The following is a 56,771-nucleotide window of genomic DNA, read 5'->3' on the forward strand; positions in this document are numbered from 1 at the left end:
GCAGACCTGGTGCCGCTACGGCGTCCAGGACTCCGTCCGCATGGCGATCGACCTGGAGCTGCGCTACCGGGGGCTGCGCTCCCCGCACAAGCTGAAGTCGGCGGTCTCCGGCTGCCAGCGCGAGTGCGCGGAGGCCCAGTCGAAGGACTTCGGCGTGATCGCCACCGCCAACGGCTGGAACCTGTACGTCGCCGGCAACGGCGGCGCCACCCCGCGCCACGCGGACCTGCTCGCCCAGGACCTGTCGGACGCCGAGCTGATCCGCCTGATCGACCGGTTCCTGATGTTCTACATCCGCACCGCCGACCGCCTGGAGCGCACCTCGACCTGGCTGGAGCGGATCCCCGGCGGCCTGGACCACGTCCGGGACGTGGTCGTGGAGGACTCCCTCGGCATCTGCGAGGAGCTGGAGACCCTGATGGCGGCGCACGTCGCGCACTACGCGGACGAGTGGGCCACCACCATCAACGACCCCGAGAAGCTGGCCCGGTTCGTGTCCTTCGTGAACGCGCCCGACACCCCGGACCCGGTCGTCGGCTTCGTCCCCGAGCGCGACCAGATCAAGCCCGACCTGCCGCTGCTCTCCATCGGCATGCGTCCCACGGAAGACGTCCTGGAAGGAAGCGCCCAGCGATGACCCTGGCACCCGAGACGACCGACCTGAAGGTCCAGCTGAAGCTGGACTCCCCGGCGGACGACTGGTTCACCGTCTGCGACCTGCACCAGCTCATCCCCGGCCGGGGCGTGGCCGCCCTGCTGCCGGACGGCCGCCAGGTCGCCCTGTTCCGCGACCGCAAGGGCGAGCTGTACGCCGTCGACAACCGCGACCCGTTCGGCGGCGCGGCGGTCCTCTCCCGCGGCCTGATGGGTTCCCAGCAGGGCAGCCCGTTCGTCGCCTCGCCCCTGCTCAAGCAGCGCTTCGACCTGCGCAGCGGGCAGTGCCTGGACGACGACACGGTCCGCATCACCACCTACGAGGTGCGGGCGGCCTGACGGCCGGCCCCCGCCTCACCACCGGCCCGGGCGCGGTCCCGGCGGTCTCCCCGACCGCCGGAACCCCGCCCGGGCCGGTCCGGTTCACCGGACTGTCAGTCGCACAACCGACCGTCACCTCAACGGACCGTCGCATGACCGGACAGTCGTCGCGCCACACCACCTGACTGGCGGACCACCGCTGTCCTCGCCCCGGGCACTCCCCCGTCACGACGTGTGCACGGCATGGCCACCCCGCGCTTCTAGCCTCCCTGACCGCACGACCCCGCGGCCGACCGGCGGCGGGGCGGTCACGACACCCCCTGGGAGTGAGCGTGGAACGTCGTACCCTCCTGCGTGCCGCCGTCATCGGCGGGTCCGCCGTGCTCGGCGGAACCCTCTGGCGCGGCGCCGCGTACGCGGCGCCGGCCCAGCCCGGCACCGGACCGTACGGGGCGCTCGGCGCACCGGACACCAACGGCATCCGCCTCCCGAGCGGCTTCACCAGCCGGGTGATCGCCCGCTCCGGGCAGACGGTCACCGGCACCTCGTACACCTGGCACAACGCACCCGACGGCGGCGCCTGCTACGCGAACGGCACCGGCTGGATCTACGTCTCCAACTCGGAGATCAACCCCTCGGGCGGGGCGAGCGCGGTGACGTTCTCGTCGTCGGGCACGGTGACCGGCGCGTACCGCATCCTCTCCGGCACCCGCACCAACTGCGCGGGCGGGAAGACGCCGTGGAACACCTGGCTGTCCTGCGAGGAGGTCGACCGCGGATACGTCTACGAGACGGACCCCTGGGGCGTGAAGGCGGCGGTGCGCCGGGACGCGATGGGCCGTTTCAAGCACGAGGCGGCGGCCGCCGACCCGGTCCGCGGGGTCGTCTACCTCACCGAGGACGTCACCGACGGCTGCTTCTACCGCTTCCGCCCGACGACGTGGGGCGACCTGTCGGCCGGCACGCTGGAGGTGCTGGTGGCGGGGAGCGCGACGAGCGGCCCGGTGACCTGGTCGCCGGTCCCGGACCCCACCGGCGCCACCGCCACCCGCAACCAGGTCTCCGGCGCCAAGCGCTTCAACGGCGGCGAAGGCTGCTACTACGCGGACGGCACGTGCTGGTTCACGACGAAGGGCGACAACCGCGTCTGGCGGTACGACGCGGCGGCCCAGACGATCGACCTCGCCTACGACGACTCCCTGGTGACGTCCGGCACGGCTCCCCTGACCGGCGTCGACAACGTCACCGGCGCCGCCTCCGGCGACCTGTTCGTGGCGGAGGACGGCGGGAACATGGAGATCTGCGTGATCACCCCGGACGACGTCGTCGCCCCCTTCCTCCGCATCGACGGCCAGTCGGCCTCGGAGATCACCGGCCCGGCCTTCTCCCCCGACGGCACACGCCTGTACTTCTCCAGCCAGCGCGGCACGTCGGGCAGCTCGTCGGGGGGCATCACGTACGAGGTGACGGGCCCGTTCCGCACATAGACACCCCATGGGCGGCCAAGGGACCGCCGACAGCGAACCGACAGCAATATTGAAAGGAACCTGACAGGCAGAGGGGGAACCCGGTCGGCCGGCGGCTCGTTACTCGCCATCGGAGTTCACGATGGAAGCAAAGCCGTGCATGACGAGTCCGCCGCCCGACCTCACCCCGGAGGCACCGACATGACCCCCGACCCGTCCCGCCGCACCGTCCTCGGCGGCGCCTTGGCCGCCCTCACCCTCACGGCCACCGCGGCCCCGGCCACCGCCACCGCCACACCGTCCCGCCCCGGCACGGCCACCTGGCCGACGGTGTTCCCGCTCCCCGACGGCTGGCTCCCCGAAGGCATCACCATCGGCAGCAGGCCGTACGCCTACATGGGCTCCCGCGCCCACGGCGGCGTCTACCGCACCGACCTGCGCACCGGCGAGGGCACCGTGCTCCACGAGGGCGGCACCGGCCTCGCGTCGATCGGCCTGAAACTGGACGACGACGGCCTGCTGTACGTCAGCGGCGGCGCCGGCGGAACCGCGAGGATCATCGACTCGCGCTCGGGCGAGCTGCTCGCCACCCACCAGCTCACCCGCAACGCGGCGCCCTTCATCAACGACGTCGTCCTGCACGGGGACCGCGCCTGGTTCACCGACTCCCGCGACGCCGTCCTGTACGGCGTCCCGCGCGGCCGCGGCGGCGAGGTGCGCGCGCTCCCCCTCACCGGCGACTGGGTCCAGGCACCCGCCGGGACCAACAGCGCCAACGGCCTCGTCGCCACGCCCGACGGCCGCGGCCTGATCGTCGTCAACGCCGGACAGCTGTACCGGGTGAGCATCCGGACCGGCCACGCCACCCGGATCACCCTGACCGGCGCGACCGACGTCACCAACGGCGACGGCCTGCTGCGCGTCGGCCGCACCCTGTACGTCGTACAGAACCGCCTCAACAAGATCACCGTCTGGACCCTCGACAGGACGGCCACCACCGCCACCCTCACCCGCACGATCACCTCCCCCCACTTCGACGTCCCCACCACAGCCGCCCGCCACCACAACCGCCTCTACGTCGTCAACGCCCGCTTCACCAGCCCCCAGACCCCGGAGACGACGTTCACGGGGGTGGCGGTACCGCTCTGACCCGAACGGGCGGCCCCCTGACCCCAGGGTGCCGCCCGTTCTGTCACGTCCTCGTGCGCTCAGTCCCGCCGGATCAACTCCGGGTCGATACGGCGGCCGACCAGCGGGAGCGACCCGAGGGCGGCGACGAGCACGACCCCCAGAGCGGACGCCACCAGCAGGGGCACCCCGGCGCCGTCCCAGAAGATGTCCCCGCCGCCGGTGACGAGATAACTCGACTCGGCCGCCTTCCCCGCGACCAGGGCCAGCACGAGTCCCACGCCGAGCGGCACCACCACCTGCGTGACCTGCACGGCCCGCAGGGTGCGGGGCCGCGCGCCGATCAGTGCGAGCGCGGTGACCTGGGGGCGCCGCTCGACGGCCCGGTCGGTCGCGGCGACGAGGTAGGCGGCCACGCCGATGACGAGGCCCAGGACCATGCCGACGGCCAGGAGGGTCTTGACGATGGCGACCTGCTCCAACGCCTCGACGTTGATGCCGGGGGTCCAGACCTTCGCGGTCGGGTTGATACCGCCGATGCTGTCCAGGACGGTGCGGACCGTCTCGGGAGCGGAGCTGCTGACGAAGACGAGGACAGCGCCCTCAGGGCGGAAGCCGGCCGGCAGTGTGCCGGGAGGCAGAAGTACGTGGCCGCTGCTGAGAGGCGACAGACCCGAGTCGTCGTCGTAGGTGACGGTCTCCCGTGGCACTCTCACGTTGATCACACGGAGTTGCTTCTTCTCGTCGCGCACATGGAAGGGGAAGACGGATCCCGGCTTGTCCTCCGCGTCCAGGGAGGGATTGGCGGCGTTCACCAGCCGGCTGGGCCGCCCGTCGACGCACCGGCCGACCTGGGGCAACAGGTCACGCAGTTGATCACACGTGGCCACCACTGCCTGAATGGCGGGAGACCAGATCCTGGTGTCTGCCGGATCCCGCCATGAGTTCGCGTCGAGCACATGCCCACGGCCCGCCGGCACCTCCTCCATGGCCCGCTGCTGCTCCTGTGTGACGGTGTCCAGCTCGACGCGGTACGTCTGGGTGGATGCGGTGTGCTTGGTCACCTGATCAAGCTCGATGAGCACGCCCTGCACCAGGGAGGCGCCGAAAACCAGGAGGACCAGGCCGGTCGCCACGCGGAACGCACCGCCGGGCTCCACCTCGTTGCGCCGCATGGCCAGCCCGACGGAGAGCGAACGGGCCGACCGAGCGACACGCCGTGCGAGCACCCCCGACAACAGGGGCAGGACCATGACGAGCCCGACGCCGACCAGCACGACCGCGATCGGCATGAGGACGGACGAGAGGCTCGTGTCGCGCGGGGCGTGTCCCGTCGCGCCGGCGACGCAGTATCCCGTCACGATGCCCAGCCCGGGGATCAGCGGAAGCAGCCCCCACTTGGACGGAGCCTTCGCGACGGCGCCGCGCCGTACCGCCAGCGGATTGTCAGCCGCTCGCCGGCCACCGAGCCGTCCCACGAACCAGGCCAGCGCAGGGCATCCGGCCAGACAGACGACGGCGGTGGACGCGGACAGCGATCCGTCGGACGGGTACCAGGTGAAGCCGGGCAGTCCGACCCGTGCGACGAGCTGGTTGACGAGCCAGTACGTGGCAAGGCCCAGTACGGCGCCGAGGAACGCCGCCGCGACGGTCTCGGCGGCGTTGACTCGCTGGACGCCCTTCCTGCTCACCCCCAGCAGCCGCAGTGCGGCCAACCGTCGGTCCCGTGCGGCGGCGGAGAGCCGGGCACACACGGCCAGGAAGACCGCGAGGGGGAGCAGGACCACTCCGGAGAGGGTGAAGCGCACGATGTCGAGGGCCGAGTCCTCCACGGTGGGCGTCCGAACGTAGTCTCTGCCGAAGCCCGACATGCGGTGGCCCTGCGGAAGGTCCTTGCGTTCGACGCCGATGTAGGCGTAGAGCTCGTCGGGGCGAGCCAGTCCTGCGGCGGCGATCTGTCCGGCTTCCCTGCCCGGGACGAGCTGCGAGACACCCGGTTCGTCCCGGAGGATCTCGTGCAGCCGAGGCGACACGAAGACCTCGCCGGCGGCGGGGAACACGTCGAGACCCGGCGGAGGTTCGGTGGGAGCCGTTCCCCTGGCGAGGAAGACACGGGTCAAGGGGCGCGAACCGTAAGGATCCGTGAGCATGAGCTCGAGGGCCGCTCGGTCACCGGACGCACAGAGTGTCCGGCCCTTCACACAGTCCGGATCGCGTGCCATCTGCCGTGCGTCCTGCGCGGCAAGGATGCCGGGAATGGCCAGAACCAGGGCGAGGCAGCACACGCCGACCGCGGCACCGAGCGTCATCAACAGGAACCGCGCCCGGCCGCCCCGGCCACTGCCCAGCAACAGGCGCAGTCCCAGTAGCAGTTCCCTCACGACACCTCCCTGGCCCGACAGGCCAGTGCACCGTCACGCATGATGTAGTGCGTGTCCGCGCGAGCCGCCACGTCGGCATCGTGGGTGACGAGGACCACAGCAGTGCCCTGGGACCGGGCCAGCGCCAGGAACTCGTCGAGCACGGCGGTGGCGTTGGCGCTGTCGAGCGATCCCGTGGGCTCGTCCGCGAACACCACGGCCGGCCGGTGGACCAGCGCACGGGCCACGGCCACACGTTGGCTCTGCCCGCCCGAGACCTGCGAGGGCCGGCGCTGACGCAGGTCCGCCAGCCCGAGCCGCCCGAGAACCTCACCCGCGGCGGCCAGCGCCTCGGCTTTGCGTCGGCCTGCCAGGCGCAGAGGCAGAGCCGTGTTCTCCTCGACCGTCAGCTCGGGCAGGAGCTCTCCGTACTGGAACACGAACCCGAACCGCTCCCGGCGCAGCGCGCTGAGTTCCTCGTCGTCCAGCTCCGCGAGCGAGCGCCCCTCGAAGCGGACCTCTCCCCGCGCCACGGGCAACACCCCGGCCAGGCAGTACAGCAACGAGGACTTCCCGGAGCCACTCTGCCCGGTGATCGCCGCGATCTCGCCGCGGCGGACCGTCAATTGCGCATCCCTGACGGCTCGCGTCTCGCCGTAGCAGAGCTCGACACCCTCGGCCGACAGGACTTCTGACGTATTGATCTTCTTCCCCTATGACGAGCGGAGGCCCGGACATCTGCCCGGGCCTCGGAGTCCGAGACAGTGTCAGCGCGCCCATTCCGGCCCGTGGCGCTCTGCCACCGGGGAACAGTTGTCGGGCCGCAGGCTTCCACGGTCACGGCACGCCCGGATCTCCGCGTTGTCCGTGTAGCGCTGGGCGCCGTCCCAGTTGGAGTGGTGCAGGGACACCGTGCGCCGCTGCTTGCCGTTGTAACGCGACCAGCCGTGTCCTTCGGCACGCGCCTGCATGTACACGTTGTGCCCGTCGTCCGGCAGGGTGTCCTGCAACTTCCCCCTCCACTCGAAGGCACCGTGGTTCCGCTCCGGCGGATTGAACTGGTACTGCCCCTCGAAGAACAGCACACCGTCCGGACGCATGTCGGGCAGACGGTGCCACGCATCGGCAGCCGCCGTCCCCACGCCCGTACAGAACAGCACCGCCGCGGCCGCGCCCACCAGGACCTTCTTCATCCCTCACCTCTCGGTCACCGGGATGCTCCATCATCCCCGGGTGATCACAGAAGGTAATGGATCAATCACAAGAAGAAACCTTCAGTCGGCGGCCCACCATCACATCAGGCGATCGATATCCAGCCACCGCCCGGAAACGGCACAGAGGGCGACACCCCCGCACAGGGTGTCGCCCTCCTCTTGCATGCCGGAGCCGCCCCGATCGGTACTGAGGGTCGGGGACCGTGGCGGCTCCGGGGTCGGGTCGGGTCGGTCGGGGCCGGACCCGGGTCAGCGGTGGTCGCTGCCCTCCGACTGCGTCGCCGCGCGCCCCGCCTCCAGGCGGGCCACCGGGATGCGGAAGGGGGAGCAGGAGACGTAGTCGAGGCCGACCTCGTGGAAGAAGTGGACGGACTCGGGGTCGCCGCCGTGTTCGCCGCAGACGCCGAGCTTGAGGTCGGGGCGGGTGCGGCGGCCCGCTTCGGCGGCGGACTTCACCAGGGAGCCCACGCCGTCCTTGTCGATCGTCTCGAACGGGGAGACGCCGAAGATGCCCTTCTCCAGGTACGCGGTGAAGAAGGAGGCCTCCACGTCGTCGCGGCTGAAGCCCCAGACCGTCTGGGTGAGGTCGTTGGTGCCGAAGCTGAAGAACTCGGCGGCCTCGGCGATCTGACCGGCGGTCAGCGCGGCGCGCGGCAGCTCGATCATCGTGCCGATCGACAGCTTCAGGGTCACGCCCGTCGCCGCCTCGACCTCCGCGACGACCTGGTCGGCCTCCTCGCGGACGATCTCCAGCTCCTGGACCGTGCCGACGAGCGGGATCATGATCTCGGCGCGCGGGTCGCCCTTGGCGTTGCGGCGCTCGGCCGCCGCCTCGGCGATGGCACGGACCTGCATGGTGAACAGGCCGGGGATGACCAGGCCCAGCCGGACGCCGCGCAGGCCGAGCATCGGGTTCTGCTCGTGCAGGCGGTGGACCGCCTGGAGCAGGCGCAGCTCGTTCTCGTGCGGCTCCTGGCGGGACTCGGCGAGGGCGACGCGGACGGAGAGTTCCGTGATGTCGGGGAGGAACTCGTGCAGCGGCGGGTCGAGGAGACGGATCGTCACCGGGAGGCCGTCCATCGCCTCGAAGAGCTCCACGAAGTCCCGCTTCTGGAGCGGGAGCAGCTCCTTCAGGGACTCCTCGCGCTCGGCCTCCGTGTCCGCGAGGATCAGGCGCTCGACCAGTTCGCGGCGGTCGCCGAGGAACATGTGCTCGGTGCGGCACAGGCCGATGCCCTGGGCGCCGAAGCGGCGGGCGCGCAGCGCGTCCTCGGCGTTGTCGGCGTTCGCGCGGACCCGCAGCCGGCGCTTGCGGTCCGCGAAGGCCATGATGCGGTGCACGGCCTCGACCAGTTCGTCGGCGTCGTCGGCGCCGGCGTGCATGCGGCCCTCGAAGTACTCGACGACCGGGGACGGGACGACGGGGACCTCGCCGAGGTAGACCTTGCCGGTGGAGCCGTCGATGGAGATGACGTCGCCCTCTTCCACCACGTGACCGCCGGGGACGGTCATGCGGCGGCGCTTGGTGTCGACCTCCAGCTCCTCGGCGCCGCAGACGCAGGTCTTGCCCATGCCGCGGGCCACGACCGCCGCGTGGGAGGTCTTGCCGCCGCGCGAGGTCAGGATGCCCTCGGCGGCGATCATGCCGTCCAGGTCGTCGGGGTTGGTCTCGCGGCGGACGAGGATGACCTTCTCACCGGAGCGGGACCACTTGACGGCCGTGTACGAGTCGAAGACGGCCTTGCCGACCGCCGCGCCCGGCGAGGCGGCGATGCCCCGGCCGACCTGCTCGGTCTTGGCGTGCTCGTCGAAGCGGGGGAACATCAGCTGCGCGAGCTGCGCGCCGTTGACCCGCTGGAGGGCCTCGGTCTCGTCGATCAGGCCCTGGTCGACGAGCTGGGTGGCGATGCGGAAGGCGGCGCCGGCCGTCCGCTTGCCCACGCGCGTCTGGAGCATCCACAGCTGACCGCGCTCGATCGTGAACTCGATGTCGCAGAGGTCCTTGTAGTGGTTCTCCAGCGTCTCCATGATGCCGAGCAGCTGGTCGTAGGACTTCTTGTCGATCCGCTCCAGCTCGGCCAGGGGCACGGTGTTGCGGATGCCGGCGACGACGTCCTCGCCCTGGGCGTTCTGGAGGTAGTCGCCGTAGACGCCCTGGTGGCCCGAGGCGGGGTCACGGGTGAAGGCGACGCCGGTGCCGGAGTCCGGTCCCAGGTTGCCGAAGACCATCGAACAGACGTTCACGGCCGTGCCCAGGTCGTGCGGGATCCGCTCCTGCCGCCGGTACAGCTTCGCCCGGTCGCCGTTCCACGAGTCGAAGACCGCCTTGATCGCGAGATCCATCTGCTCGCGCGGGTCCTGGGGAAAGTCCCGCCCGGCCTCGGTCTTGACGATCTTCTTGAACCTGGTGACCAGCTTCTTGAGGTCCGCGGCCTCCAGTTCCGTGTCGACCGTGACCTTCTTGGCCGCCTTCGCCGCCTCCAGGGCCTCCTCGAAGAGCTCGCCGTCGACGCCGAGGACCGTCTTGCCGAACATCTGGATCAGGCGGCGGTAGGAGTCCCAGGCGAAGCGGTCGTCGCCGGCCTGGGCGGCCAGGCCCTGGACCGACTTGTCGGAGAGGCCGATGTTGAGGACCGTGTCCATCATCCCGGGCATCGAGAACTTGGCACCGGAGCGGACCGAGACGAGCAGGGGGTTGTCGGCCTGGCCGAGCTTCTTGCCCATCCGCTCCTCGAGGGCGACGAGGTGCGCACTCACCTCGTCACGCAGTGCCGCCGGCTCCTCGCCGCTGTCGAGGTAGACCTTGCAGGCCTCGGTGGTGATGGTGAAGCCGGGCGGAACCGGCAGGCCCAGGTTGGTCATCTCGGCGAGGTTGGCGCCCTTGCCACCGAGGAGGTCCTTGAGGTCCTTGTTGCCCTCGGTGAAGTCGTAGACGAACTTCACGCCGTCAACGCTCGTTGCCGGCTGAGCTACGTGGGGATCTTTGTTTTCCGACACGGGTCTCGACTCCTCGAGGACGCGGTGGCTGCCCTGACGGCGAGGAACATACCCAGATCGAAGGCGCCTGGGTACGTCTACTTGTGCGTCATACGCCTGTAACCCGTCGTCCGCCACGGGATCGAAAGTCAAGGCTGGGCAAGCGCTGAGCAGCCGATGTTTTCACTTCTTGAACACAGACAGGCTCACAACCCCGCTTTTACGCTCTGATGAGCGGGTCTTCGCGCGTTTGATTTCGATCGATGAACGATCAAGGGGTGGCACTCAGTGCCACCCCTTGGAGAAGTGCAGTCGCGCGCGATCCGCTCATCTGAGCGCTACCCCTATCATGGGTGGCTCCAGGGTGGCGAGAATCACGCTTCCACAGATGGCCCGGTTTCACCATGCGGACGCCGGTTCGGGACGGAAACACGGACGACACGGCGCGGTGTCGGACGCCCCGTGCCCGCGGTGTCGGACGCCCCGTGCCCGCGCTGTCGGACGCCCCGTGCCCGCACTGTCGGACGCCCAGGGCCCGCACTGTCGGACGCCCCGTGCCCGCACTGTCGGACGCCCAGGGCCCGCGCTGTCAGACGCCCAGGGCCAGCAGGCGTTCCTCCACCCGCTCCGGCGCGTACAGGTGCTCCACGACCAGCGCCCCGGCGCCCACCAGTCCCGCGCGCTCCCCCAGCCGTGAGGTCACCACCTCCAGCCGGGCGGTGGAGCGCGGCAGCGCCCGCTGGTAGAGCAGTTCGCGCACGCCCGTGACGAAGGGGGTGCCGGCCAGGTCACCGGCGATCATCAGCACCCCGGGGTTGAGCAGCGTCACGACGGTCGCCAGCACGTCGCCCACCTGCCGTCCGGCCTCCCGGGCCAGCGCGGCCGCCTCCGGGTGCCCGGCGGCGAGCAGATCGCGCACGTCCGAACCGGAGGCCGCGGGGACCCCGCTCTCCGCCAGCCGCCGGGCCACCGCGCCACCGCTCGCGACGGCCGCGAGGCAGCCCCGTGAGCCGCAGCGGCACAGCGCCTCGGTGCCGACGCGTATGTGGCCGATGTCGCCGGCCCCGCCGTCCACGCCCCGGTAGATCGCGCCGTCGACCACGACCCCCGCGCCGATGCCCGTCGACACCTTCACCAGTACGAACGCCGAGCAGTCAGGGTGGGCGGTGCGCTGTTCGCCGTACGCCATGACGTTGGCGTCGTTGTCGACGAGGACCGGCACCGGGGGCGCCCCCGTGCGGTCGGTGAACGCCCTGGCGAGGCGGCCGCGTAGGTCGTAGCCGTCCCAGCCGGGCATCATCGGCGGCTGGACGACCCGGCCGGCCTCGCTGTCGACCGGGCCGGGGACGGCGATGCCGATGCCGCAGACCTCGTCCGCGCGGTGGCCCGCCTTCTCCAGCAGCTCCGCGAACCAGCGCCCCAGCTCGCCGAGGACGACGTCCGGGCCCTCCTCGACCGCCAGCACGCCCGAGTGCTCGGCGAGGAGGTCGCCGGTCAGGGAGAGCACCGCCGCGCGCGCGTGCCGGGTGTCCAGGTCGGCGGCGAGGACGACGGCGTGCGCGTCGTCGAACTCGAGGGTGATGGAGGGGCGGCCGCCCAGCGGGGAGTCGACCGGGCCGCCGGCGCCCTCGCGCAGCCAGCCCGCGCGGAAGAGACGGTCCAGGCGCTGGCCGACGGTCGCACGGGAGAGGCCGGTGGCCTGCTGGAGGGCGCCGCGTGTCGTCGCCCGCCCGGTGCGTACCAGTGCGAGCAGATCTCCGGCGCCTGCCTGACCGCCGCCTCTGCCGGTCCGTCCCGGCTGTCCGGTCATGCGCACCCCCTTGTGTTTCCCAAGCTTGCATTACATATTGGGTTTTGCGTGTTAAATAGACGTAACCCTACGGTAGCCACTACCGAACCGGGTCGACTGTGCCGTCGTCGTCGTTCTTCGGGGAGCCCCGAGTGGATCGCACCGCCCAGCTCATCGCCCGCCCCGCGGGAACCGCCGCTGTATACGACCTTGCCGTTCCGGCCGGGTCGCTGCACGTCCGGGCGGTGGAGGTCCTCCGGGGCAACTGGACCGGAGCGTCGACGGTGCCCTCGCGCGGGCTGTACCCGCACCAGTGGTCCTGGGACTCGGCGTTCATCGCGATCGGGCTGCGGCACGTCTCGCCGCGGCGGGCCCAGACGGAGCTGGAGACGCTGCTGGCCGCCCAGTGGGGCGACGGGCGGATCCCGCACATCGTCTTCAACCCCTCCGTGCCGCTCGACGCGTACTTCCCGAGCCCCGACTTCTGGCGCTCCTCGACCGCGGGGCGCGCTGCGGGCGCCCCGCGCACCGTACAGACCTCGGGCATCGTGCAGCCACCGGTGCACGCGCTGGCGGCCTGGCTGGTGCACTGCGCCGACCCGGGTCTGTCCCGGGCGCGCGGTTTCCTGGCCCGGGTGTACCCCCGGCTGGCCGCCTGGCACCGCTATCTGCTGCACCGGCGGGACCTGGGCGGGGGCGGGCTGGTGTCGGTCGTGCACCCCTGGGAGCAGGGCATGGACAACGCCCCCTCCTGGGACGCCCCGCTCTCCCGGATCACCCCCGCCCCGGCCCGCTCCTTCCGCCGCGCCGACCTGCACCACGGGGCCGCGGAGGACCGGCCGACGGATCTGGACTACGGGCGGTATGTGCGGCTGGCGACGGACTATCGGGACGGCGGGTACCGGGACGGGCTGGGTGGGGGGAGCGGTGCCGGGCCGGGTGGGGGGAACGGTGCCGGGCCGGGTGGGGGGAACGGTGCCGGGCCGGGTGGGGGGAACGGTGTCGGGCCGGGTGGGGGGAACGGCGGTGGTGGCGGTGGTTTCGCCGTGGAGGATCCGTCGTTCAACGCCCTGCTCATCGCTTCCGAGTACGCGCTCGCCCGTGTCGCGCGGGAGCTGGGCGCCACCGGAACGGCCCGGCACGCGCGCGCGGAGCGGCTGACGGCGGCGCTCGTGGACCGGCTGTGGGATCCGGCGGAGGGCATGTTCCTCTGCCGGGACCTGCGCGGCGGGGGGCTGATCCGGGAGCGCGGGGTCTCCGGCCTGGTGCCGCTGCTGCTGCCGGGCCTGCCGCGCGAGGTCGCCGCCGCTCTCGTGGGCACACTGCGCGGCCCGCGCTTCGGGCTGGGCACCAGCACCCGCCTCGCCCCCAGTTACGACCTGCTCGGCGAGGCCTTCGACCCGCACCGCTACTGGCGCGGACCGGCCTGGTTCAACACGAACTGGCTGCTGGAGCGGGGTCTGAGGGCGCACGGCGAGCTGGCTCACGCGGACGCGCTGCGCGAGGCCGTGCTGGACGTCGCGGGCGCGTCGGACTTCGCCGAGTACGTCGACCCGTACACCGGCGAGGCCTGCGGGGCGACCGGCTTCAGCTGGACCGCGGCCCTCGCCCTCGACCTGCTGCACGACACGGACGCCCCGCACGGCCTCGGCGGCGGCTCGGAAGGCTCCGTCGGTTCCCACGCGACGCACGGCCGGCACCACCAGCCCAACTCGCACCACCCGCACCACATCCACCACCCGCACGATCAGCACCACCCGCACCACCCGCACGACCGGCACGACCCGCACCACTCGGACGACACCGCACTCAAGGGAGGGGACCGGGGATGACGGACCGGCATCATCTGCTCGTGCACGGCGGGACGTTCGCCGCCGTCGGTGACCGCGGGGACATCAGCGGCGTTCGGAGCGCCGGCTCTCCCGACGGGTTGTTCGTCAGGGACGCACGGCACCTCAGCCGCTGGCAGCTCACGGTCGACGGGGCCGTGCCGGAGGTGCTCTCACCCGTCGCCGACGGGGACACCGCGCGCTGCGTGCTCGTCCCGCGCGGCGGCCGTACCGAGCCGCCCTCGTGCACGCTCTTCCGCGAACAGGCGGTCGGGGACAGCTCGTTCGTGGAGCTGCTGCGGGTCGTCAGCAACCGCCCGGCGCCGCTGACGGTCCGGCTGGCGCTGACCGTCGACGCCGACTTCACCGACCAGTTCGAACTCCGCTCCGACCACCGCACCTACGCCAAGACCGGCGCCGTCCGCCGCCGCGAGGTGCTGGACCACGGCGTGGAGTTCACCTACCGGCGCGGGGAGTGGCGGTCCGTCACGACGGTGACCGCCGAGCCGGGCCCGGACGGTGTCGAGGAGACCGGCACCGGTGCCCGCCGGCTGGTGTGGGCGCTGGAGCTGGAGCCGCACGGCACGGCCGAACTGACCCTCCGGGTGATGGCGCGGCCGCACGGCGAGAAGCGGGCCCTGCGCGTCCCCAGCTCCCCGGCATCGTTGACCGAAAAGCTTCTTGCGCAGGAGGGCGAGTTCGTGGAAGGGGTCGCCTTCCCGACCGGCTGGCCCGAGCTGGCCGCCGCGTGCGCGCGCGGCCTCGCGGACCTGGCCGCCCTCCAGGTGCCGGCGACCGGCCCGGACGGGGAGGAACTGCGCGTCCCGGCGGCGGGCGCCCCCTGGTTCCTGACGCTGCTGGGCCGCGACGCCCTGCTCACGTCCCTCTTCGCCCTCCCCTACCGCCCCCACCTGGCCGCCGCCACGCTCCCGGCGCTCGCCGCGACCCAGGCCACCGAGATCGGCCCGGAGTCGGTCGCCCAGCCCGGCAAGATCGTCCACGAGGTGCGGCACGGCGAACTCGCCCACTTCCGGCAGGTCCCCTACGGCCGCTACTACGGCTCGGTCGACGCCACCCCGCTCTTCCTCGTGCTGCTCGGCGCGTACGTCGAGCGGACCGGCGACGCGGCCCTCGCCCGCCGCCTCGAGCCGCACGCCCGCGCGGCCGTCGGCTGGATGCTCGACCACGGCGGGCTCACCTCGCGCGGCTACCTGGTCTACCGCGCCGACCAGGGCGGCCTCGCCAACCAGAACTGGAAGGACTCCCCGGGCTCGATCTGCTCCGCCGACGGCACCCGCCCGAGCGGCCCGGTGACGGCGGCGGGGGCCCAGGGGTACGCGTACGACGCGCTGCGCCGTACGGCGTGGGTGGCGCGCACGGTGTGGCAGGACGAGACGTACGCCGCGCTGCTGGAGCAGGCCGCCGCCGATCTGCGCGACCGCTTCCAGCGGGACTTCTGGATGCGGGACCGCTCCTTCCCGGCGCTCGCGCTGGACGGCCGGGGCCGGCAGGTCGACGCGCTCGCCTCCGACGCCGGGCATCTGCTGTGGTCCGGGCTGTTGGACAAGGAGTACGGGGAGGTCGTCGGCCGGCGCCTGCTCGAACCCGACTTCTTCTCCGGCTGGGGCGTGCGCACGCTGGCGGCGGGGCAGCCGGCGTACCACCCGCTGTCGTACCACCGGGGTTCGGTCTGGCCGCACGACAACGCGCTGATCACGCTCGGTCTGGCCCGCTACGGCCTGCACGACGAGGCCCGTACGGTCGCCCACGCCCTGGTCGACGCGGCGACCGTGACGGGCCACCGGCTGCCGGAGGTCCTCGCCGGCTACGGCCGGGACACGCACGCCGAGCCGGTGCCCTACCCGCACGCGTGCGTCCGGGAGTCCCGCTCGGCGGCGGCGCCGTTGGCGCTGCTCACGGCGGTGGGCGGGGCGTGAGGGGGTAGCCGGCCGGGCCGGGGACGGAGGGCTCGGCCGGGTGTTTGCCGGGTGTTTGCCGACCGCGGGCCCGGCGGGGTGAACACCGGCGGCGGGCAGGCCGTACGCAACGGTGGCGGATCCGGTCCCCACCCCGGATCCGCCGCTCCGCCCCCCGGCTTCGTACGGAAGGACCTTCGGGTGCCCGTCTTCACTCGCTCTCGTCAGCTGCCCGGCCTGCGGGAACCCGGAGCCGCCGGGACCGCCGGGAACCCCGAGGAGGCCGGGGAGGCCGGGGACCCCTCCGGGGAGGGCGGAGAGGCGGCCGTGGGGCCGGAGCGCGGGCCGCGCTCGTCCTTCCGGGACCGGGTCGCGCACTGGCGTGCCTGGCGCGCCCGTCACCCGCGGGCCGCCCGGATCGTGTGGTGGACGGCGACCGTGCTGTCCGTCGTGCTCGTGCTCGGGGCCGTGCTGCTGCCGAACCGGGTCTTCGCGGTCCGCCCCGACCGGTTCGTGCGGCTGCCCGCGGAGGTCATCGTGGGGGCGGCGGTGCTGCTGGCGCTGCCCCGCCGGCCGCGGGTCGCCGTGGCGGCGCTGACCGGGGTGTTCCTCGGGGCGCTGACCGTGCTGAACCTGCTCGACATGGGTTTCGTGGAGTACCTGGGCCGGGACTTCAACCTCGTCCTGGACTGGGAACTGCTCGACGACGCCCAGTCGTACGTCGCCGACTCCATGGGCCGTGCGACGGCGCTCGCCGCCACGGCCGGGGTGTTCCTCCTCGTCGTGCTGGTGTGCGCGGTCCTGGCGCTGGCGACGGTCCGGCTGGCCGGTCTGCTGGCGCGCGACCCGCAGCGGGCGACCCGGGCCACGCTGGTCTCCGGCACCGTCTGGATCACGTGTTCCGTCCTGGGCCTCCAGTACGCCGGGCTGCCGGTCGCCTCCGCCGGTGTCGCGGACACGCTCACCTCCGAGGCGAAGCGGGTGCGGGACACCCTGCGGGACGAGGCCGCGTTCGCCGCGGAGGCCCGCACCGACACCTTCGGCGGCACCCCGCCCGCGCAGCTAGTGCCCGGTCTGCGCGGCAAGGACGTGATCTTCACCTTCGTCGAGAGCTACGGCCGCGTCGCGATCGAGAACCCGGTCACGGCGCCGGGCGTGGACAGCGCCCTCGACGCGAGCGGCAAGGCCCTGGCGAAGGCCGGCTTCCAGGCGCGGAGCGGCTGGCTGACCTCGGCGACCTTCGGCGGCAGCAGCTGGCTCGGCCACTCCACCACGCTGTCGGGTCTGTGGGTCGACACCCAGCAGCGCTACCGCACCGTCATGGCCAGCGACCACCTCAGCCTCACCAAAGCCTTCCAGAAGACCGGCGCCTGGGACACCGTCGGCATCATGCCGGGTGTGCAGAAGGGCTGGCCGGAGGCGGAGTTCTACGGCCTCGACACGGTCTACGACGCCTTCCGGCTGGGCTACCGGGGGCCGAAGTTCAGCTGGTCGACGATGCCCGACCAGTACGCGCTGGAGGCGTTCCAGCGGCTGGAGCACGGCAGGGACCGCGACCGGCCGCTGATGGCGGAGATCATCCTGACCTCCAGTCACCAGCCCTGGGCGCCGCTCCCGGAGATGGTCGGCTGGGACGAACTGGGCGACGGCTCGGTGTTCGAGGGCATCCGGAAGGCCGGGAAGGACGCGGCCGACGTCATCGACGACTCCGCCGCGTCCCGCCGGGAGTACGGCAGGTCGATCGAGTACTCGGTGACCGCCCTCACCCAGTGGCTGGAGCGCTACGGCACCGACGACACCGTCCTGGTCTTCCTCGGCGACCACCAGCCCATCGCCCGCGTCAGCGGCAACGACGCCGGCCGGGACGTGCCGGTCTCGATCGTCGCCAAGGACCCGGAGGTCCTCGACAGAATCGCCGACTGGGGGTGGACGGAGGGGCTGAAGCCCGCGCAGGACGCCCCGGTGTGGAAGATGAGCTCCTTCCGCGACCGCTTCCTGCTGGCGTACGGCTCGACCCCGCACCCCGGCGCGGGCTGACCCGGCGCCCTGGAGCAGTCCGGTCGGCCCGCGGCGGCGGGCCGACCCAACTGCCGACGCGGCCGGTCCCGGCCGGTCAGCCGCCGGAGGTGTCCAGCTCCGCGTCCTCGCCCACGCCCGCGCAGTCGTACGGGTCCTTCAGCCAGCCGTCCGGCAGCACCACCCGGTTGTTGCCGGAGGTACGGCCGCGGGGCCCGTCGGCGCCGGCGGGCCAGGGCTGGTCGAGGTCCAGTTCGTCGAGTCCGGCGCGCAGTTCCTCCAGGGAGGAGGTGATCGCGAGCCGCTTGCGCATCTCCGAGCCGACCGCGAAGCCCTTCAGGTACCAGGCGACGTGCTTGCGGAAGTCGACGACGCCCTTCGACTCGTCGCCGCTCCACTCGCCGAGGAGGCCGGCGTGCCGGACCATGACGTCGGCGACCTCGCGGAGGGAGGGCCGCGCGATGTCGTCCCGGCGCCCCTCGAACGCGGCGACCAGATCGGCGAACAGCCAGGGCCGCCCCAGGCAGCCGCGTCCGACGACGACACCGTCGCAGCCGGTCGTCCGGACCATCCGCAGGGCGTCCTCGGCCGACCAGATGTCACCGTTGCCGAGGACGGGGATCTCCGGCACGTGCTCCTTCAGCCGGGCGATGGCGTCCCAGTCGGCGGTGCCGCCGTAGTGCTGGGCGGCGGTGCGGCCGTGCAGGGCGATGGCGGTCACGCCCTCCTCGACGGCGATCCGGCCCGCGTCGAGGTACGTGATGTGGTCGTCGTCGATGCCCTTGCGCATCTTCATGGTGACGGGGAGGTCCCCGGCGCCGGCGACGGCCTCGCGCAGGATGGCGCGGAGCAGGTTGCGCTTGTACGGGAGCGCGGATCCGCCGCCCTTGCGGGTCACCTTGGGGACCGGGCAGCCGAAGTTCAGGTCGATGTGGTCGGCGAGGTCCTCCTCGGCGATCATGCGGACGGCCTTGCCGACGGTCGCCGGGTCGACGCCGTACAGCTGGATCGAGCGCGGCTTCTCCGTCGCGTCGAAGTGGATCAGCTGCATGGTCTTCTCGTTGCGCTCGACCAGCGCCCGGGTGGTGATCATCTCGCTCACGAACAGGCCCTTGCCGCCACTGAACTCCCGGCACAGGGTGCGGAAGGGCGCGTTGGTGATCCCGGCCATGGGGGCGAGGACGACGGGCGGCCGGACGGTGTGCGGGCCGATCTGCACGGGCGAGGCGGTCGTGGGCATTCCCCCATTCTCCCGCACGCCGGCCGGTGCCCGGCGTACACCCGCCATGATCATGCAACAGTCATTAGTTAGCCGCACTATCGAAGCGGGCGTACGATGGGAGCCATGCCCGAGCTCAGCCATCGCCGACGTCTGCTCGTGCTCGCGGTCTGCTGCATGAGCCTGCTGATCGTGAGCCTCGACAACACCGTCCTCAATGTCGCCCTGCCCGCCATGCAGCGCGACCTGCACGCCTCCACGGCCGGCCTCCAGTGGACGATCGACGCCTACACGCTCGTTCTGGCCGCGCTGCTGATGCTCGCGGGCTCCACCGCCGACCGCATCGGCCGCCGGAAGGTCTTCCTGGCCGGGCTCGTCGTGTTCTCGCTGGGCTCGCTGCTCTGCTCCCTCGCGCCGAACCTGGAGCTGCTGATCGCGGCCCGCGCGGTGCAGGCGGTCGGCGGTTCGATGCTCAACCCCGTGGCCATGTCGATCATCACCAACACCTTCACCGACCCGCGCGAGCGCGCCCGCGCCATCGGCGCGTGGGGCGCGGTGGTCGGCATCTCCATGGCCGCCGGCCCGCTGGTGGGCGGGCTGCTGGTGGAGTCGGTGGGCTGGCGCTCCATCTTCTGGATCAACCTGCCCGTCGGGCTCGCGGCCCTCCTGCTGACCCTGCGCTACGTCCCCGAGTCCCGCGCGCCCAAGGCCCGCCGCCCCGACCCGGTCGGCCAGCTGCTGGTCATCGTGCTCTTCGGCTCCCTGACGTACGCGATCATCGAGGCGCCGGAGGCCGGGGCCGCGGTGAGCGTGCCGTTCGCGGTGGTGGCACTGGCCGCGCTGCTGGGCCTGCTGCGGTACGAGCCGCGCCGCGCCGAGCCCCTCATCGACCTGCGGTTCTTCCGGTCGGCGCCGTTCAGCGGGGCCACCGTGATCGCGATGAGCGCGTTCGCCGCGCTCGGCGGGTTCCTGTTCCTGTCCACGCTGTACCTGCAGAACGTACGAGGTCTGGACGCCCTGCACGCGGGACTGTGGATGCTGCCGATGGCCGTCCCGACGTTCCTGTGCGCACCCCTGTCCGGACGGCTCGTAGGGAGCAGGGGGCCGCGGGTGCCGCTGCTGGTCGCCGGGTTCGCGATGACCCTGAGCGGGGTCCTGTTCGCCGCCTTCGACGCGGAGACCTCGAACGTCACCCTCTTCCTCGGGTACGTGCTCTTCGGCATCGGCTTCGGTTTCGTGAACGCGCCGATCACCAACACGGCGGTGTCGGGGATGCCCCGCACCCAGGCCGGCGTCGCGGCGGCCGTCGCCTCCACCAGCCGGCAGCTGGGGCAGACGCTCGGGGTCGCCGTGGTGGGCGCCGTCCTGGCCGCGGGCATCGGCTCCTCGTCCTACCGCGACACCTTCGTCTCCGCCGCCGTGCCCGGCTGGTGGATCCTCGCCGGGTGCGGTTTCGCGGTGCTGGTACTGGGCGCGGTCAGCAGCGGGCGGTGGGCCCGGCGGACGGCCGAGCGGACGGCGGAGCGGCTGGAGTCGGAGGAAGTGCGGGAGGCGGCGGGCGTGGGGGCGTGAGCCCTCACCCGGCGTGAGCCTTCGCTGGGCGTGAGCCTTCGCCAGGCGTGAGCCTTCGCTCGGCGTGAGCATTCGCCAGGCGTGAGCCTTCGCTGGGCGTGAGCCCTTCACCGCCGTGGCGCACGGGGGGCGGCACCCCCGGTCACCGGCGCTCGGCCCGTATCCCCCGCAGCACCAGCTCCACGACGGCCTCGAAGTCCGCCCCGATCTCCGGCTGCTCCCACTCGCGGGTGTAGCCCGGGTCGTGGAAGCGGCCCGTGGCGTGGAAGACCGCGCGGGCCGTGGCCGCCGGGTCGTCGACGGTGAAGGCGCCCGCCGCCACGCCGGCCTCGACGATCCGGGTCAGCTGGCCGATCAGGTCGGTGACGTGCTCCCCGACCGCCGTCCCGCTCTCGCCGGCGAGCACCTTGTAGGTGGCGAACAGCTCGGGGTCGTCGCCGGCCTTGCGGCGCTTGGCCTCGAACAGGGCCGCGAGCCAGCCGCGCAACCGGCTCTCCGCGTCGCGGTCCTCGTCGGACGCGATGCCGGCGAGCGCCTGCGAGGTGCGGTCCAGCCAGCGCTTGGTGACCGCCTCGCGCAGCGCCGCCTTCGTGGGGAAGTGCCGGTAGACACTGCCGTGGCTGACGCCGAGCGCGCGGGCCACGTCGACCACGGTCGCCTTGGCCGGGCCGTGGCGGCGCAGCACCTCCTCCGTCGCTTCGAGGATGCGCTCGGCGGTCAGGATCTCGCTGGTCGGTGCCATGCAAGAGACCGTACCCGGCGCACGGCTCAGCGCTCGCTGTCGAGGTCGGCCATGAAAGCGGCCGGGTAGCGCTCGCCGGCCGCCGCGTCCGCGGGGACCGCCGCCTCGATCGCGGCCAGGTCGGCCGCGTCCAGCGACACGTCCAGGGCGCCCAGCGCCTCGGCCAGGCGCTCCCGGGTGCGGGCGCCGACCAGCGGCACGATGTGCGTGCCGTGCCTCGGGCCCTGGGCCAGCACCCAGGCGAAGGCGATCTGGGCGACCGTCACCCCCTTCTGCTCGGCGATCTTCCTGAGCCCCTCCACCAGGTCCAGGTTGTGCCGGAGGTTGTCGCCCTGGAAGCGCGGGGAGTGGGCCCGGAAGTCGTGCGCGGCGAACTGCCGGTCCGCGGTGAGGCGGCCGGAGATCAGGCCCCGGGAGAGGACGCCGTACGCGGTGACGGCGATGCCCAGCTCGCGCAGGGTCGGCAGGATCTCCCTCTCGATGCCGCGGGAGATGATCGCGTACTCGATCTGGAGGTCGGCGATCGGCGCGGTCGCGGCGGCCCGGCGGATGGTCTCGGCGCCGACCTCGCTGAGGCCGATGTGCCGGACGTACCCCTGCTCCACCAGCTCGGCGACGGCGCCGACCGTCTCCTCGATCGGGACGGCCGGGTCGAGGCGGGCGAGGCGGTAGACGTCGATGTGGTCGACGCCCAGGCGCTGGAGGGAGTGGGCGGCGAAGTTCTTCACGGCGGCGGGGCGGCCGTCGTAGCCGCTCCAGCTGCCGTCCGGGGCGCGCAGGGCGCCGAACTTCACGCTCAGCAGCGCCTGCTCGCGGCGGGCGGCGGGGGCGGTGCGCAGGGCCTCGCCGATGAGCAGTTCGTTGTGGCCCATGCCGTAGAAGTCGCCGGTGTCGAGCAGGGTCACGCCGGCTTCCAGGGCCGCGTGGATCGTGGCGATCGACTCGCCTCGGTCGGTGTCGCCGTACGCCGCGGACATGCCCATGCAGCCGAGGCCGAGGGGGAAGAGCTGGGGGCCGGTGGTACCGAGAGTGCGCGTGGGTGTGGTCATGCGGACAGCTTGGCAGCAGAGCTGACAGATTTCAATATCTGTCAGCCGTCATCTGTCATCCGCTATCTGTAATCCGTTATCTGCCATCCGTTCTTTGTTATGCGTCGTTCGTCGTGTGTTGCGGCCGGCCGCGGGGGGCGGAAGATGGAGCGGGTGGAACCCGACATGTCTGCGGCGGACGCCGAGGTGGCCGTACTGATCGTCGGCGGTGGGCCGGTGGGGCTCACCGCACGGGCGCTCCTGGAGCGCTGGGGCGTAACGACTCTGCTGGTCGAGAAGCACGGCGAGCTGTCGCCCTTCCCCCGGTCCCGGCTGGTCAACGTGCGCTCGATGGAGATCTTCCGCGGGCTCGGCGTCGCCCCCGCGATCACGGCCCGCGCGTTCCCGCGCGAGTACGGCCGCGTCCGCTTCCGCGACGCCCTGCACGGACGCGACTTCGCCACGGAGGCGATGATCGGCGTCCGCGCGCCGGTCCCCGAGAGCCCCGCGCTGGGCGTGGTGACCTCGCAGGACCGGTTGGAACCCACCCTTCTCGGCGCGGCGGACGCACCGGTGCGGTTCGGGGTCGAGCTGGTCGACCTGGCCGAGGAGGCCGAGTCCGTCGTGGCCGTGCTCGTCGACCGCCGACGCGGTACGCGAACCCGCGTCCGCGCCCGTCACATCCTGGCCGCCGACGGCGCCAACTCCTTCGTCCGGCAACGGCTGGCGATCGGCACCACGGGCCCCGGCGCGGTGGGGCGCCTCACCACCGTCGTGTTCGACGCCGACCTCAACCACTGGCGCGCCCGCCAGCCCGCCGGGGTGTACTTCACCACCGATGGATCGTTCCTCCCGCTGTACCCCGAGGGAGGCTGGGGCTGGATCGCGCCCACACCCGAGGACACCGCCGGCGCCGACTGGCCCGGTCTCGTCTCACGCGCCCTCGGCGCCGACGCCGGCGTACGCGCCGAGGTGCTGCGGGTGGAGCACTGGGTGGTGAACGCGTTCGTCGCCGAGCGACTCCGCGTCGGCCGGGTGCTGCTGGCCGGCGACGCCGCGCACGCGATCCCCCCGGCCGGCGGTCTGGGCATGAACGCCGGCGTCGCCGATGTGCACAACCTCTGCTGGAAACTGGCGGGCGTCCTGCGCGGGTGGGCCGGACCGGGCCTGCTGGACACCTACGAGACGGAACGACTGCCCGTCGCGCACCGGACGCTCCGCCAGGCGGTGACCAACACCCGGCTCATGTTCCAGGTGCAGAGCCGGCGCCGGGAACAGCTCCTGGCCGGTGCCGCGGCGCCGGCCGGCGCCGGGCTGCCCTGGTCGGAGAAGTACTTCGCCCAACTGGGCCTCGTCCTCGGTGTCGCCTACGGCTCCGACGCGGCGTCCGACGGTGGCGTGGACTACGTTCCCACCGCCGAGCCGGGTCACCGCATGCCGCACTTCTGGCTCGCGCCGGGCCGCTCCACGCTCGACGCGTTCGGCGAGTGGTTCACCTTGCTGACGCCGGATCCCCCGGGCTGGGAGGGGCAGGCCGCCGCGGCACGGCCGCTGCGCGTCGAGCCCCTGTCGGGCGAACACGCCGGCCTGTGCGGCCTGGGCACGCGCGGCGGACTGCTGATCCGGCCGGACGGCCACGTCGGCGCCCGCTGGGACCACCGCCCGCCGAACGGCTCCGCCCTCCGTGACGCCCTGGCCGCACTCACCTGCTCGGGCCGGTAGACGGCCGTCCCGCACGGCACCGTCGAAGCCGTCCCGGGCGACGGCGCCGACGGCGCCGACGGCGCCGAACGCGCCGGCCCGGCGGCACACCACGAGAGCGCACGCGCGAGCCGCTACGACGACGCGCGCGGAGGAGGACGACGGCACGCGCCGGCCACGACGACGGCACGGAGACCGACGCAGACGTCCCGACGCGAACGTCCCGCCCCGCAGCCGCCGGCAGCGCGGCGGGTGCGGGAACACCGCCCGTGACAGACGAAAGGCCGGCCCCGGCGGGATCCCCGCCGGAGCCGGCCTCGTGCCTACGGCGTGGCTAGCAGCCGATCAGACGCGCGGCCAGGTAGCCCTCGATCTGGTCGAGCGACACGCGCTCCTGCTTCATCGAGTCGCGCTCGCGCACCGTCACGGCGTTGTCCTCGAGCGTGTCGAAGTCGACCGTCACGCAGAACGGCGTGCCGATCTCGTCCTGGCGGCGGTAGCGGCGGCCGATGGCGCCCGCGTCGTCGAACTCGATGTTCCAGTGCTGGCGCAGCGCCTGGGCGAGGCCCTTGGCCTTCGGGGAGAGCTCGGGGTTGCGGGAGAGCGGGAGCACCGCGACCTTCACCGGGGCGAGACGGTGGTCGAGGCGCAGGACCGTGCGCTTCTCCAGCTTGCCCTTGGCGTTGGGCGCCTCGTCCTCGACGTAGGCGTCCAGCAGGAAGGCGAGCATCGCGCGGCCGACACCGGCCGCCGGCTCGATGACGTACGGGGTCCAGCGCTCGCCGGCCTCCTGGTCGAAGTAGGAGAGGTCCTGGCCGGAGGCCTTGGAGTGGGCGCCGAGGTCGTAGTCGGTGCGGTTGGCGACGCCCTCCAGCTCGCCCCACTCGCTGCCGCCGAACTGGAAGCGGTACTCGATGTCAGCGGTGCGCTTGGAGTAGTGGGAGAGCTTCTCCTTCGGGTGCTCGTACCACCGCATGTTCTCCTCGCGCAGGCCCAGGCCGGTGTACCAGTTCCAGCGCTGCTCCATCCAGTACTCCTGCCACTTCTCGTCCTCGCCCGGCTTGACGAAGAACTCCATCTCCATCTGCTCGAACTCGCGGGTGCGGAAGATGAAGTTGCCGGGCGTGATCTCGTTGCGGAAGGACTTGCCCATCTGGGCGATGCCGAACGGCGGCTTGCGGCGCGAAGTGGTCTGCACCTGGGCGAAGTTGGTGAAGATGCCCTGGGCGGTCTCGGGGCGCAGGTAGGCGACGGAGCCGGAGTCCTGCGTGGGGCCGAGGTGGGTGGAGAGCAGCCCGGAGAACTGCTTGGGCTCCGTGAAGGTGCCCTTGTTGCCGCAGTTGGGGCAGTTCAGGTCCGCCAGGCCGTTCTCCGGCAGGCGGTTGTGCTTGGCCTCGTAGGCCTCCTCCAGGTGGTCCGCGCGGAACCGCTTGTGGCAGGAGGTGCACTCGGTGAGCGGGTCGGTGAAGGTGGCGACGTGACCGGAGGCGACCCAGACCTCGGGGGCCAGGATGACGGACGAGTCGATACCGACCACGTCCTCGCGCGACGTCACCATGTAGCGCCACCACTGGCGCTTCAGGTTCTCCTTGAGCTCGACACCCAGCGGTCCGTAGTCCCAGGCGGCGCGCTGGCCACCGTAGATCTCACTACAGGGGAATACGAAGCCACGGCGCTTGCTCAGGCTGACGATGGTGTCGATCTTGTCGGCGGCCACGGTGCTCTCTTCATTACGACGACGGGCGACGAAGCGAGATGCTTCCAGCGAATGCTTCAGGGTACCGGCGGGGGCTCCCCCTCGACCAAATCGGGGACCGCCTCATGACCTTGCCCCGCCTCCCGCTTCCCCCTCGGCACGCCCGGTATCGCCTCCGCGCGGGTCCCGGCGCATACTTTGTTGACAACGGTTTCCATATTTGTTGAAAATGACTGTCATGAACGTACGACGACTCATACCGGGCACCGCCCTCGCCGCGGCGACCGCCCTCGGCCTCACCGGCCTCACCGCCTGCTCCGGCGAGAGCACCGCGGCCGGGAACACGGACAAGTTCGACGTCGTCGCGTCGTTCTACCCGATGGCCTTCCTCGCCGAGCGGATAGGCGGCGACCACGTGAAGGTCAGCACCCTGACCGAGCCCGGCCAGGAGCCCCACGACCTGGAGATCAGCGCCAAGCAGCGCGTGACGGTCGAGGAGGCCGACGCGGTGCTCTACCTCAAGGACCTCCAGCCCTCCGTCGACGACACCGTCGCCCAGTCCGGGGTCAAGACGAAGATCGACGCCGCCTCGCTCACCACGCTCGAGGAGCACGGCACCGAGGTCGACGGCCACGCCGACGAGCACGCGGAGGAAGAGGAGGAGGGGCACGACCACGAGGAGGGCGGCCTCGACCCCCACATCTGGCTCGACCCGGTCAAGTACGCCGAGGTCGCCGAGGGCGTCGGCGCGGCCTTCGAGAAGGCCGACCCGGACCACGCCGCCGCCTACAAGAAGAACACCGCGGCCCTGGTCACGAAGCTGAACGCGCTGAACACGAAGTTCGAGACCGGCCTCGCGGACACCGAGTCCAAGGTCTTCATCACCACCCACGCCGCCTTCGGCTACCTCGCCGAGCGCTACGGCCTGACCGAGGAGGCCATCAGCGGCCTCGACCCCGAGTCGGAGCCGACCGCCGCCCGCGTCAAGGAACTCCAGACGACGGCCAAGGCCGACGGCGTCACCACGGTCTTCTACGAGACGCTCGTCAGCGACAAGACCGCCAAGACCCTCGCCCAGGACGCCGGACTGAAGACGGACGTCCTCGACCCGATCGAGGGCATCACCGACAAGTCCCGCGGCGACGACTACTTCGCGGTCCAGGAAGCCAACCTCACGGCGCTGCAGACGGCACTGGGAACCAAGTGATCTCCACGGAGGGCGTCATGGACGCAAGGGACGCACAGGGCGACCCCGTCATCTCGCTGCGCGGGGTACGCGCCGAACTCGGCTCGCGCCCCGTCCTGCGCGGCATCGACCTCACCGTGCACCGCGGTGAGGTCGTCGCGCTGCTCGGCGCGAACGGCTCCGGCAAGTCCACGGCCGTGCGCAGCGTCATCGGCCAGGTCCCGGTCACCGCCGGGCGGATCGAGCTGTTCGGCACCGAGCGGCGGCGCTTCCGGGACTGGCGGCGCGTGGGCTACGTACCGCAGCGCACCACCGCCGCCGGCGGCGTCCCGGCCACGGTCACCGAGGTCGTCTCCTCCGGACGCCTGTCCCGGGCCCGGTTCGGCGTCCTGCGCAAGGCCGACCACGAGGCCGTACGGCACGCCCTGGACCTCGTCGGCATGGCCGACCGGGCCAAGGACTCCGTGAACGCCCTCTCCGGCGGCCAGCACCAGCGGGTGCTCATCGCCCGCGCGCTCGCCGCCGAACCCGAGCTGCTGATCATGGACGAGCCGATGGCGGGCGTCGACCTGGCCAGCCAGGAGGTCCTCGCGCACACGCTCCGGGGGCAGGTAGCGGCCGGTACGACCGTCCTGCTGGTGCTGCACGAGCTGGGCCCGCTGGAGCCCCTCATCGACCGGGCGGTCGTCCTGCGCGACGGCTGCGTGACGCACGACGGCCCGCCCCCGCGCGCGGTCGGCCAGCACGCGCTGCCCGGCCACGACCACGTACACCCGCACGCGCCGGCGGGCACCGAACCGATCCGCACGGGACTGCTGAGCTGATGGACTTCCTGAACTACGCCTTCATGCAGCGGGCGCTGCTCGCCGCCGTCCTGGTCGGCATCACCGCCCCCGCCGTCGGCATCTACCTCGTCCAGCGCCGCCAGGCCCTCATGGGCGACGGCATCGGCCACGTGGCGATGACCGGCGTCGGCCTCGGCTTCCTGCTGTCCTGGTCACCCGTGTGGATGGCGACGGCCGTCTCCGTCCTCGGCGCGATCCTGATGGAACTGATCCGCTGGTACGGCCGCACCCGCGGCGACATCGCCCTCGCGATGCTCTTCTACGGCGGCATGGCCGGCGGCGTGATGTTCATCAACCTCGCGCCGACCGGCTCCAACGCCAACCTCAACTCGTACCTGTTCGGCTCGCTGTCGACGGTGTCGGAGTCGGACGTGACGGCGATCTGCGTCCTCGCGGCCTTCGTGGTCCTCGTCACCCTGGGCCTGCGCCGCCAGCTGTTCGCGGTCAGCCAGGACGAGGAGTTCGCGCGCGTGACCGGACTGCCGGTGCGCGCCCTGAACCTGCTCACCGCGGTCACCGCGGCCGTCACGGTGACCGTGGCGATGCGCGTCGTGGGACTGCTCCTGGTCTCGGCCCTGATGGTGGTCCCGGTGGCGGCGGCCCAGCAGCTCACCCGCAGCTTCGCGGCCACCTTCGCGATCGCCGTGGCCATCGGCATCACCGTCACCATCGGCGGCACGGTCACCTCGTACTACCAGGACGTCCCGCCCGGCGCGACGATCGTGCTGCTGACCATCGCGGCGTTCATCGCCCTGACCACCCTGGCCGCCCCGCTGGCCCGCCGCCGCGCCCGCGCGCTCGCCGCGGCACATCCCGCGGGAGACCCGGCGGAGTGCACGATTCCCGCCACCCGGGAGGCGGGCGACGGAGTCGGCGTCTGACCACGCACAGTCCGGGCTGGCACAATGGCCCAGGCAAGGCGCAGACGTGAGGAGGCAACGGTGACGACCGCTGGATCGCCCGTGAAGGGCCGGGCCACCCGGCAGCGTGCCGCCGTGGCTGCGGCGCTCGACGAGGTCGAGGAGTTCCGCAGCGCGCAGGAACTCCACGACATGCTGAAGCACAAGGGCGACTCCGTCGGGCTGACCACGGTCTACCGCACCCTCCAGTCCCTCGCCGACGCCGGCGAGGTCGACGTCCTGCGCACCTCCGACGGCGAGTCCGTCTACCGCCGCTGCTCCACCGGCGAACACCACCACCACCTCGTCTGCCGCGCCTGCGGCAAGGCCGTCGAGGTCGAGGGCCCGGCCGTCGAGAAGTGGGCGGAGGCCATCGCCGCGGAACACGGCTTCGTGAACGTGGCGCACACCGTGGAGATCTTCGGCACCTGCTCCGACTGCGCGGCGACGCAGGCGTAGGCACCGGAGGCACAGGCAGAGGCCCCGGAGCCACAGGCGTAGGCACCGGAGGCACCGGGAGCACGAGAAGGGGCGCCCGGTCCGGACCGGGCGCCCCTTCCGCACGGGTCCCCTACGAGGACTCCTTCCCCTCCATCGCCAGCAGCTCCTCGTTCGGGATCGCGCCGCCGAAACGGCGGTCGCGGGAGGCGAACTCGACGCAGGCCCGCCACAGGTCGCGGCGGTCGAAGTCGGGCCACAGGACGTCCTGGAAGACCATCTCGGCGTAGGCGCTCTGCCAGAGCAGGTAGTTCGAGGTGCGCTGCTCACCGCTGGGCCGCAGGAACAGGTCCACGTCCGGCATGTCCGGGTAGTAGAGGTACTTCGCGAGGGTCTTCTCGGTGACCTTGGACGGGTCCAGGCGGCCGGCCCGCACCTCCTGAGCGATGGCCTGGGCGGCGTCGGCGATCTCCGCGCGGCCGCCGTAGTTCATGCAGAAGTACAGCGTGAGCAGGTCGTTGTCCTTGGTCTGCTCCTGGGCGACCTGGAGCTCCTTGGCGACCGACTTCCACAGCTTGGGCATACGGCCCACCCAGCGCACCCGGATGCCCAGCTCGTCGAGCTGGTCGCGGGTCTTGCGGATGAAGTCGCGGTTGAAGTTCATCAGGAAGCGCACCTCGTCGGGCGAGCGCTTCCAGTTCTCGGTGGAGAAGGCGTACAGGGAGATGTTCCGCACGCCGATCTCGACCGCGCCCTGGAGGACGTCGAGGACCCGCTCGGCGCCGACCTTGTGCCCCTCGGTGCGCGGCAGCCCGCGCTCCTTGGCCCAGCGGCCGTTGCCGTCCATGACGATCGCGACGTGCTCGGGAACCAGCTCGCCGGGGAGCTTCGGCGGGCGGGCGCCGGACGGGTGCGGCTCCGGCGCCCGGTACTGGCGCCGCTGGCGCCCCAGGATCCCGCGTACGACCATGTGGTTCTCGTCTCCTTCGCTGCTTACTTTTCCACGTACCGAAGGGAGCGCAGGCCGCGCTCCAGATGCCAGTGCAGGTAGGCGGACACCAGCCCGCTGCCCTCCCGGACGTAGCGCGCCTCGCACGCGTCCGCCGTCGCCCAGTCTCCCGTGAGCAGCGCGCCCAGCAGCTCCAGCGTCCGCGGCGACGGTACGACGCTGCCGGGCACCCGGCAGTCGGCGCACACGGACCCCCCGGAGGCCACCGAGAAGAACCGGTTCGGTCCGGGCATGCCGCACCTGGCGCAGTCGCCGAAGCTCGGCGCGTACCCGTTGACGGCGAGGGAGCGCAGCAGGAACGCGTCGAGGACGAGGTGCGGGGCGTGCTCGCCGCGGGCCAGGGTGCGCAGCGCCCCGACGAGCAGCAGGTACTGCTGCACCGCCGGCTCGCCCTCGTGGTCGGTGAACCGCTCGGCGGTCTCCAGCATGGCCGTGCCCGCGGTGTAGCGGGCGTAGTCGCTGACGATCCCGCCGCCGTACGGGGCGATGGTCTCGCTCTGGGTGCACAGCGGCAGCCCGCGCCCGACCAGGTCGCTCCCGCGCGCGAAGAACTGCACGTCGACGTGGGAGAAGGGTTCGAGGCGGGCGCCGAACTTCGACTTCGTGCGGCGTACGCCCCGGGCGACGGCCCGGACCCGGCCGTGGCTCCGGGTCAGCAGCGTGATGATGCGGTCCGCCTCACCGAGCTTCTGGGTGCGCAGCACGACGCCGTCGTCGCGGAAGAGGCTCATCGCGCACCGCCGCGGCCCTGCCGGGTGCACGGCAGGACACGGTCGTCGCGGAGCGGGCTCATGGCCCCATTCTCGCCTACGCGGGGAGGGGCGCGTGCGGCACCCACTACGATCGCCCGGTTCCTACGGACGGGTGGAGGCGCGGTGGCCGGGCGTGCGCTGGGGCGGTCGTTCGGGTGGCTGTGGGGGGCGTACACGGTCAGTACGTTCGGTACCTGGCTGGCGTTCGACGCGTTCGCGCTGATCGCGGTGCTGGTGCTGCACGCCGGGCCGGCGGAGGTGGCGGCGCTGGCGGCCGTGGGGCCCGCCGTGGGGGCGGTGCTGGCGGTGCCGCTGGGGCCGTGGGTGGAGTTCCGGCGCAAACGGCCGGTGATGGTCGCCGCGGACCTGGTGCGGGGCGCGGCCCTGCTGAGCGTCCCGGCGGCCTTCGCGCTCGGCGGGCTCGGGCTCGGGCAGCTGCTGGTGGTGTCGGTGGTCGTCGCCGCGGCGGACATCTGCTTCCGGGCGGCGAGCGGCGCCTTCCTCAAGGCGCTGGTCCCGCCGGAGGACCTGCTCGTCGCCAACGGCCGCTTCGAGTCGACGACCTGGACGGCCGCCGTGCTCGGGCCACCGCTCGGCGGGGCCGCGGTCGGCCTGCTGGGGCCGGTGGTGACGGTGGCGGCGGACGCGGTGAGCTATCTGCTGTCGGCGGCGGGCCTGCGCGCGGTCGGCGGGCACGAGACGCCGCCCGTCCGCGAGGGCGCCGGTGGCCGCCCGCGCGCAGGTGAGCTGCTCGAAGGCTGGCGTCATCTCCTCACCCACCGCACCCTGCGGCCCCTGTTCCTCAACACCGTGCTGGTCAACGGCCTGATCCTGGCCGCCTCCCCGCCCCTGGCCGTCCTGATGCTGGGCCCGCTCGGCTTCGCGCCCTGGCAGTACGCCCTCGCCTTCGCCGTGCCCTGCGCCGCCGGCCTGGCCGGCTCCCGGCTGGCCCCGTGGCTGGTCGCCCGGTACGGACGGCGCCGGGTCCTGCTGACCTCGGGGACGCTGCGCGCGTGCTGGACGCTCGGGCTGGCCTGCGTGCGGCCGGGGCCCGGCGGGCTGGCGCTCGTCATGGCCGTCGAGTGCGGGCTGATCGGGTGCGCGGCCGTCTACAACCCCGTCCTGGCCACCAGCCGGCTGGAGCTGACCCCGGCGGACCGGGTCACCCGGACGCTGTCGGCGTGGACGATCTCCCAGAAGGCCGGCGTCGCCGCCCTGACGGCCCTGTGGGGCGCCCTGGCGGCCCTCGTCGGCGCCCGCGCCGCCATCGCCGCCGCGGGTCTGCTCCTGCTCGCGACACCCCTGCTGCTGCGCGCCCCCGGGCTCCGCGCACCGGAGCCCGCGGCCGAGGCGGCGAAGGCCGCACCCTAGGCCAGGCCCAGCTGGGCCGGGTCCGGCCCGGGGGCGTCACTCGCCGTCCGGGTCGGTCCCGTCGGGGAGGACGGGGACTCCGTCGGGCACGCCGTTCAGCAGGCCGTTCAGCGCGGGGTCGTCGTTCGGGTCCTTGGCGGCCTCCCAGATCATGCCGAACCGGCGGATCAGCGTCTGGACCTCGCTCAGGCCGGCGTTCACCGCCGTCGACGAGATCCCGCCGTCCAGGTCCGCCTGGATCTCGTAGGACATCGCCTCGTCGAAGACGATGAAGTCGATCATCTTGCCGCGGCCGACGCGGCGGGCGATCCGCTCCTGGGGCACCACCCGGACCTGGATGCCCATCTCGCCCTGCTCCTTGCAGGTCGCGGCGAGCGCCGCGAGGGAGTCGCGGTCCTGGCCCTCCTTCATGATGAACACCCGCCGGACCGTGACCTGCCGTTCCTGCATCGCCTCGCGCTGCGCGGTGAGGTAGCGGCCCGCCGGTTCGCTGTTCCAGAAGTCGTCGTCGACGACGGTGGTGCTGACGGCGTCGATGCTCGCCCTGGAGCCCTGGGTGAGGTTGATGAGCCAGTCGTGGTTCTCCCCGGCGCAGTCGGCGCTCAGGTTGGTGAGCTTCTCCATCTGCCGGGCGAGGCGGTTGATCTCCTCGTGCGCGAACTCGTGCAGGATCTCCGGCCCCATGGAGACGACCTTGGTGGCGTGCTCGGCGAGCCGGGGCACCCCGTCGCCGCGCAGCTTCTCCACCTCGTTGAAGAGTTTGGTGGCCTCGCCTATGTCGGCGAAGCGCTTCTCCACCACGTCTTTCAGGTCGCTGAGCTGGTTCACGAAGGAAGCCATGAACTGCACGATCAGCACCGTGCCGCCGCAGAGCACCGACAGCACCAGCTGCCAGGGCCCCTCCTCCTTCGGCAGCAGGACGTTGGTGAGGACGTAGACGGCACCACCCGTCACTACCGTGACCAGGAGTTTCAGGGTTAACTGCCGTGCGCTGTCACCGTCGGACCGTGTCGGTGTGGTCATCTTTCTTCCCCCGTCGGGATCGTGCGCGGAACTGGCGTCGTAGGGCTCGTCGTAGGGCTCGTCGTAGGGCTGGTGTTCGGGCGTCTTCAGGACGTGGTCAGCGAGGCGCCCAGGGCCTCGCGCTGGGTGAGGATGGCCTGGAGCAGCAGTTGGTCGCGGACGCGGCGCACCTGGGTCTCCCACTGGCGGCTGAGCCCGGGTTCCTTCTCCAGCAGGTCCCACAGGGGCTCCAGGGACCGCTCGACGCGGGCCTTGGGCAGCCACAGGTGCAGCAGGTGGTCGACGAGCGGGCGCAGGACCTTCAGCGCGGCCCGGCCGTCGGCGGAGCCGAGCCGCAGGCCGTCCAGTTTGTCGACGACGGTGGTCAGCAGCCAGTCGTGCAGGGCGAGGTCCTCGCACAGGGCGGCCGCGGCGGCCGGTGCGGTGCCGGGCGGCAGCCGCAGTTCGAGGGTGCGCAGGCCGTCGTCGGCGACGGTGAGGCGCAGTGGCGGCTCCGTGCCGCCGGAGGCGGCCGACGCGGCCCAGCGGACCCGGGTGTCGGACGTGGTGAGCGGCGGGTCGAAGGAGTCCAGCAGCAGGCGCGAGATGCCCGACAGCCGGCCCTCGGCGATCGAGCCGACGTCCAGCTCGTCCGGTCCGTGACGGGTCAGGAACCCCTCCGCCACCGCCCGGGGGGACAGGGCGCCGACCGGGACCAGCACGCCGGGCCGGACCAGGTAGTAGCCCCAGGGCCGGCGCCGGTCGGGGCCGGTGGCGGGGGCGGAGAAGTACGCGGTGGCCTGGAGCACCCGCCCCTCGACGAGGGCCGCGCGGGAGGTCACCGTGCCGACCGCGCGGACCTTGGCGCCGCCGGCGCTGGGCAGCCGGCTGTCGACGCCGGTGAGGACGTCCGGGGAGACGGCGTACCGGTTGGGGCGCCGGGAGAGCCGGACCCGTTCGTCGGGGCGCAGCCGCAGCAGCCGTTCGGCGGCCCGCTCGTCCACCGCGTCCCGGGTGGGCAGCAGGCAGGTGCGCACCTCCCCGCAGCTGAGGACCGGGTCCGTGCCGGTGCCGGGAGCGCCCATGTCACAGCCCCGGCGGGAACACGTAGGAGGTGCGGTCCACGACGCCTGCGGGGACGGGGAAGCCCTCGCCGGCGGACCGCTCGGCGGCCTGGCGCAGCGCCTCGGGCTCCACGTGGACCTGGTCGAGGACGACCCGGACGGCGTGTTCCACGGGCAGGAACCGGGCGGGCAGGACGCTGCACGTGGTGTAGGCGGTGAAGGGCGCCGCCAGCGGGTTGAGGCGGACGACGGGCGGCAGGGCGTCCCACTCGGACGGGAATTCCTTGGCGTCCCAGGGGGCGGGGGTGAGCACCGCGCTGCCGTTGTCGCGCAGCAGCCCGAGCCGGACGAGCTGCCACACGGAGGCGAGGAAGGCGCAGGACCAGGTGCGCTCGTCCTCGGGGCCGCTCCACAGTTCGACGTCCATGAAGACGGAGTGGCCGCGGGCGCCGGTCTCGCTCGGGGGTTCCCAGACGCCGCCGGCCGCGTCCAGGGCGGCGGAGGTGCGGTGGGTGGGGGCGCGGCGGCCGTTGGTGAGCCAGCCGGTGCGGCTGACGGGCGGGCGGAAGCCGTTGCTGCCGGGCGGCGGGGACTCCACCAGCCGGTGCAGGACGGACTCGGCGAGTGCGGCGCGGTCGCGCCGGCCCGGCTCGGCGGCGGCGCAGCCGGACTCGCGGGCCAGGTAGTCGATGGTGAGGCCCGCGTCGGCGGCCGCCGCCAGCAGCGGGGGTATCAGCTCGGCGGGGGTGGACAGGCGGCTGAAGTAGTCGTCGATCAGGAAGCAGGTGCTGATCCGGGGCCGTCTGCCGGCCGGCAGCGGGCCGACGCCGGCCCGGGCGGCCTCCACCCAGGGCCGTACGGCGGCGAAGTGGCGGCGCAGCCGGTCGGGGCCCTCGACGAAGTCCTCCATGTACAAGTGGCCCAGTTCCAGGGAGAGATGGGAATAGGGCACGGATTCGGTGCGCGGCTGTGCGCTGGTCTCCCGGAAGACGGTCTCCGGCCCGCTCACAGCTGCCCCCAGTGCTTGTCGTCGGTGAGGCGCCGGGCGAGTTCGCCCATCGCCTGCCAGGTCTCGGCGTTGGCGATCCGGCGGTCGTGGACGTCCTCGTCGGTGATGAGCCGTTCCTGCCACTGGAGCACGGGTTCCAGCGGAATGGCGGACAGCACCCGGGTCCTGCCGATACCGCGGCCGGCGGCGATTTCCTCAAGCTGGGTGTCGCACTGCCGCATCCACGCGTACTGCGCGGGCGAGACCTGCGACCAGAGCGGCGAGTCGAGATTCGGTACGGCGGCCCTTACGAAGCGGATCGCGGCGGAAAGCGAATCGGTGTCGTGGCCCATGGCGGCACCGGCCTGCACAATGCCCTGTCTGCCGTACACGAGTTCGGCGGCCGCCATCACGTGCTGCCGGGTCCAGCGGTGATAGACGAGCCATCGGGTTTTCAGGCGTCCGAGCCCGCCGCGCGGTGAGGTCGCGGCGAGTGCGAGGTCCATCGCATAACTGCGTCCGGCACTCAGGTCGACGATGATCACGTCGAATTCGCGTTTCAGCCGCAGGACGAGGTCCACGCAGCGGTGCAGATTCTCCTCGTCGGTGACGAATTCCCCGCCGGTGCGGTCTCCGGGCAGCAGCACCAGCCGTCCGGATCCCCCCGGCCGGCTGCGCAGTTGGGGGTGTTCGGTGCGGGCCCAGACGTCGACCCGGAGGGGTTCGCCGGTCTTGCCCTTGAGGTACGCGTGCAGGCCGCGGCCCTCGGCCTCGGTGAGGATGTCGGGCAGGTCGAACACGGCGGCCGCGGTGGGCGAGCCGAAGTCGAAGTCCAGGTAGCAGACGTCGTCCCCGTCGAGCGCGAGGTGGTAGGCGAGGTTGGCGCTGGTGACGGAGCGGCCGGTGCCCCCCTTGTCGGAGGCGGCGAAGACGAGCACGCCTCACACCCCCTGGGGGCCGTTGTCGCCCCGGGCCCGGGCGAGGGTGTCCAGCCGGGTGAGGACGCCGAGGGCCAGGGCGTAGGCGGTGCCGGGCTGTTCGTCGACCAGGTGGCGGGCGCGGCGCAGGTCCGCCTCGATCCCCTTGATCTCCTCGCCCTGGGGGCTCCTGGGGGTGGGGGCGGGCTGTTCCATCTGCTCCTTGCCGAAGAGGTGGGCCGACTCGCTGATCAGCGCCCGTGCGAGCAGGGAGAGTTCGGCGCTGCGGATCGGCGGCTGGTCGTAGAGGGCGTGCGCGGCGACCATGCACTCGGTGACGCGCTCGGTGACGCTCCAGGACAGCGGGCCCCGGCGGGCCGGCGCGTCGGCGTAGACGGCGTGCACGTCGTCCCACAGGCCGGTGCCGTCGCCCTCGCTGATGCGGCGCTGCCAGAGGTGGTCGAGGATGTCCTCGGCGAGGCGCAGCAGGCGGTCCTGGGAGGCGAGGTTCCGTGACAGCGAGCAGAGCTGGATGGTCCGCTTGAGCAGCTGCGCGGAGAAGTCCGCCATGGTCCACGTCATGGCGGGGCCGAGGGCGTCGCTGCCCAGCAGGGGCAGGCCGACGCCGGGGTCGTGCAGGACGATGGCCGGGTCGTCGCGGGTCATGCCGCTGGTGATGCGGCCGCGTTCGGCGAGGCGTTCCATGACCTTGACGGTGCGGGTGAGGTCGTCGTCGGTGGCGCGGCGGCGGACCAGGTCGTGGACGAGGATGGAGGCGACGGAGAGGGAGAAGTACTCCGACTCCAGTTGCTGGAGGGTGGTCCGCCAGGGGATCTCCTCCAGCGGCCAGGTGCCGTCGCCGAAGCGGGCGATCGCCGACCAGTACTGCTGGGTGATCTCCCAGCGCAGCCGCAGCGCTTCGGCCAGCCGCTGCTGCTCGGCGTTGAGCAGGCCGAGGACGAGGGTGCGCTCGGAGAACAGGTCGGGGATGCCGTCGAGGGCGACGACGGTGAAGTACAGGTAGGGCGTGGGGTGGGCGACGCCTGCGGGCTGTTTGCCGATGCCCGCGGCGGTCTCCTCCTCGACGTCGATCTCGGGGGCGCCCTTCACCAGGCTCCAGGCCCAGCCGCACTCGAACAGCCGGTTCTCGTTGCGGAGTTCGTCGGTGATGTCGCTGTCGAGTCCGAGGGTGACGCTCTCGCTGATGACGGCGCGCAGCGCCTTGAAGCGGTCCTGGAAGCGGTGCAGGACCTGCCGTTCGGAGAGCCGGCCCTGGCCGAGGAGGCGGGTGAGGGCCTGTCCCTGGTCGGAGGAGACGTCGACGACGTTGACGGTGAAGGAGCGCAGCAGGCTCACCATGGCGGCGGTCAGCCGGGCGCTGGTGGCCTCCTGGAGCCGGTCGATCCGCTCCAGGGTGCTCGCGCGCTGGGTCCTGCCCCGGTAGACCTTGAGGAAGCCGAGGGTGGCCAGGCACAGGGTGACCGACATGGAGTAGGAGTCGACGACTCCCACGTCCCGCTGCTCCTTGGAGAGTTCCTGGTCGGGGTCCTGGGAGGAGAAGTAGTAGCCGCCGGCGAAGGTGGGGCTCTCCTCGCCGCGGTGCTGCTCCATGAACTCGGAGAGGACCTTGACGAGGTTGCCGGGGATCTCACTGGAGTCGCCCGCGTGCCTCAGTGCCCGTTCCACGTCCCGCTGGGTGGTGTCGGGGTCGTCGAGACGGAACGCGGCGATCTCGGTGGCGGGGTAGAGCAGGCACAGCAGCCGCTCCGCGTCGGCGACGCTGCTGCGGCCGCCCCATTCACCCCAGTCCCATTCTCCGCCGCCGAAGGAATGACGGGCGATGGCCTGCCACACTTCCAGCAGATTCTGTCTCGGTTTGATCTGCATGCCCATTCCCCTCGCACAGGCCCGTCACCATGGAAAAGAACGGATCGGGAGTCAGTGTTTCCGCCGTCCGCAGGCCAGGACCATTCCGGTGTATCCGGTGCGCACCAGGTGCTTCGGATTGGCCATGCGGTGGATCCTGACACCTTCTGCGTAGTCCGCGAGCACCCCGGCCACCTCGGCACTGTCGATGTCCCGGGCGGGGAATTTCTCCGCGCCGACGCTGTACCCCTCGGAATGTTCCATGAATGCGGCGGCGAAGGGTGCGCCCGGATTCAGGGAACGCAGAAAGCAGCCCACTCCGTCACGGAATTCCTGGAGCGAGGCCGTGATCGATTCCGCGACGAAGAACATGGTGCCGAGATCCCAGCGTTCGTCCCCGCCGCAGAGGTCGAAGAGGCTGCCCGCCACGGGCTTGCCGACGGCTTCCGCGAACCGTGCGCGGGGATCGAGGCCGGACTCGGCGTACTCCGGCCGCTCGCGCAGGACGTCCCAGAACTGGTCCCAGTTCGCGTCGTAGCCGGGGAGTTGGCTCTCGAGGTAGCCGATGTTCGCCGCGGAGCGCTCCAGCAGGGTGATCCGGTCGCACCAGGGGAGCATGGCGAGGGCGGGATAGAGATTGGGCCCCGCGCCGACGTCGATACCGGCGCGGACACGGCCCGCGGAGCCTCGGAAATGATCACGGAAGTGATCGCGCACCCGGGCGAGGATCTCCCGGTCCACCGGCTGGATCGCGATGTAATTGCGCTTGATGTACTCCTCGGGATCGAAGGCGTCCCAGGGCACATCGGCATTCTTTACGTCGGCTGTGGGCGATCCCGAGGTCATTGGTTCAGCCTAGCAGTACGCGGAGGTCTTGAAGGCGTGGATGCACCGGGCAATGATGGACGATCGGGTATGCATATCGCACAAGAAGCAGCGCACGGGCCATTCACTTTGTCGATCCTTCACAAGGGGACGGTATGACTCCTCTTCCCGGAGATCGTTTTCCGTCGGTCGCCGGTTCGACGGACAGCCAGGTGTCCGGAGAAAGGCGCGTACGGATCAGAGCGGCCACGGAGGAGGATCTCCCCCATATCGTCCGTCTCGACGCGGAGGCCTTCCCGGGCGACCCGTACCCGTACTTCGTGCTGCGCCAGCTCCTCGCCTCGTTCCCGCACTTCGTGTTCGTGCTGGAGGACGGCACGGACCTCGGCGGCTATGTGCTGTCGACCCCGCCGGACGCGGCCCGGAGCTGGATCCTCAGCCTGGGCATCGCCCCCGGACTGCGCGGACAGGGCCACGGCAGGCGGCTGATGACGCGCATTCTCGGCCATCTGCGCGCGGCGGGCGTGCGGTCCGTGTCGCTCTCCGTGGAACCCGGCAACGACTCGGCCGTCGCCCTCTACCGTTCTCTCGGCTTCGTGCCCGACCCCGACGGCCCCCGCAAGGACTACTTCGGGCCCGGCGAGCACCGTCTGCTGATGACGCTCACCCTGCGCCGTCGCGGCCTCTGGCCCCGCCCGTGGTCCACCCCGCGGCCCCGTCCGCGGCCTCGCCGGTGACGTCCACGGCGCCCGCCCGGCCGAACTTCCGTACGTAACCCCGCTGCCAGGGCGTCTCCACGGCGTGCCGGTCGTGGTGCCGGCGCACGAACGCGACCGCCTCCCCGGCCGGTACGCCGTCCAGCACCGCCAGACAGGCCAGCGCGTCCCCGTACGGCCGCGTCCGCCGCCGCAGGCGACTTCGACCGTCCCCCCACGCTCGAACACCCTCGCGCGGGGGGACCCCCGCCTCGGCCGCCCTCCGCCACGCCTCCGCGAGCGCCGCCCGCGCGTCGGCCCGGTCGGCGGGCAGCCGGAAGTCGGGCCGGCGGATCCACCGCGCCTCCCAGGGGACCCGCGGCGGCCATGCCCCCATTCGAACGCGGCCGCGACGGACGGGCAACCGATTCCGGCCGCGCGGTGGTCTGGAGGGCGAGGAGGGTGCTTGATGCAGGCCGAACAAGAGGCCCATTTCCAGGAGTTCGTCAGAGCACGCTGGTCGCGCCTGGTGCGGACCGCGTATCTGCTCACCGGCGACGTGCACCACGCGGAGGACCTGACGCAGACCGCGCTGGCGAAGGCGTACCGGTCGTGGCGGCGGATATCCCGCAGCGACAACCCCGAGGCCTACGTCCGGCGGATGCTGGTCAGCTGCAACAGCGACCGGTTCCGCAAGCGGCGGGTCACGGAGGCGCTGACCGCGGCGCCTCCCGAGGTGGCGGGGCGCGACGAGGCCGTCGGGCGGGTGGAGGAGCGCGGCTCGCTGCTCGCCGGGCTGGCCCGGCTGCCCGCACGGCAGCGGGCGGTGGTGGTCCTGCGGTACTGGGAGGACCTGTCCGAGGCGGAGGTGGCCGAGGTGCTCGGCTGCTCGCCGGGCACGGTCAAGAGCCAGGCCTCGAAGGCGCTGGCGAAGTTGCGTACGTATCCGGGGCTGGCGCACGACCGCCGCCGGGTGTCCGGGCGGGGAGGCGGAAAGTGAACCACGAAGCGGACGAGCCGAACGAAGCACACCAAGCACACGCCGCGAATGAAACGCACGCGGCGCACGAGACGCACGACGCGGTGAGCGAGCGGGAGTTCGAGGAGCGGGTGCGACGGCTGCTGGAGGAGGACGCGTACGCCGTCCGGCCCGCGGCCGCGCCCTACCCGGCGATCCGGCGGCGGGGCGTGCTGGAGCGCCGGCGGCGGATCGCGGCGGCGGGCGCGGCGCTGGCGACGCTGGCCGTCGTTCCGGTGGGGGCGTACGCCGTGGCCGGGGGGGACGGGGGGCGGGGCACCGGCCCGGCGACGCCGATGGCGTCGGTGAGCACCCCGCACGGCACGGAGGCGACCCCGACCCCGGCGCCCGACGCCGACGGGCCCGCCCGGCCCGCCACGGACGGGCAGTTGCTGGACGGGGTGACGTATCAGCAGGCGGCGGACGGGCTGGAGAAGTGCCTCGCCTACGGCGGGGCGCACGAGTCGGGCGGCATCGGCAAGGGCTCCCTGGGCCGCGCCGAGGACTACCGGATCGTCCTGGCCATGCGGAGCACCGGGGACACCAACGCCCCCGGCGACGGCGCGTACGTCGTCGCGGTGAAGGAGGAGCCCGCGGGCTTCCGGGTGATCTGCACCGTCAAGGGCGGGGAGGCGTCCGGCGTCAACACCGGCACCGCCGACGCCGGAGCCGACGGCGCGGGCCCGGTCACGGCCGACATCAACGGCGGCAAGCTCTATCAGCAGTCGGTCCTGGACAAGGGCGCCTGGAGGCTGCCGTTCCGCTGGGGGGTGATCGGCCGGGTCGGGTCCTCGGTGGCGAAGGTGACCGTGTCCTACGGCGACAGCAGCGCCACGGCAGCGCTGGACCACGGCTGGTTCGTCGCCGCGGGCGTCCTGGGCCGGCAGGTCACGGCGGCTCCGCACATCAAGGGCTACGACGCCGCCGGCCAGCTGGTCTACGACTCCGACACCGACGCGACGTACGGGAAGACACTGCCGTAGGGCTCGCGGGGGGACACTTCCCCGGTCGACCGTGGGTCGCCGGTGCGTCGCCCCGCCTCGCCCGTGCGTCGCCCGCACGTCCAGCCGCCAGGGAGTCCTCATGCCGTTGCCCGCCCCGCTGACCGGTGTCGTCCCGCCCCTGTGCACACCCCTGACACCGGAGGGCGAGGTGGACGTGGACTCGCTGCTGCGGCTGGTCGACCATCTCGTGGCGGCCGGGGTGCACGCGCTGTTCGTGCTCGGCACGACCTCGGAGGCGGCCTACCTGACGGACCGCCGGCGCCGGCTGGTGGTGGAGACGACCGTGGCGCACGTGGGCGGCCAGCTGCCGGTGCTGGCGGGGGCGATCGACATGACGACGCCCCGGGTGCTGGACCAGGTCGCGTCCGTCGCGGAGGCGGGCGCGGACGCGGTGGTGGTGATCTCGCCCTTCTACACCCGGACCCATCCGGCGGAGATCGCCCGCCACTACCGGCTGGTCGCCGCCGCGAGCCCGGTCCCCGTCCTCGCCTACGACCTGCCCGCCGCCGTCCACACCAAGCTCCCCGCGGACGTCGTCCTGGAGCTGGCCGCGGACGGGGTGCTGGCCGGGCTGAAGGACTCCAGCGGTGACCTGGCCGGCTTCCGCGAGGTCGTCGCCGGCGCCCGCTCCCGTCCCGGCTTCAGCGTCCTGACCGGCTCCGAGCTGCTCGTCGACGCGGCCCTCGCACTGGGCGCGCACGGGGCGGTCCCCGGCTTCGCCAACGTCGACCCGCACGCCTACGTCCGTCTCGACCGTCTGTGGCGTGCGGGCGACCTGGAGGCGGCGCGGGCCGAACAGGAGCGGCTGTGCGCCCTGTTCCGCATCGTGGGCGCCGGCGACCCGGCCCGGATGGGCGCGAGCTCGGCGGCGATCGGCGCGTTCAAGGCGGCGCTGCACCTCCAGGGCGTGATCGCCTGCCCGGCGACGGCGGAGCCCCAGGTGCCGCTGTCGCCGCCGGAGGTGGAGCGGGTGCAGCGGCATCTGATCGAGGCCGGGCTGCTCTGACCGCCGGGAGGGGGCCGGGGCGGGTCAGCCGGGGGTGCCGGCCGCCCCCGGTGTCACCAGCCCCGACTCGTGGGCCACGATGACCGTTTGGGCCCGGTCCCGGGCGCCCGGCTTGCCCATGAGTCGGGCCTCCCTTCGGCGCGGACGTCCGGTTGCGGCTTTCGGACTTCCGGCCCCGGCGGCGCGGATCGTCGCGCGTGAAGGCGGGTTCGGGGTACTGCGGCGGGCGGCCGGCCCGGTGGACCACTCCCCGGGGAGTATCAGGACGGGGTCCGTGCCGTGGCCAGCAGGCGGGTGACGTCGTCCGCGCGGAGCGTCAGCGCGGCGCCCACGGTGGCCAGGACCTCACGCTCGGCGGGGGTGTACGGGCCGTCGGCGAGGGCGATCCGGGCGCCCTGGAGCAGGATCGATTCGCGGCCGGCCGGGGCGAGGTGCGGAGCGAGCGGGTCGAGGGCCTCGTGGAGCTCTATGGCCAGGCCGGGGGCGCAGGGCGGGCCGTAGGAGCGGCCGGTGTCGGCGGCGAGGGCGTCGACGAGGGCGGCGAGCTGTTCACGCGTGCACTCCGGGAAGCCGGCCGCGCGCACCGCCACGGCCGCCGTCTCCAGGGACGTACGGGTGCAGCTGCCGCCCGCGGAGAGGACCGCGAGGGCGACGGTGTGGACGGCGTCGCGGAGCATGGCGGAGAAGCGGACGGTGGTGGGGTGGTCGAGGACGTCGGTGCCGAAGTGGCGCAGGCAGGAGACGCATTCGACGATCGGGCCGCTGGCGCCGCGCGGCAGCACGGGCAGGCCCAGCAGGGTGAGGCGGCGCCGGCCGGTCAGCCGCTGGTAGTTGCGGTCGCCGCCGCAGCCGGGGCAGAAGAACTCGCCGTCCCCGACGGGCGTCCACGCGGTGCGGGTGCCCAGGATGCGGGCCATCCCGCCGGCCCGGCCGTCTCGTCCCCGTCCTGGCAGCACGTCGCACCTCCGTCACCGCACGGCAACATCGCCGTGCGTCTGCGTGATGTTAGCCACATCACGCGGGCGGAGTCAGCACCCAGGACGAGACCTTTCCGTGACCTCCACGAAGGGATGGCCGATATACGACGGGCCCCGGCCGCCGTCACCGGCGGCCGGGGCCCCAAACTCCCCGTCAGGGTGATCAGCGGCTCGCGCGGTTGACGGCCGAGACGACCGCCTTCAGCGACGCACGCGTCGTGTTCGCGTCGATGCCGATGCCCCACAGGACCTTGTCGCCGATCGCGCACTCGATGTAGGAGGCGGCCAGCGCGGAGGCGCCCTCGCTCAGCGTGTGCTCCTGGTAGTCCAGCAGGCGTACGTCGACGCCGACGGACTCCAGGGCGTTGAAGAAGGCCGAGATCGGACCGTTGCCCGAGCCGGTCAGGACGGTGTCAGCGCCGTCGACGGTGGCCTCGACGGTGAGGCTGTCCACGCCGTCCGTGCCGGTGGTCGACTGGCCGGTCCTGACCTGGATGCGGCCCCACGGGTTCTCGGGGTTGGGCAGGTACTCGTCCTGGAAGGCCGCCCAGATGTCCTTCGGCGTGACCTCGCCGCCCTCGGCGTCCGTCTTCGCCTGGATGAGCCGGGAGAACTCGATCTGCATCCGGCGCGGCAGGTCCAGCTTGTGGTCGTTCTTCAGGACGTACGCGATACCGCCCTTGCCGGACTGCGAGTTGACTCGGATGACGGCCTCGTAGGAGCGGCCGACGTCCTTGGGGTCGATCGGCAGGTAGGGAACGGCCCACTCGATGTCGTCCACCGTCACACCCTTGGCGGCCGCGTCGGCCTCCAAGGCGTCGAAGCCCTTCTTGATGGCGTCCTGGTGGGAGCCGGAGAAGGACGTGTAGACCAGGTCGCCCACGTACGGGTGGCGCGGGTGGACCTCCATCTGGTTGCAGTACTCCCACGTACGACGGATCTCGTCGATGTCGGAGAAGTCGATCTGTGGGTCGACGCCCTGGGAGAACAGGTTCATGCCGAGGGTGACCAGGTCGACGTTGCCGGTGCGCTCGCCCTGCCCGAACAGGCAGCCCTCGACGCGGTCGGCGCCGGCCATCAGCGCCAGCTCGGCGGCGGCGACGGCGGTGCCGCGGTCGTTGTGGGGGTGGACCGACAGGCAGACGTGCTCGCGGCGGGAGAGGTTGCGGCCCATCCACTCGAAGCGGTCGGCGTGCGTGGAGGGCGTCGAACGCTCCACGGTGGCGGGCAGGTTGAGGATGATCTCGCGGCCCGGGCCGGGCTGCCAGACGTCCATGACCGCCTCGCAGACCTCCAGCGCGAAGTCCAGCTCGGTGTCGGTGAAGATCTCGGGGCTGTACTGGTAGCCGAACTCGGTCTCGGGGCCCAGCAGCTTCTCGGCGTACTCCATGACCAGCCGCGTGCCGTCGACGGCGATCTGCTTGATGTCGTCCTTGGAGCCGCGGAAGACGACCCGGCGGAAGACCGGCGCGGTGGCGTTGTACAGGTGGACGGTGGCCCGCCGGGCGCCCTTCAGGGACTCCACGGTCCGCTCGATCAGGTCCTCGCGGGCCTGGGTCAGCACGGAGATGGTGACATCGTCCGGGATCGCGCCCTCTTCCTCGATGATGGAGCGCACGAAGTCGAAGTCGGTCTGGCCGGAGGCCGGGAAGCCGACCTCGATCTCCTTGTAGCCCATCGCGACCAGCTGGTCGAACATCCGGCGCTTGCGCTCGGGCGACATGGGGTCGATCAGGGCCTGGTTGCCGTCGCGCAGGTCGGTGGAGAGCCAGCGGGGAGCGGCGGTGATCCGCTTCTCGGGCCAGGTCCGGTCGGGGAGGTCTACCTGCTCGTACCGGCCGTACTTGTGGACCGGCATGGTGCTGGGCTGCTGGCGGTTCGCCATGGTGCGGTGGCTCCTCTGGATGTCCGGAAGGACGGCCGACGACGCAACGCCAAGCTCCGCGGGGAGGGGGTCGGCCTCGACTACAGGCCCTCGCCGCGGCAGCTAAGGAGAAGCAGCCCGAAACGCATAGTGCTCCGCACTCTAGCCGAGCCGCATCAGGCACGCGGGCCTGTTCCAGTATGCGGGACCGCGGGGACGAACAGGGCAAAACGTGCGCCATACCACTCGGGGGTGCCGCCCGGGGTCCCATGTCACCGTTTTTCACCAATCATGGTTGCCACCAGTGACAGTTCCATCACACAGTGCAAGGGTGCCCGGCATGACGACTCACGGGGGCCTCGAGCCCGTCTTCTGCACCGTCGTACCGCCCCACGTCCTCGACCGGCTGGCCCACCACGACGACCCCGCGCTCTCCGGTCCCGCCCGGCGCACCCTGGTGCGCGACAGCGAGCTGCGCTCCCGCCGCCGGGTGACCACCGAGTTCCGGCTGGCCGCCGCCCCGGCCGCGAAGGCACCGTCGGACCAGCCGCTGCGCACGATCTACGACGCCCGCCACGGGACCGACCTGCCCGGCACCAAGGTCCGCGGCGAGGGCGAGGACCCCGGCCGCGACGCCACGGTCAACCGCGCCTACTCCGGGCTCGGCGCCACCTTCGAGCTCTTCCTCAAGGCCTACGGCCGCCACTCCATCGACGGCGACGGCCTGCCCCTGGACGCGACCGTCCACTACGACGAGGACTACAACAACGCCTTCTGGAACGGCGAGCAGATGGTGTTCGGCGACGGCGACGGCGAGATCTTCGTCGACTTCACCAACGCCGTCGACGTGATCGGCCACGAGCTGGCCCACGGCGTCACCCAGTACACGGCGAACCTCACCTACTACGGGCAGCCCGGCGCCCTCAACGAGTCGATGTCCGACGTGTTCGGCTCGCTCATCAAGCAGTACACGCTCGGCCAGACCGCCGGCGAGGCCGACTGGCTGATCGGCGCCGGACTCCTCGCCCCGAACGTGACCGGCCAGGCACTGCGCTCCATGAAGGCCCCGGGCACCGCCTACGACGACGACGTCCTCGGCAAGGACCCGCAGCCCGCCACCATGGACGACTACGTCCGCACCGGCCGCGACAACGGCGGCGTCCACATCAACTCCGGCATCCCCAACCACGCCTTCTACCTGGCCGCCACCGCCCTCGGCGGCTTCGCCTGGGAGAAGGCCGGCCAGATCTGGTACGACGTGCTGACCGGCGGCAAACTGTCGGAGCGGGCCCTGTTCACCGACTTCGCGAAACTGACCGCCAAGGCCGCCCGCCAGCGCTTCGGCGACGGGAGCGGGGAGCTCCGGGCCGTGCAGAAGGCGTGGGAACAGGTAGGGGTGCGGATCCTCTGACCGGTGGTGTTCCGGTGGGCGGCGCGCCCGTTTCGTACTAGACAGGACCCATGCGTATTCAGGTGAGGCGCACGGGCGGGTTCGCGGGCGTCGAGCGCCGGGCCGAGGTGGACACCGCGGGCCGGCCCGACGCCGAGGAGTGGCACGCCCTGGCGGACCAAGCGATCGCCGCCGGCCGGAACGTACCCCCCGTCGGGGTCCCGGACGGCTTCAGCTACCAGATCACCGTGGACGGCACGACGGTGTACGCCGCCGACCCCCGGCTCACACAGGAACAGCGGAGACTGATCTCCCGAGTACTGAAGGAGGGGGCGTGACCGGCCCTCCCGCGGGGGGTGATGGGCAGGCAGAGGCCGGGGCGGCTTGCGGCCAGAGGCCGGGGCGGGGCGACGGGCAGAGGCCGCGGGCGGGCTGACGGGCAGAGGCCGCGGGGCCGAGGCCCGGCCCCGTCTGGGGCCCGGGGCGCAGCCCCGAAGCCATGGCCACCACTCGGCCGACCGAGACGGGCGGGCGGGTGGGCGAGAAGCCCGCTCAGAAGCCCAGCTTCCGCAACTGCTTGGGGTCCCGCTGCCAGTCCTTCGCGACCTTCACGTGCAGGTCCAGGAAGACGGGCGTGCCCAGCAGCGCCTCGATCTGCTTGCGGGACTTGATGCCCACGTCCTTCAGCCGGCGGCCCTTCGGGCCGATGATGATGCCCTTCTGGCTGGGCCGCTCGATGTAGATGTTCGCGTGGATGTCGAGCAGCGGCTTGTCCGCCGGACGGTCCTCGCGCGGCAGCATCTCCTCCACGACCACCGCGATGGAGTGCGGCAGCTCGTCGCGCACGCCCTCCAGCGCCGCCTCGCGGATCAGCTCGGCCACCATCACCTGTTCGGGCTCGTCGGTGAGGTCGCCCTCGGGATAGAGCGGCGGGCTCTTCGGCAGCATCGGGATCAGCAGGTCCGCCAGCAGCTCGACCTGCCGGTCACCGACCGCCGAGACGGGCACGATCTCCGCCCACTCGATGCCCAGCTCCTTGCCGAGCTGGTCGATCGCGATCAGCTGCTCGGCCAGCGCCTTGCTGTCCACCAGGTCGGTCTTGGTGACGACCGCGACCTTCGGCGTCCGCTTGATCCCGGCCAGCTCCTTGGCGATGAAGCGGTCGCCGGGGCCGAGCTTCTGGTCGGCGGGCAGGCAGAAGCCGATCACGTCGACCTCGGCCCAGGTGGCGCGGACGACGTCGTTCAGCCGCTCGCCCAGCAGCGTGCGCGGCTTGTGCAGGCCCGGGGTGTCCACCAGGATCAGCTGGGCGTCGGGCCGGTGCACGATGCCCCGCACGGTGTGCCGGGTCGTCTGCGGACGGTTGGAGGTGATCGCCACCTTCTTTCCGACCAGAGCGTTCGTGAGGGTGGACTTGCCGGCGTTGGGGCGGCCCACGAAACAGGCGAAACCGGCCCGGTGGGCGGCCTCGGCCGGCTGTTCGGATGACTGGGTACGAACGCTCATGCCGCCCATTCTCCCTGATCCCCAAGACCGCGCCGCACCACCGCCCGAGCCCGTCACCGCGCGTGAGGTGACGGAAACCCGTACGCAACGAAACGTCACCGAAACACACCCGTACACATCCGGAAACGCGAGGCCGTGAATCTCGGACGAGCCCCCACCCCGTTGGAGACGACCGTGACCCTCGCCGCACCGATCGACACCGGCGACACCGCCTGGCTGCTCGCCGCCACCGCCCTCGTCCTGCTGATGACACCGGGCCTCGCCCTGTTCTACGGCGGCATGGTCCGTACGAAGAGCGTCCTCAACATGCTGATGATGAGCTTCGTGTCGATCGCGCTGGTCACGGTGGTGTGGCTGGCGGCCGGCTACTCCCTCGCCTTCGGTGACGACGCGGGCGGCGGCCTCATCGGCACCCTGGAACACGCCGGAATGGCCGGTCTCGGCCCGGACAGCGTCCAGGGGACCGTGCCCACCCTGCTCTTCGCCACCTTCCAGCTCACCTTCGCGATCCTGACGGCCGCCCTGGTCAGCGGCGCGATCGCGGACCGGGCCAAGTTCGCGGCCTGGCTGGTCTTCGTCCCCGTCTGGGCGCTCCTCGTATACGTTCCCGTGACCCACTGGGTGTGGGGCCCGGGCGGCTGGATCATGAGCCGGCTCGGCGCCCTCGACTTCGCCGGCGGCCTCCCCGTGGAGATCGTCTCGGGGGCCTCCGGTCTGGCGCTGTGCCTGGTCCTCGGCCCGCGCCTGGGGTTCAAGAAGGACGCGATGCGCCCGCACAACCTCCCCATGGTGATGCTGGGCGCGGGCCTGCTCTGGTTCGGCTGGTTCGGCTTCAACGCGGGCTCGGCCCTCGGCGCGAACGGCCTCGCGGCAGCCGCGTTCCTCAACACCCTCGCGGCGGGCTGCACCGGACTGCTCGGCTGGCTCTTCGTCGAGCAGAAGCGCGACGGGCACCCGACCACGCTGGGCGCGGCCTCGGGCGCCGTCGCCGGCCTGGTCGCGATCACGCCGTCCTGCGGCTCCGTCTCCCTGCTGGGCGCCCTGGTCGTCGGCCTCGCCGCCGGCGCCGTCTGCTCGTACGCGGTGAGCTGGAAGTTCAAGCTCAACTACGACGACTCCCTGGACGTCGTCGGCGTCCACCTGGTCGGCGGGATCATCGGCACCCTCCTCATCGGCGTCTTCGCGGTGGAGTCGATGACCGGCGGCCCGGAGGGCCTGCTGTACGGCGGCGGGCTCGCCCAGCTCGGCAAGCAGCTGGTGGCCGTCGCCGTCGTCGGGGCGTACGCCTTCCTCGTGACGTACGGCATCGGCAAGCTGCTCGACAAGACGATCGGGTTCCGCGCGGACGAGGAGCAGGAGCACACCGGCCTGGACCTTACGGTGCACGCCGAGACGGCATACGATCACGGCGTCCTGGGCCACGGTGCCCCGGTCGGCGCCCACTCCCTCTCCTCCGCCCAGAAGGCACAGACGCAGGCATGAAGCTCATCACCGCGATCGTCAAGCCGTACCGCCTCGACGAGGTCAAGACCGCCCTCCAGGAGATGGGCGTGCAGGGTCTGACCGTCACCGAGGCCAGCGGCTACGGCCGCCAGCGCGGCCACACCGAGGTGTACCGCGGCGCCGAATACCAGGTCGACCTGGTGCCGAAGGTCCGCATCGAGGTCGTCGTCGAGGACGCGGACGCCGACGCCGTGATCGACGCGATCGTCGGCGCCGCGCAGACGGGGAAGATCGGCGACGGGAAGGTGTGGGCCCTGCCGGTCGAGACGGTCGTGCGGGTGCGCACGGGCGAGCGCGGGCCCGACGCGCTCTGAGCCGACGCCCTCCGGGCGCACACGCGGGCTGACGCGCTCCGGGCCGCGGTCGCCTCAGCCCGCGGTCGCCCTCAGCCCGCGGACACGGTCAGCCGGACGGCGCCGTCGGGCCCGGCCACCAGCACGGGGGTGCCCGGACCGCCCAGGTCCGCGACGGCGGCCCGGTCCGCCTCGGACGCGGTGCCGGCCTCCGTCACGACCGCCGCCGCCTCCAGCGCCTTCGCCCCCGACGCCACCGCCATCGCCACCGCCGTCTGCACCGCGCTCAGCTTCAGCGACGGCAGGTCGACGGTCCCGGCGACATACGTACGGCCCGTCTCGTCCCGTACGGCGGCCCCCTCGGGCACGCCGTTGCGGGCCCGTGCCGAACGGGCCAGGGTGACGATCTTGCGGTCCTCGGGGTCGAGCGCGTTGGTGTCGGTCATGCCCCGAGCATACGAAAGCGGCGCGGCCGCCGTCCGGCCCCGGGGTGCCCCACGCCCCGCCGCCCGGTCAGGGGCGGTCGAGGCGGAGGCGTTCGGCGCGCGGCAGACCGGCGACGACCAGGTCGTACGAGTCCTCGATCAGCTCCCGGACCAGACGGTCCGGGAGGCCGCCGTCGGCGGTCACGGTGTTCCAGTGCCGCTTGTTCATGTGGTAGCCGGGGACGATGAGACCGGGGTGCTCGGCGCGCAGCCGGACGGCGTCCTCGGGGTCGCACTTGAGGTTGACGGTCAGGGGCCGCGCGTCGAGGTTCGTCAGGGCGAACAGCCTGCCCCGCACCTTGAAGACCGAGATCTCCGGCCGGAAGGGGAAGTCCTCCTCGGCCGCGGTGAAGGCCAGGCAGCGGGCGCGCAGCTCCTGCGGGGTCACTCCGGCTTCTCCCCGTCGCCGGCCACCGCCGGGGACACCGGCTCCACCAGCACCGTCACGATCTTGTTCCGGCGGCCGGCCGCGGCCTCCGCCGTCAGCCGCAGCTCGCGCCCGTCGGGCAGTTCGACGACGCTCGACGCCCCGGCGATCGGCACCCGGCCCAGCGCCTTGGCGAGGAGGCCGCCGACGGTCTCCACGTCCTCGTCGTCGTACTCCTCCAGGCCGTACAGCTCGCCGAGGTCGGTGATGTCGAGGCGGGCGGTGACCCGGTGGCGGTCCTCGCCGAGCTTCTCGACGGGCGGGAGTTCGCGGTCGTACTCGTCGGTGATCTCGCCGACGATCTCCTCGAGGATGTCCTCGATGGTGACGATGCCGGCGGTGCCGCCGTACTCGTCGATGACGACGGCGACGTGGTTGCGGTCCCGCTGCATCTCGCGCAGCAGGTCGCCGGCGTTCTTGGTGTCGGGCACGAAGGCGGCGGGCCGCATCGCCGTCGAGACGAGCTCGCTCTCCGCGTGGCGGCTGATGTGCGTCTTGCGGACCAGGTCCTTCAGGTAGACGATCCCGACGATGTCGTCCTCGCTCTCCCCGGTGACGGGTATGCGGGAGAAGCCGGAGCGCAGGGCGAGGGTGAGGGCCTGGCGGATGGTCTTGTAGCGCTCGATGACGATCAGGTCGGTGCGCGGGACCATCACCTCGCGGACGAGGGTGTCGCCCAGCTCGAAGACGGAGTGGACCATGCGCCGCTCGTCGTCCTCGATCAGCGACTCCTTCTCGGCGAGGTCGACCAGCGCGCGCAGTTCCGCCTCGGAGGCGAAGGGGCCGCGGCGGAAGCCCTTGCCGGGCGTGAGCGCGTTGCCGATGAGGATGAGCAGGGACGGGATCGGGCCCATGATCCGCGCGAGCGGCAGCAGGACGTAGGCGGCGGCCGTCGCCGTGTTCAGCGGGTGCTGGCGGCCGATGGTGCGCGGGGAGACGCCGACCGCGACGTAGGAGACGAGGACCATCACGCCGATCGCGGCCAGCAGGGCGGGGGCGGTGCCGTCGATCTCCCGCAGGCAGGCGTAGGTGACGAGCGCGGCGGCCGCCATCTCGCAGACCACGCGGACCAGCAGCGCCACGTTGAGGTAGCGGGTGGGGTCGGCGGCGACCTGGGCGAGCTTGGCGCTGCCGCGCCGCCCGCCGCGGACGGCCTCCTCGGCGCGGAAGCTGGAGACGCGCGCGAGGCCCGCCTCCGCACAGGCGGCGAGCCACGCGACGACGACCAGGGCGATCGCCCCGGCCACGAGGGTCACGCTCATGACACGGTCGGGGCCGGGGACGGGCCGGTCAGGCCCTTCTCCGCGCGCCAGCCGTCCACGATGGCCGCCTGGAGGCCGAACATCTCGGCCTTCTCGTCGGGCTCCTCGTGGTCGTAGCCCAGCAGGTGCAGCACGCCGTGGACGGTGAGCAGCTGGAGCTCCTCGTCCATGGAGTGCTTGGTCGGGGCCTCGGCTCCCTGCCGGGCGGCGACCTCCGGGCACAGCACGATGTCGCCCAGCAGGCCCTGCGGGGGCTCGTCGTCGTCCTTCGACGGCGGACGCAGCTCGTCCATCGGGAAGGACATGACGTCCGTCGGCCCCGGCAGGTCCATCCACTGGATGTGCAGTTGCTCCATGGCGTCGGCGTCCACGACGATCACCGAGAGCTCGGAGAGCGGGTGGATGCGCATCCGTGTCAGCGCGTAGCGGGCGATGTCGAGGATCGCCTGCTCGTCGACCTCGGTTCCGGACTCGTTGTTGACGTCGATCGACATGGTCGTGCTCGGTCTACTTCCCCTTGTGCCCGGACTGCCTGCCCCGGCCGCCCTTGTGGGTGCCGTTCTCGGTGCCGTGCGTGCTGTCGTACATCTCGTACGCGTCGACGATACGGCCCACCAGCTTGTGCCGGACGACGTCCTGGGACGACAGGCGCGAGAAATGCACGTCCTCCAGGCCCTCCAGGATGTCCTGGACCTGACGCAGACCGGACTTGGTGCCGTTGGGCAGGTCGACCTGGGTCACGTCACCCGTGATCACGATCTTGGAGTCGAAGCCGAGGCGGGTGAGGAACATCTTCATCTGCTCGGGGGAGGTGTTCTGGGCCTCGTCGAGGATGATGAAGGCGTCGTTGAGCGTGTTGTGCGTCAACAGGTGGTCCTGGGTGACATAGAGGGAGTCCTCGGCCGCCACCTGGATACAGACGGTCTCTTCCCTGCCCGCCGGCTCGATGCTGTCGATGAAGCGCGTGGGGCGTCCGCCGCCTCCGGCGGCATGGTACTTGTCACGCTTGCGGGCCAGCCGGAAGGGCTCGATGCCCTCGGGAAGGCGGATGTCGATGACGTGGGCGTCATACCGGTACGCCGCCTCCCGGCCCTTGGCGAGACCCGGCACACGGCCTTCCGCAGCCCTGCGACGGGTGTACGCGACTCCGCCCAGTGACTGCACCAGCGAGATCACGTCGTCGCGGAGCGGAATCGACGTCGTCGTGTACTGGATCCGGCAGGTGCGGTCCTTCTGAGTGACGGGACCACCGTCTGAGTCCAGCAGTCCCTGGAGGACGGCCAGTCGTACCTCGGCCGAATTGCGGAGATAGTCGTCCGGGACGAACTTCGTGTGCGAGCGCGTGCGCAGCAGATCCAGCTCGCGCAGAACACGCGTGACCGGGTTCTCCAAGGCGACCACGTCGCCTGAGCGTTTGATCCGGTGGAGAACGTAGTCCGGCCCGCTCTTGTGCCGCACCGCGACACCCGGCAGCACAGCTTCCAGCGCCTCGGCCAGTTCCGGGTCCTCCGTGGCGAAGGACGGCGTGGTGGAACCGGTGAGGCATCCGTCGCCCAGCAGCAGCCCCAGAGCGTAGGGATCCATCGGGACCTCTCGCTGCGGGAGACAGACCGGTGCGGTGAGCAGCGGGAGTTCGTACCGGCGTGCGTGTGCCGCACGCAGGTTGCCGATCATCTCCTGGGTCTCCAGGACCCGCCACGGCTTGTCACGGCGCTTGTCGTCGCGGGTCCTGACCGTCCACAGGTGCTCACCGCAGCAGAGTGTCCACGAGCCGTCCTGGGCGGTGACGCGGTAGACGTCCTTCTCACCTTGCGGATAGACACCGAGCACCGGGGTGGGCTCGCCGTTCGAGCCGATGACCCAGTCACCGACCTGGAGGTCGCCGATGGGGCGCCAGCCGTCCGGAGTCAGGACGTTCGTGAAGACAGGCTGCGCGCGGCCGCGCATGTAGGCCAGCGGCGCGACCTCGATGGTCCCCGCCGCCATCAGGCGCGGGATCGAGTCCGGGTCCAGCATGTCGTGCAGCGCGTCGTACAGCGGGCGCAGGTAGGGGTCGATCTTCTCGTAGAGGGTGCCGGGCAGGAAGCCCAGCCGCTCCCCCGCCTCGACCGCCGGACGGGTCAGGATGATGCGGTTGACCTGCTTGGACTGGAGGGCCTGGACCGCCTTGGCCATGGCCAGGTAGGTCTTGCCCGTGCCCGCGGGCCCGATGCCGAAGACGATCGTGTGCTTGTCGATCGCGTCGACGTACCGCTTCTGGTTCAGGGTCTTGGGGCGGATGGTGCGGCCACGCGAGGACAGGATGTTCTGCGTCAGTACCTCGGCCGGGGTCTCTTGGCCGTCGCTCGTCCCGTTCTCGCTCGCCCGCAGCATGGCGATCGAGCGTTCCACTGCGTCCTCCGTCATCGGCTGCCCGGTGCGGAGCACCAGCATCATCTCGTCGAACAGGCGCTGGATCATGGCGACTTCCCGCGGGTCGCCGACCGCGCTGACCTCATTGCCCCGGACGTGGATGTCGGCCGCCGGGAAAGCCGTCTCGATCACGCGCAGGAGGGAGTCGCCGGATCCCAGCACGGTCACCATGGGGTGCTGGGCGGGAACGGTGAACTGTGCTCTCGCCTTGCCCTGCGCGGGCGTGTGAGCTGTGGGTGTCTGAGTCATAGGCCGGCCCGAAGGCCTCTACGTCCCTCCCGGATGCGTCTCGCCCGCCACGAGGGCGGCCTGGCGAGTTCAAGGGTACGCCAGGGGGCTGACAACACCGTAGGGCTTTTCATACGGACAGCCTCTGTGCGGACGGCTTCCGCGCGGACAGCCTCTGTGCGGACGGCTTCCGCGCGGACAGCCTCTGTGCGGACGGCTTCCGCGCGGACGGTGTACGGACGGCTTCTATGCCGAGCGGCGGAAGCCGATCGTCGGGACCGCCCGGCGCAGCGGCCAGGGTGCCGCCTCCTCATGCGGGAGCAGGGCCTCCAGGAAGGCGTACCGGCGCAGCGCGCCGGGGTCCTGGCCCTCGACCGACTGCACCCTGCGCCACCAGGCGGCGATCTCGGACCAGCCGGGGGCCGAGAGGGAGCCGCCGAACTCCTGGACGGAAAGCGCGGCGGTGAGTCCGGCGAAGGCGAGGCGGTCGGCGAGCGGCCATCCCGCGAGGGTGCCGGTGACGAAGCCGGCCACGAAGACGTCCCCCGCGCCGGTGGGGTCCAGGGCCTCCACGGCGATCGCCGGGACCTCGGCGGTCTCGCCCGTCCGGCGGTCCACCGCGTAGGCGCCGTCCGCGCCGAGGGTGACGACCGCGAGCGGTACGTGCTCGGTGAGGGCGTGGGCCGCGGCGCGCGGGCAGGCCGCACCGGTGTAGCGCATGGCCTCCTCGGCGTTCGGCAGGAAGGCCTCGCAGTGCTTCAGGTCGGCCAGGCCAGCGAGGTCCCAGGCGCCGGTGTCGTCCCAGCCGACGTCGGCGAATACCCGGGTGCCGCGGCTCGCGGCCTGGGCGATCCAGGGGGCGCGCTCGCCGGGGGTGAGGGAGGCCACGGCGGCCCGGGCGAACGGAGGGTGCGCGGGGGCGGGTTCCTCGGGGGGCGGCTCGTGGCCGTGGGAGACCATCGTGCGTTCCCCCTCGTAGGCCATGGAGACGGTGACCGGGGAGTGCCAGCCGGGGACGGTGCGCGAGGCCGTCAGGTCGATGCCCTCGCCCTGTTCGAGGGCGTCCCAGCAGTACTCGCCGTAGTGGTCGTCGCCGAACGCGGCGGCGAGGGAGGTGCGCAGGCCCAGGCGGGCCAGGGCGGTGGCCATGTTGGCGACGCCGCCGGGGCTCGACCCCATCCCGCGGGCCCAGGACTCGGTCCCGCGCACCGGGGCGGAGTCGAGCCCGGTGAAGACGATGTCGAGGAAGACGGTGCCGGTCAGGTAGACGTCCCGGGGCGGGTCGTCGGGGGCGCGCTGGGCGGCCAGGGGGTCGACCCGGGCGGCCTGGCGGTTGGGGTGGTGGTGTCCCTCTCCGGTGGACGTGGTGGACGCGGTCACGGTGCGCTCCCTGGCGTGGTGCGGATCTGGCCAGTGTGCACCACGCCGGTGGCGACACGCCGTGCGTCACACGGACGGGGAGCGCGTGGGGGAACGCTTCCGGAAGCGTGTCGGGAAGCGTGTCGGGAGGGGTGGCGGCGTCGGGGAGTGGTGGCGGGGAGCTGTGGCGTCGGGGAGGGGGACCGGGAGGGGTGGGGGGCCGGCAGGGGTGGGGGGCCGGCAGGGGTGGGGGGCCGGCAGGGGTGGGGGGGCCGGCAGGGGTGGCGTCGCGGCGCGGGCCGGGTCAGCCGGCCGCGGGGCCCGGGAGCGGGGTGCGAACGGCGCCCGGGGTGGCGCCCGGCACCGGATCCGTGGCCGGGACCGGGGTCTTCGGGGCCTTCGCCGTGCGGGTGCGGACCCGGTCGTTGCGGCCGCCGCCCCGCACCAGCAGGACGCTGAGCGCGGCGAGGAAACCGACGACCGTGAGGCCGACCAGGCCGGCCCGGGTGGAGCCGGTCGTGTCCTCGATGACGCCGAAGGCGGTCGGGGCGAC

49 protein-coding genes and 2 pseudogenes (2 of these 51 only partly in view) are annotated in these 56,771 nt (G+C 72.1%); 22 read left to right on the forward strand and 29 right to left on the reverse strand.

Translation table 11 applies throughout. The features are described 5' to 3' along the window. The 4 genes from nirB to ACFV9M_RS01445 all read left to right on the forward strand — a co-directional run. Positions 1 to 637, forward strand: the final stretch of a protein-coding gene (nirB, locus tag ACFV9M_RS01430) for a nitrite reductase large subunit NirB (RefSeq protein WP_385069777.1). Its footprint begins 1,988 nt before the window's first position; the window shows 637 of its 2,625 coding nt (coding positions 1,989-2,625); its start codon lies beyond the left edge, outside the window; it ends in the stop codon at positions 635 to 637. Then, on the forward strand, positions 634 to 993 hold the full coding sequence (nirD, locus tag ACFV9M_RS01435) for a nitrite reductase small subunit NirD (protein ID WP_385069775.1): 360 nt from the start codon (positions 634 to 636) through the stop codon (positions 991 to 993). Before nirB ends, nirD begins: the two co-directional genes overlap by 4 nt. Positions 994 to 1,307: 314 nt before the next feature. Then, complete coding sequence (locus ACFV9M_RS01440; RefSeq protein WP_385069774.1) at positions 1,308 to 2,462, forward strand: alkaline phosphatase PhoX; 1,155 nt, start codon at positions 1,308 to 1,310, stop codon at positions 2,460 to 2,462. A gap of 180 nt (positions 2,463 to 2,642) precedes the next feature. Then, on the forward strand, positions 2,643 to 3,590 hold the full coding sequence (locus ACFV9M_RS01445) for a superoxide dismutase (protein ID WP_385069772.1): 948 nt from the start codon (positions 2,643 to 2,645) through the stop codon (positions 3,588 to 3,590). Positions 3,591 to 3,649: 59 nt separating this feature from the next. Here ACFV9M_RS01445 and ACFV9M_RS01450 read toward each other — a convergent pair whose 3' ends face one another. From ACFV9M_RS01450 to ACFV9M_RS01470, 5 genes are all read right to left on the reverse strand, one after another. After that, the gene (locus ACFV9M_RS01450; RefSeq protein ID WP_385069770.1) at positions 3,650 to 5,950 is read right to left on the reverse strand and encodes an FtsX-like permease family protein; all 2,301 of its coding nucleotides are present in this window, start codon (positions 5,948 to 5,950) and stop codon (positions 3,650 to 3,652) included. Continuing rightward, the gene (locus ACFV9M_RS01455) at positions 5,947 to 6,633 is read right to left on the reverse strand and encodes an ABC transporter ATP-binding protein (protein ID WP_385069818.1); all 687 of its coding nucleotides are present in this window, start codon (positions 6,631 to 6,633) and stop codon (positions 5,947 to 5,949) included. Before ACFV9M_RS01455 ends, ACFV9M_RS01450 begins: the two co-directional genes overlap by 4 nt. 63 nt (positions 6,634 to 6,696) lie before the next feature. Beyond that, the gene (locus tag ACFV9M_RS01460; RefSeq protein WP_385069768.1) at positions 6,697 to 7,122 is read right to left on the reverse strand and encodes a hypothetical protein; all 426 of its coding nucleotides are present in this window, start codon (positions 7,120 to 7,122) and stop codon (positions 6,697 to 6,699) included. A 270-nt stretch (positions 7,123 to 7,392) separates the two neighbouring features. Continuing rightward, the gene (ppdK, locus tag ACFV9M_RS01465) at positions 7,393 to 10,140 is read right to left on the reverse strand and encodes a pyruvate, phosphate dikinase (protein ID WP_385069767.1); all 2,748 of its coding nucleotides are present in this window, start codon (positions 10,138 to 10,140) and stop codon (positions 7,393 to 7,395) included. A 568-nt stretch (positions 10,141 to 10,708) separates the two neighbouring features. After that, entirely contained in the window at positions 10,709 to 11,929 is a 1,221-nt protein-coding gene (locus ACFV9M_RS01470; RefSeq protein WP_385069765.1) for an ROK family protein, read from the reverse strand. Between the two features lie 131 nt (positions 11,930 to 12,060). Between ACFV9M_RS01470 and ACFV9M_RS01475 the strand changes: the two genes are divergently transcribed. The 3 genes from ACFV9M_RS01475 (at position 12,061) to ACFV9M_RS01485 (ending at position 17,690) form a co-directional block, all read left to right on the forward strand. Then, on the forward strand, positions 12,061 to 13,740 hold the full coding sequence (locus tag ACFV9M_RS01475) for a hypothetical protein (RefSeq protein WP_385102304.1): 1,680 nt from the start codon (positions 12,061 to 12,063) through the stop codon (positions 13,738 to 13,740). Then, complete coding sequence (locus ACFV9M_RS01480; RefSeq protein WP_385069762.1) at positions 13,737 to 15,674, forward strand: glycogen debranching N-terminal domain-containing protein; 1,938 nt, start codon at positions 13,737 to 13,739, stop codon at positions 15,672 to 15,674. The genes ACFV9M_RS01475 and ACFV9M_RS01480 overlap by 4 nt, the downstream gene beginning before the upstream one ends. A gap of 180 nt (positions 15,675 to 15,854) precedes the next feature. After that, positions 15,855 to 17,690, forward strand: coding sequence for a CDP-alcohol phosphatidyltransferase (locus ACFV9M_RS01485; protein WP_385069760.1), 1,836 nt, complete (start codon positions 15,855 to 15,857; stop codon positions 17,688 to 17,690). Between the two features lie 76 nt (positions 17,691 to 17,766). Here ACFV9M_RS01485 and dusB read toward each other — a convergent pair whose 3' ends face one another. Then, the gene (gene dusB, locus ACFV9M_RS01490) at positions 17,767 to 18,909 is read right to left on the reverse strand and encodes a tRNA dihydrouridine synthase DusB (RefSeq protein ID WP_385069758.1); all 1,143 of its coding nucleotides are present in this window, start codon (positions 18,907 to 18,909) and stop codon (positions 17,767 to 17,769) included. Positions 18,910 to 19,014: 105 nt separating this feature from the next. On the opposite strand from dusB, the gene ACFV9M_RS01495 reads away from it, so the two are divergent. Then, the gene (locus ACFV9M_RS01495; RefSeq protein WP_385069757.1) at positions 19,015 to 20,460 is read left to right on the forward strand and encodes an MFS transporter; all 1,446 of its coding nucleotides are present in this window, start codon (positions 19,015 to 19,017) and stop codon (positions 20,458 to 20,460) included. A 142-nt stretch (positions 20,461 to 20,602) separates the two neighbouring features. Here ACFV9M_RS01495 and ACFV9M_RS01500 read toward each other — a convergent pair whose 3' ends face one another. Next, positions 20,603 to 21,202: a TetR family transcriptional regulator gene (locus ACFV9M_RS01500; RefSeq protein ID WP_385069755.1), complete on the reverse strand. Its 600-nt coding sequence runs from the start codon at positions 21,200 to 21,202 to the stop codon at positions 20,603 to 20,605. Positions 21,203 to 21,228: 26 nt separating this feature from the next. Then, positions 21,229 to 22,251 carry an aldo/keto reductase gene (locus tag ACFV9M_RS01505; protein WP_385069753.1) on the reverse strand — a complete coding sequence of 341 codons (1,023 nt, stop codon included), beginning with the start codon at positions 22,249 to 22,251 and terminating at the stop codon, positions 21,229 to 21,231. Positions 22,252 to 22,416: 165 nt separating this feature from the next. Here ACFV9M_RS01505 and ACFV9M_RS01510 point away from each other — a divergent pair, with 165 nt between their 5' ends. Then, positions 22,417 to 23,952, forward strand: coding sequence for an FAD-dependent monooxygenase (locus ACFV9M_RS01510; protein WP_385069751.1), 1,536 nt, complete (start codon positions 22,417 to 22,419; stop codon positions 23,950 to 23,952). A gap of 313 nt (positions 23,953 to 24,265) precedes the next feature. On the opposite strand, the gene ACFV9M_RS01515 is transcribed toward ACFV9M_RS01510, so the two are convergent. Further along, a complete protein-coding gene (locus ACFV9M_RS01515; RefSeq protein ID WP_385069749.1) occupies positions 24,266 to 25,648 on the reverse strand; it encodes a glycine--tRNA ligase in 1,383 nt (460 codons plus the stop codon). A gap of 217 nt (positions 25,649 to 25,865) precedes the next feature. On the opposite strand from ACFV9M_RS01515, the gene ACFV9M_RS01520 reads away from it, so the two are divergent. From ACFV9M_RS01520 to ACFV9M_RS01535, 4 genes are read left to right on the forward strand one after another with little or no spacing between them, the layout of a single operon-like run. Continuing rightward, positions 25,866 to 26,834, forward strand: coding sequence for a metal ABC transporter substrate-binding protein (locus ACFV9M_RS01520; protein ID WP_385069747.1), 969 nt, complete (start codon positions 25,866 to 25,868; stop codon positions 26,832 to 26,834). 17 nt (positions 26,835 to 26,851) lie between these two features. Beyond that, positions 26,852 to 27,637, forward strand: coding sequence for a metal ABC transporter ATP-binding protein (locus tag ACFV9M_RS01525; protein WP_385069746.1), 786 nt, complete (start codon positions 26,852 to 26,854; stop codon positions 27,635 to 27,637). Next, positions 27,637 to 28,539 (forward strand): metal ABC transporter permease, encoded by a 903-nt coding sequence (locus ACFV9M_RS01530; protein WP_385069744.1) that lies wholly within the window; start codon positions 27,637 to 27,639, stop codon positions 28,537 to 28,539. Before ACFV9M_RS01525 ends, ACFV9M_RS01530 begins: the two co-directional genes overlap by 1 nt. Before the next feature lie 60 nt (positions 28,540 to 28,599). Further along, positions 28,600 to 29,016 carry a Fur family transcriptional regulator gene (locus ACFV9M_RS01535; RefSeq protein ID WP_385069743.1) on the forward strand — a complete coding sequence of 139 codons (417 nt, stop codon included), beginning with the start codon at positions 28,600 to 28,602 and terminating at the stop codon, positions 29,014 to 29,016. Between the two features lie 112 nt (positions 29,017 to 29,128). Here the strand turns inward: ACFV9M_RS01535 and ACFV9M_RS01540 are convergent, their stop codons facing one another. After that, on the reverse strand, positions 29,129 to 29,965 hold the full coding sequence (locus tag ACFV9M_RS01540; protein ID WP_385069741.1) for an isoprenyl transferase: 837 nt from the start codon (positions 29,963 to 29,965) through the stop codon (positions 29,129 to 29,131). Positions 29,966 to 29,988: 23 nt separating this feature from the next. Beyond that, the gene (recO, locus tag ACFV9M_RS01545; protein ID WP_385069739.1) at positions 29,989 to 30,735 is read right to left on the reverse strand and encodes a DNA repair protein RecO; all 747 of its coding nucleotides are present in this window, start codon (positions 30,733 to 30,735) and stop codon (positions 29,989 to 29,991) included. Between the two features lie 144 nt (positions 30,736 to 30,879). On the opposite strand from recO, the gene ACFV9M_RS01550 reads away from it, so the two are divergent. Beyond that, a complete protein-coding gene (locus ACFV9M_RS01550; protein WP_385069737.1) occupies positions 30,880 to 32,127 on the forward strand; it encodes an MFS transporter in 1,248 nt (415 codons plus the stop codon). 36 nt (positions 32,128 to 32,163) lie between these two features. On the opposite strand, the gene ACFV9M_RS01555 is transcribed toward ACFV9M_RS01550, so the two are convergent. The 6 genes from ACFV9M_RS01555 to ACFV9M_RS01580 form a co-directional block, all read right to left on the reverse strand. After that, the gene (locus ACFV9M_RS01555) at positions 32,164 to 33,150 is read right to left on the reverse strand and encodes a DUF6879 family protein (RefSeq protein ID WP_385069735.1); all 987 of its coding nucleotides are present in this window, start codon (positions 33,148 to 33,150) and stop codon (positions 32,164 to 32,166) included. Between the two features lie 86 nt (positions 33,151 to 33,236). Then, positions 33,237 to 34,214, reverse strand: a complete 978-nt coding sequence (locus ACFV9M_RS01560) for an SCO2521 family protein (protein WP_385069733.1) — start codon at positions 34,212 to 34,214, stop codon at positions 33,237 to 33,239. Between the two features lies 1 nt (position 34,215). After that, complete coding sequence (locus tag ACFV9M_RS01565; protein WP_385069732.1) at positions 34,216 to 35,202, reverse strand: SCO2522 family protein; 987 nt, start codon at positions 35,200 to 35,202, stop codon at positions 34,216 to 34,218. After that, entirely contained in the window at positions 35,199 to 36,119 is a 921-nt protein-coding gene (locus tag ACFV9M_RS01570) for an SCO2523 family variant P-loop protein (RefSeq protein WP_385069730.1), read from the reverse strand. The genes ACFV9M_RS01565 and ACFV9M_RS01570 overlap by 4 nt, the downstream gene beginning before the upstream one ends. Positions 36,120 to 36,122: 3 nt before the next feature. Next, positions 36,123 to 37,985 (reverse strand): SCO2524 family protein, encoded by a 1,863-nt coding sequence (locus ACFV9M_RS01575; protein ID WP_385069728.1) that lies wholly within the window; start codon positions 37,983 to 37,985, stop codon positions 36,123 to 36,125. Positions 37,986 to 38,036: 51 nt separating this feature from the next. Then, positions 38,037 to 38,810, reverse strand: a complete 774-nt coding sequence (locus ACFV9M_RS01580; RefSeq protein WP_385069726.1) for an SCO2525 family SAM-dependent methyltransferase — start codon at positions 38,808 to 38,810, stop codon at positions 38,037 to 38,039. A gap of 191 nt (positions 38,811 to 39,001) precedes the next feature. Here ACFV9M_RS01580 and ACFV9M_RS01585 point away from each other — a divergent pair, with 191 nt between their 5' ends. Next, entirely contained in the window at positions 39,002 to 39,526 is a 525-nt protein-coding gene (locus ACFV9M_RS01585) for a GNAT family N-acetyltransferase (RefSeq protein ID WP_385069724.1), read from the forward strand. Positions 39,527 to 39,545: 19 nt separating this feature from the next. On the opposite strand, the pseudogene ACFV9M_RS01590 reads toward ACFV9M_RS01585, so the two are convergent. Next, positions 39,546 to 39,977 (reverse strand): annotated as a pseudogene (locus ACFV9M_RS01590) (hypothetical protein); the annotation flags it as partial. Here ACFV9M_RS01590 and ACFV9M_RS01595 point away from each other — a divergent pair. The 3 genes from ACFV9M_RS01595 to ACFV9M_RS01605 all read left to right on the forward strand — a co-directional run bounded on the left by ACFV9M_RS01595 (position 39,954) and on the right by ACFV9M_RS01605 (position 42,512). Next, complete coding sequence (locus ACFV9M_RS01595; RefSeq protein ID WP_385069722.1) at positions 39,954 to 40,484, forward strand: SigE family RNA polymerase sigma factor; 531 nt, start codon at positions 39,954 to 39,956, stop codon at positions 40,482 to 40,484. The pseudogene ACFV9M_RS01590 and the gene ACFV9M_RS01595 sit on opposite strands and share 24 nt — an antisense overlap. Continuing rightward, positions 40,481 to 41,485 carry a hypothetical protein gene (locus ACFV9M_RS01600; RefSeq protein ID WP_385069721.1) on the forward strand — a complete coding sequence of 335 codons (1,005 nt, stop codon included), beginning with the start codon at positions 40,481 to 40,483 and terminating at the stop codon, positions 41,483 to 41,485. Before ACFV9M_RS01595 ends, ACFV9M_RS01600 begins: the two co-directional genes overlap by 4 nt. A gap of 100 nt (positions 41,486 to 41,585) precedes the next feature. Further along, a complete protein-coding gene (locus ACFV9M_RS01605; RefSeq protein WP_385069719.1) occupies positions 41,586 to 42,512 on the forward strand; it encodes a dihydrodipicolinate synthase family protein in 927 nt (308 codons plus the stop codon). A 24-nt stretch (positions 42,513 to 42,536) separates the two neighbouring features. Here the strand turns inward: ACFV9M_RS01605 and ACFV9M_RS01610 are convergent. The 3 genes and pseudogenes from ACFV9M_RS01610 to leuA form a co-directional block, all read right to left on the reverse strand. After that, positions 42,537 to 42,641, reverse strand: a pseudogene (locus ACFV9M_RS01610) (DNA-binding response regulator); the annotation flags it as partial. A 131-nt stretch (positions 42,642 to 42,772) separates the two neighbouring features. After that, positions 42,773 to 43,468 carry a TerB family tellurite resistance protein gene (locus ACFV9M_RS01615; RefSeq protein ID WP_385069718.1) on the reverse strand — a complete coding sequence of 232 codons (696 nt, stop codon included), beginning with the start codon at positions 43,466 to 43,468 and terminating at the stop codon, positions 42,773 to 42,775. A 184-nt stretch (positions 43,469 to 43,652) separates the two neighbouring features. Continuing rightward, entirely contained in the window at positions 43,653 to 45,374 is a 1,722-nt protein-coding gene (gene leuA / locus ACFV9M_RS01620; RefSeq protein WP_385065030.1) for a 2-isopropylmalate synthase, read from the reverse strand. A 319-nt stretch (positions 45,375 to 45,693) separates the two neighbouring features. Here leuA and ACFV9M_RS01625 point away from each other — a divergent pair, with 319 nt between their 5' ends. After that, positions 45,694 to 46,764, forward strand: coding sequence for a M4 family metallopeptidase (locus ACFV9M_RS01625; protein WP_385065032.1), 1,071 nt, complete (start codon positions 45,694 to 45,696; stop codon positions 46,762 to 46,764). A 50-nt stretch (positions 46,765 to 46,814) separates the two neighbouring features. Beyond that, complete coding sequence (locus tag ACFV9M_RS01630) at positions 46,815 to 47,081, forward strand: protealysin inhibitor emfourin (RefSeq protein WP_385065034.1); 267 nt, start codon at positions 46,815 to 46,817, stop codon at positions 47,079 to 47,081. A 214-nt stretch (positions 47,082 to 47,295) separates the two neighbouring features. On the opposite strand, the gene era is transcribed toward ACFV9M_RS01630, so the two are convergent. Continuing rightward, the gene (era, locus tag ACFV9M_RS01635; protein WP_385065037.1) at positions 47,296 to 48,249 is read right to left on the reverse strand and encodes a GTPase Era; all 954 of its coding nucleotides are present in this window, start codon (positions 48,247 to 48,249) and stop codon (positions 47,296 to 47,298) included. A 162-nt stretch (positions 48,250 to 48,411) separates the two neighbouring features. On the opposite strand from era, the gene ACFV9M_RS01640 reads away from it, so the two are divergent. After that, positions 48,412 to 49,731 (forward strand): ammonium transporter, encoded by a 1,320-nt coding sequence (locus ACFV9M_RS01640; RefSeq protein WP_385065303.1) that lies wholly within the window; start codon positions 48,412 to 48,414, stop codon positions 49,729 to 49,731. Beyond that, a complete protein-coding gene (locus ACFV9M_RS01645; protein ID WP_385065040.1) occupies positions 49,728 to 50,066 on the forward strand; it encodes a P-II family nitrogen regulator in 339 nt (112 codons plus the stop codon). The genes ACFV9M_RS01640 and ACFV9M_RS01645 overlap by 4 nt, the downstream gene beginning before the upstream one ends. 71 nt (positions 50,067 to 50,137) lie before the next feature. Here ACFV9M_RS01645 and ACFV9M_RS01650 read toward each other — a convergent pair whose 3' ends face one another. The 7 genes from ACFV9M_RS01650 to ACFV9M_RS01680 form a co-directional block, all read right to left on the reverse strand. Continuing rightward, on the reverse strand, positions 50,138 to 50,491 hold the full coding sequence (locus ACFV9M_RS01650) for a cytidine deaminase (protein ID WP_385065042.1): 354 nt from the start codon (positions 50,489 to 50,491) through the stop codon (positions 50,138 to 50,140). Positions 50,492 to 50,558: 67 nt separating this feature from the next. Continuing rightward, on the reverse strand, positions 50,559 to 50,918 hold the full coding sequence (locus tag ACFV9M_RS01655; RefSeq protein WP_385065044.1) for an MmcQ/YjbR family DNA-binding protein: 360 nt from the start codon (positions 50,916 to 50,918) through the stop codon (positions 50,559 to 50,561). After that, the gene (locus tag ACFV9M_RS01660; RefSeq protein WP_385065047.1) at positions 50,915 to 52,219 is read right to left on the reverse strand and encodes a hemolysin family protein; all 1,305 of its coding nucleotides are present in this window, start codon (positions 52,217 to 52,219) and stop codon (positions 50,915 to 50,917) included. Before ACFV9M_RS01660 ends, ACFV9M_RS01655 begins: the two co-directional genes overlap by 4 nt. Beyond that, entirely contained in the window at positions 52,216 to 52,713 is a 498-nt protein-coding gene (ybeY, locus tag ACFV9M_RS01665; RefSeq protein WP_385065049.1) for an rRNA maturation RNase YbeY, read from the reverse strand. The genes ACFV9M_RS01660 and ybeY overlap by 4 nt, the downstream gene beginning before the upstream one ends. Positions 52,714 to 52,726: 13 nt before the next feature. Next, a complete protein-coding gene (locus ACFV9M_RS01670; RefSeq protein WP_385065051.1) occupies positions 52,727 to 54,880 on the reverse strand; it encodes a PhoH family protein in 2,154 nt (717 codons plus the stop codon). Positions 54,881 to 55,105: 225 nt separating this feature from the next. Then, positions 55,106 to 56,239: a carbohydrate kinase family protein gene (locus ACFV9M_RS01675; RefSeq protein ID WP_385065054.1), complete on the reverse strand. Its 1,134-nt coding sequence runs from the start codon at positions 56,237 to 56,239 to the stop codon at positions 55,106 to 55,108. Between the two features lie 283 nt (positions 56,240 to 56,522). Then, positions 56,523 to 56,771, reverse strand: the end of a protein-coding gene (locus tag ACFV9M_RS01680; protein ID WP_385065306.1) for an MFS transporter. The gene runs 1,095 nt beyond the window's last position; 249 of the gene's 1,344 nt are visible here — the last part of the coding sequence; its start codon lies off the right edge, out of view — the gene reads right to left on this strand; it ends in the stop codon at positions 56,523 to 56,525.

This window comes from Streptomyces sp. NPDC059895 (assembly GCF_042731035.1).
Taxonomy (GTDB): Bacteria; Actinomycetota; Actinomycetes; order Streptomycetales; family Streptomycetaceae; genus Streptomyces.

What these genes read in the sequence shown, in the direction of transcription:
- nirD (WP_385069775.1), top strand. Translation starts at nt 634, where the DNA reads ATGACCCTGGCACCCGAGACGACCGACCTGAAGGTCCAGCTGAAGCTG.
- ACFV9M_RS01445 (WP_385069772.1), top strand. Translation starts at nt 2,643, where the DNA reads ATGACCCCCGACCCGTCCCGCCGCACCGTCCTCGGCGGCGCCTTGGCC.
- ACFV9M_RS01460 (WP_385069768.1), bottom strand. Translation starts at nt 7,122, where the DNA reads ATGAAGAAGGTCCTGGTGGGCGCGGCCGCGGCGGTGCTGTTCTGTACG.
- ACFV9M_RS01470 (WP_385069765.1), bottom strand. Translation starts at nt 11,929, where the DNA reads ATGACCGGACAGCCGGGACGGACCGGCAGAGGCGGCGGTCAGGCAGGC.
- ACFV9M_RS01480 (WP_385069762.1), top strand. Translation starts at nt 13,737, where the DNA reads ATGACGGACCGGCATCATCTGCTCGTGCACGGCGGGACGTTCGCCGCC.
- dusB (WP_385069758.1), bottom strand. Translation starts at nt 18,909, where the DNA reads ATGCCCACGACCGCCTCGCCCGTGCAGATCGGCCCGCACACCGTCCGG.
- ACFV9M_RS01495 (WP_385069757.1), top strand. Translation starts at nt 19,015, where the DNA reads ATGCCCGAGCTCAGCCATCGCCGACGTCTGCTCGTGCTCGCGGTCTGC.
- ACFV9M_RS01500 (WP_385069755.1), bottom strand. Translation starts at nt 21,202, where the DNA reads ATGGCACCGACCAGCGAGATCCTGACCGCCGAGCGCATCCTCGAAGCG.
- ACFV9M_RS01505 (WP_385069753.1), bottom strand. Translation starts at nt 22,251, where the DNA reads ATGACCACACCCACGCGCACTCTCGGTACCACCGGCCCCCAGCTCTTC.
- ACFV9M_RS01510 (WP_385069751.1), top strand. Translation starts at nt 22,417, where the DNA reads ATGTCTGCGGCGGACGCCGAGGTGGCCGTACTGATCGTCGGCGGTGGG.
- ACFV9M_RS01520 (WP_385069747.1), top strand. Translation starts at nt 25,866, where the DNA reads ATGAACGTACGACGACTCATACCGGGCACCGCCCTCGCCGCGGCGACC.
- ACFV9M_RS01525 (WP_385069746.1), top strand. Translation starts at nt 26,852, where the DNA reads ATGGACGCAAGGGACGCACAGGGCGACCCCGTCATCTCGCTGCGCGGG.
- ACFV9M_RS01530 (WP_385069744.1), top strand. Translation starts at nt 27,637, where the DNA reads ATGGACTTCCTGAACTACGCCTTCATGCAGCGGGCGCTGCTCGCCGCC.
- ACFV9M_RS01540 (WP_385069741.1), bottom strand. Translation starts at nt 29,965, where the DNA reads ATGGTCGTACGCGGGATCCTGGGGCGCCAGCGGCGCCAGTACCGGGCG.
- recO (WP_385069739.1), bottom strand. Translation starts at nt 30,735, where the DNA reads ATGAGCCTCTTCCGCGACGACGGCGTCGTGCTGCGCACCCAGAAGCTC.
- ACFV9M_RS01555 (WP_385069735.1), bottom strand. Translation starts at nt 33,150, where the DNA reads ATGACCACACCGACACGGTCCGACGGTGACAGCGCACGGCAGTTAACC.
- ACFV9M_RS01560 (WP_385069733.1), bottom strand. Translation starts at nt 34,214, where the DNA reads ATGGGCGCTCCCGGCACCGGCACGGACCCGGTCCTCAGCTGCGGGGAG.
- ACFV9M_RS01575 (WP_385069728.1), bottom strand. Translation starts at nt 37,985, where the DNA reads ATGCAGATCAAACCGAGACAGAATCTGCTGGAAGTGTGGCAGGCCATC.
- ACFV9M_RS01580 (WP_385069726.1), bottom strand. Translation starts at nt 38,810, where the DNA reads ATGACCTCGGGATCGCCCACAGCCGACGTAAAGAATGCCGATGTGCCC.
- ACFV9M_RS01595 (WP_385069722.1), top strand. Translation starts at nt 39,954, where the DNA reads ATGCAGGCCGAACAAGAGGCCCATTTCCAGGAGTTCGTCAGAGCACGC.
- ACFV9M_RS01605 (WP_385069719.1), top strand. Translation starts at nt 41,586, where the DNA reads ATGCCGTTGCCCGCCCCGCTGACCGGTGTCGTCCCGCCCCTGTGCACA.
- leuA (WP_385065030.1), bottom strand. Translation starts at nt 45,374, where the DNA reads ATGGCGAACCGCCAGCAGCCCAGCACCATGCCGGTCCACAAGTACGGC.
- ACFV9M_RS01625 (WP_385065032.1), top strand. Translation starts at nt 45,694, where the DNA reads ATGACGACTCACGGGGGCCTCGAGCCCGTCTTCTGCACCGTCGTACCG.
- ACFV9M_RS01630 (WP_385065034.1), top strand. Translation starts at nt 46,815, where the DNA reads ATGCGTATTCAGGTGAGGCGCACGGGCGGGTTCGCGGGCGTCGAGCGC.
- era (WP_385065037.1), bottom strand. Translation starts at nt 48,249, where the DNA reads ATGAGCGTTCGTACCCAGTCATCCGAACAGCCGGCCGAGGCCGCCCAC.
- ACFV9M_RS01645 (WP_385065040.1), top strand. Translation starts at nt 49,728, where the DNA reads ATGAAGCTCATCACCGCGATCGTCAAGCCGTACCGCCTCGACGAGGTC.
- ACFV9M_RS01650 (WP_385065042.1), bottom strand. Translation starts at nt 50,491, where the DNA reads ATGACCGACACCAACGCGCTCGACCCCGAGGACCGCAAGATCGTCACC.
- ACFV9M_RS01660 (WP_385065047.1), bottom strand. Translation starts at nt 52,219, where the DNA reads ATGAGCGTGACCCTCGTGGCCGGGGCGATCGCCCTGGTCGTCGTCGCG.
- ybeY (WP_385065049.1), bottom strand. Translation starts at nt 52,713, where the DNA reads ATGTCGATCGACGTCAACAACGAGTCCGGAACCGAGGTCGACGAGCAG.
- ACFV9M_RS01670 (WP_385065051.1), bottom strand. Translation starts at nt 54,880, where the DNA reads ATGACTCAGACACCCACAGCTCACACGCCCGCGCAGGGCAAGGCGAGA.